57 protein-coding genes and 2 pseudogenes (1 of these 59 cut by a window edge) are annotated in these 55,683 nt (G+C 58.2%); 45 read left to right on the top strand and 14 right to left on the bottom strand.

The window, feature by feature from the left end:
• The first annotated feature begins 260 nt into the window (after positions 1-260).
• The 10 genes from ACQZ6F_RS32260 to ACQZ6F_RS32215 all read left to right on the top strand — a co-directional run bounded on the left by ACQZ6F_RS32260 (position 261) and on the right by ACQZ6F_RS32215 (position 9,894).
• Positions 261-983 carry a UTRA domain-containing protein gene (locus tag ACQZ6F_RS32260; RefSeq protein WP_077472330.1) on the top strand — a complete coding sequence of 241 codons (723 nt, stop codon included), beginning with the start codon at positions 261-263 and terminating at the stop codon, positions 981-983.
• 237 nt (positions 984-1,220) lie between these two features.
• Positions 1,221-2,297, top strand: coding sequence for an ABC transporter ATP-binding protein (locus tag ACQZ6F_RS32255; protein ID WP_449096229.1), 1,077 nt, complete (start codon positions 1,221-1,223; stop codon positions 2,295-2,297).
• Positions 2,287-2,931: an ABC transporter permease gene (locus ACQZ6F_RS32250; RefSeq protein ID WP_449096160.1), complete on the top strand. Its 645-nt coding sequence runs from the start codon at positions 2,287-2,289 to the stop codon at positions 2,929-2,931. Before ACQZ6F_RS32255 ends, ACQZ6F_RS32250 begins: the two co-directional genes overlap by 11 nt.
• A gap of 4 nt (positions 2,932-2,935) precedes the next feature.
• Positions 2,936-3,649 (top strand): ABC transporter permease, encoded by a 714-nt coding sequence (locus tag ACQZ6F_RS32245; RefSeq protein WP_449096161.1) that lies wholly within the window; start codon positions 2,936-2,938, stop codon positions 3,647-3,649.
• Positions 3,650-3,662: 13 nt separating this feature from the next.
• Positions 3,663-4,574, top strand: coding sequence for an ABC transporter substrate-binding protein (locus ACQZ6F_RS32240; RefSeq protein WP_449096162.1), 912 nt, complete (start codon positions 3,663-3,665; stop codon positions 4,572-4,574).
• 108 nt (positions 4,575-4,682) lie between these two features.
• On the top strand, positions 4,683-6,230 hold the full coding sequence (locus tag ACQZ6F_RS32235; protein ID WP_449096163.1) for an HAL/PAL/TAL family ammonia-lyase: 1,548 nt from the start codon (positions 4,683-4,685) through the stop codon (positions 6,228-6,230).
• A 19-nt stretch (positions 6,231-6,249) separates the two neighbouring features.
• Complete coding sequence (locus ACQZ6F_RS32230; RefSeq protein ID WP_449096164.1) at positions 6,250-7,455, top strand: CaiB/BaiF CoA transferase family protein; 1,206 nt, start codon at positions 6,250-6,252, stop codon at positions 7,453-7,455.
• Positions 7,455-8,375 (top strand): 3-hydroxyacyl-CoA dehydrogenase family protein, encoded by a 921-nt coding sequence (locus ACQZ6F_RS32225; RefSeq protein ID WP_449096165.1) that lies wholly within the window; start codon positions 7,455-7,457, stop codon positions 8,373-8,375. The genes ACQZ6F_RS32230 and ACQZ6F_RS32225 overlap by 1 nt, the downstream gene beginning before the upstream one ends.
• Positions 8,375-9,148, top strand: coding sequence for an enoyl-CoA hydratase-related protein (locus ACQZ6F_RS32220; protein WP_449096166.1), 774 nt, complete (start codon positions 8,375-8,377; stop codon positions 9,146-9,148). The genes ACQZ6F_RS32225 and ACQZ6F_RS32220 overlap by 1 nt, the downstream gene beginning before the upstream one ends.
• Before the next feature lie 44 nt (positions 9,149-9,192).
• Positions 9,193-9,894, top strand: coding sequence for a UTRA domain-containing protein (locus tag ACQZ6F_RS32215; protein ID WP_449096167.1), 702 nt, complete (start codon positions 9,193-9,195; stop codon positions 9,892-9,894).
• 30 nt (positions 9,895-9,924) lie between these two features.
• Here ACQZ6F_RS32215 and ACQZ6F_RS32210 read toward each other — a convergent pair whose 3' ends face one another.
• On the bottom strand, positions 9,925-11,004 hold the full coding sequence (locus tag ACQZ6F_RS32210; RefSeq protein WP_449096168.1) for a LacI family DNA-binding transcriptional regulator: 1,080 nt from the start codon (positions 11,002-11,004) through the stop codon (positions 9,925-9,927).
• A 185-nt stretch (positions 11,005-11,189) separates the two neighbouring features.
• Between ACQZ6F_RS32210 and ACQZ6F_RS32205 the strand changes: the two genes are divergently transcribed.
• The 4 genes from ACQZ6F_RS32205 to ACQZ6F_RS32190 all read left to right on the top strand — a co-directional run bounded on the left by ACQZ6F_RS32205 (position 11,190) and on the right by ACQZ6F_RS32190 (position 16,551).
• Positions 11,190-12,017 (top strand): ABC transporter substrate-binding protein, encoded by an 828-nt coding sequence (locus ACQZ6F_RS32205; RefSeq protein WP_449096169.1) that lies wholly within the window; start codon positions 11,190-11,192, stop codon positions 12,015-12,017.
• Positions 12,018-12,084: 67 nt separating this feature from the next.
• Positions 12,085-13,614: an amino acid ABC transporter permease/ATP-binding protein gene (locus ACQZ6F_RS32200; RefSeq protein ID WP_449096170.1), complete on the top strand. Its 1,530-nt coding sequence runs from the start codon at positions 12,085-12,087 to the stop codon at positions 13,612-13,614.
• A 68-nt stretch (positions 13,615-13,682) separates the two neighbouring features.
• On the top strand, positions 13,683-14,810 hold the full coding sequence (locus ACQZ6F_RS32195; RefSeq protein WP_449096171.1) for an NAD(P)/FAD-dependent oxidoreductase: 1,128 nt from the start codon (positions 13,683-13,685) through the stop codon (positions 14,808-14,810).
• A gap of 400 nt (positions 14,811-15,210) precedes the next feature.
• Positions 15,211-16,551 carry an NAD(P)/FAD-dependent oxidoreductase gene (locus ACQZ6F_RS32190; protein ID WP_449096172.1) on the top strand — a complete coding sequence of 447 codons (1,341 nt, stop codon included), beginning with the start codon at positions 15,211-15,213 and terminating at the stop codon, positions 16,549-16,551.
• A 78-nt stretch (positions 16,552-16,629) separates the two neighbouring features.
• Here ACQZ6F_RS32190 and ACQZ6F_RS32185 read toward each other — a convergent pair.
• Positions 16,630-17,092 (bottom strand): annotated as a pseudogene (locus tag ACQZ6F_RS32185) (SOS response-associated peptidase family protein); the annotation flags it as partial.
• Between the two features lie 499 nt (positions 17,093-17,591).
• Between ACQZ6F_RS32185 and ACQZ6F_RS32180 the strand changes: the two are divergent.
• Entirely contained in the window at positions 17,592-18,449 is an 858-nt protein-coding gene (locus ACQZ6F_RS32180; protein ID WP_449096173.1) for a hypothetical protein, read from the top strand.
• Positions 18,450-18,787: 338 nt separating this feature from the next.
• On the opposite strand, the gene ACQZ6F_RS32175 is transcribed toward ACQZ6F_RS32180, so the two are convergent.
• Positions 18,788-19,162 carry a VOC family protein gene (locus tag ACQZ6F_RS32175; protein WP_449096174.1) on the bottom strand — a complete coding sequence of 125 codons (375 nt, stop codon included), beginning with the start codon at positions 19,160-19,162 and terminating at the stop codon, positions 18,788-18,790.
• Between the two features lie 483 nt (positions 19,163-19,645).
• Here ACQZ6F_RS32175 and ACQZ6F_RS32170 point away from each other — a divergent pair, with 483 nt between their 5' ends.
• On the top strand, positions 19,646-20,107 hold the full coding sequence (locus ACQZ6F_RS32170; RefSeq protein ID WP_449096175.1) for an AAC(3)-I family aminoglycoside N-acetyltransferase: 462 nt from the start codon (positions 19,646-19,648) through the stop codon (positions 20,105-20,107).
• A 34-nt stretch (positions 20,108-20,141) separates the two neighbouring features.
• Here ACQZ6F_RS32170 and ACQZ6F_RS32165 read toward each other — a convergent pair whose 3' ends face one another.
• Positions 20,142-20,423, bottom strand: a complete 282-nt coding sequence (locus ACQZ6F_RS32165; protein ID WP_449096230.1) for a type II toxin-antitoxin system RelE/ParE family toxin — start codon at positions 20,421-20,423, stop codon at positions 20,142-20,144.
• Positions 20,424-20,681, bottom strand: a pseudogene (locus tag ACQZ6F_RS32160) (type II toxin-antitoxin system ParD family antitoxin).
• A 416-nt stretch (positions 20,682-21,097) separates the two neighbouring features.
• Here ACQZ6F_RS32160 and ACQZ6F_RS32155 point away from each other — a divergent pair.
• From ACQZ6F_RS32155 to ACQZ6F_RS32110, 10 genes are all read left to right on the top strand, one after another.
• Positions 21,098-21,313, top strand: a complete 216-nt coding sequence (locus ACQZ6F_RS32155) for a ribbon-helix-helix domain-containing protein (protein WP_449096176.1) — start codon at positions 21,098-21,100, stop codon at positions 21,311-21,313.
• Positions 21,307-21,672, top strand: a complete 366-nt coding sequence (locus ACQZ6F_RS32150) for a PIN domain-containing protein (protein ID WP_449096177.1) — start codon at positions 21,307-21,309, stop codon at positions 21,670-21,672. Before ACQZ6F_RS32155 ends, ACQZ6F_RS32150 begins: the two co-directional genes overlap by 7 nt.
• A 366-nt stretch (positions 21,673-22,038) precedes the next feature.
• Positions 22,039-23,196, top strand: a complete 1,158-nt coding sequence (locus ACQZ6F_RS32145) for an efflux RND transporter periplasmic adaptor subunit (RefSeq protein ID WP_449096178.1) — start codon at positions 22,039-22,041, stop codon at positions 23,194-23,196.
• Positions 23,193-26,339: an efflux RND transporter permease subunit gene (locus tag ACQZ6F_RS32140; protein ID WP_449096179.1), complete on the top strand. Its 3,147-nt coding sequence runs from the start codon at positions 23,193-23,195 to the stop codon at positions 26,337-26,339. Before ACQZ6F_RS32145 ends, ACQZ6F_RS32140 begins: the two co-directional genes overlap by 4 nt.
• A gap of 522 nt (positions 26,340-26,861) precedes the next feature.
• Positions 26,862-27,671: an alpha/beta hydrolase family esterase gene (locus tag ACQZ6F_RS32135; protein ID WP_449096180.1), complete on the top strand. Its 810-nt coding sequence runs from the start codon at positions 26,862-26,864 to the stop codon at positions 27,669-27,671.
• Between the two features lie 133 nt (positions 27,672-27,804).
• On the top strand, positions 27,805-28,359 hold the full coding sequence (locus tag ACQZ6F_RS32130) for a hypothetical protein (protein WP_449096181.1): 555 nt from the start codon (positions 27,805-27,807) through the stop codon (positions 28,357-28,359).
• 103 nt (positions 28,360-28,462) lie between these two features.
• Positions 28,463-28,927 (top strand): YHS domain-containing (seleno)protein, encoded by a 465-nt coding sequence (locus ACQZ6F_RS32125; protein WP_449096182.1) that lies wholly within the window; start codon positions 28,463-28,465, stop codon positions 28,925-28,927.
• Between the two features lie 82 nt (positions 28,928-29,009).
• Complete coding sequence (locus ACQZ6F_RS32120) at positions 29,010-29,243, top strand: hypothetical protein (RefSeq protein WP_449096183.1); 234 nt, start codon at positions 29,010-29,012, stop codon at positions 29,241-29,243.
• A gap of 41 nt (positions 29,244-29,284) precedes the next feature.
• Entirely contained in the window at positions 29,285-31,114 is a 1,830-nt protein-coding gene (gene dsbD / locus ACQZ6F_RS32115) for a protein-disulfide reductase DsbD (RefSeq protein WP_449096184.1), read from the top strand.
• Positions 31,115-31,147: 33 nt separating this feature from the next.
• Positions 31,148-31,759: a DsbA family protein gene (locus ACQZ6F_RS32110; protein WP_077472383.1), complete on the top strand. Its 612-nt coding sequence runs from the start codon at positions 31,148-31,150 to the stop codon at positions 31,757-31,759.
• Between the two features lie 42 nt (positions 31,760-31,801).
• On the opposite strand, the gene ACQZ6F_RS32105 is transcribed toward ACQZ6F_RS32110, so the two are convergent.
• The 5 genes from ACQZ6F_RS32105 to ACQZ6F_RS32085 form a co-directional block, all read right to left on the bottom strand.
• Entirely contained in the window at positions 31,802-33,016 is a 1,215-nt protein-coding gene (locus tag ACQZ6F_RS32105; RefSeq protein WP_449096185.1) for a CaiB/BaiF CoA transferase family protein, read from the bottom strand.
• Positions 33,017-33,020: 4 nt separating this feature from the next.
• Positions 33,021-34,178: an OpgC family protein gene (locus ACQZ6F_RS32100; protein WP_449096186.1), complete on the bottom strand. Its 1,158-nt coding sequence runs from the start codon at positions 34,176-34,178 to the stop codon at positions 33,021-33,023.
• A complete protein-coding gene (locus tag ACQZ6F_RS32095; RefSeq protein ID WP_449096187.1) occupies positions 34,150-35,778 on the bottom strand; it encodes a thiamine pyrophosphate-binding protein in 1,629 nt (542 codons plus the stop codon). Before ACQZ6F_RS32095 ends, ACQZ6F_RS32100 begins: the two co-directional genes overlap by 29 nt.
• Positions 35,779-35,872: 94 nt before the next feature.
• Complete coding sequence (locus ACQZ6F_RS32090; RefSeq protein WP_449096188.1) at positions 35,873-36,355, bottom strand: hypothetical protein; 483 nt, start codon at positions 36,353-36,355, stop codon at positions 35,873-35,875.
• 29 nt (positions 36,356-36,384) lie between these two features.
• Positions 36,385-37,713 carry a tetratricopeptide repeat protein gene (locus ACQZ6F_RS32085; protein WP_449096189.1) on the bottom strand — a complete coding sequence of 443 codons (1,329 nt, stop codon included), beginning with the start codon at positions 37,711-37,713 and terminating at the stop codon, positions 36,385-36,387.
• Positions 37,714-37,959: 246 nt separating this feature from the next.
• Here ACQZ6F_RS32085 and ACQZ6F_RS32080 point away from each other — a divergent pair, with 246 nt between their 5' ends.
• The 10 genes from ACQZ6F_RS32080 (at position 37,960) to ACQZ6F_RS32035 (ending at position 44,827) form a co-directional block, all read left to right on the top strand.
• Positions 37,960-38,673 carry an SDR family NAD(P)-dependent oxidoreductase gene (locus tag ACQZ6F_RS32080; protein WP_234906291.1) on the top strand — a complete coding sequence of 238 codons (714 nt, stop codon included), beginning with the start codon at positions 37,960-37,962 and terminating at the stop codon, positions 38,671-38,673.
• A 7-nt stretch (positions 38,674-38,680) separates the two neighbouring features.
• Positions 38,681-38,896, top strand: coding sequence for a hypothetical protein (locus tag ACQZ6F_RS32075; RefSeq protein WP_449096190.1), 216 nt, complete (start codon positions 38,681-38,683; stop codon positions 38,894-38,896).
• A gap of 1 nt (position 38,897) precedes the next feature.
• A complete protein-coding gene (locus ACQZ6F_RS32070) occupies positions 38,898-39,059 on the top strand; it encodes a hypothetical protein (RefSeq protein WP_169055417.1) in 162 nt (53 codons plus the stop codon).
• A complete protein-coding gene (locus ACQZ6F_RS32065) occupies positions 39,056-40,153 on the top strand; it encodes a Rieske 2Fe-2S domain-containing protein (protein ID WP_449096191.1) in 1,098 nt (365 codons plus the stop codon). The genes ACQZ6F_RS32070 and ACQZ6F_RS32065 overlap by 4 nt, the downstream gene beginning before the upstream one ends.
• Positions 40,150-40,923: a hypothetical protein gene (locus ACQZ6F_RS32060; protein ID WP_449096192.1), complete on the top strand. Its 774-nt coding sequence runs from the start codon at positions 40,150-40,152 to the stop codon at positions 40,921-40,923. Before ACQZ6F_RS32065 ends, ACQZ6F_RS32060 begins: the two co-directional genes overlap by 4 nt.
• Positions 40,920-41,129 (top strand): hypothetical protein, encoded by a 210-nt coding sequence (locus ACQZ6F_RS32055; RefSeq protein WP_449096193.1) that lies wholly within the window; start codon positions 40,920-40,922, stop codon positions 41,127-41,129. Before ACQZ6F_RS32060 ends, ACQZ6F_RS32055 begins: the two co-directional genes overlap by 4 nt.
• Before the next feature lie 225 nt (positions 41,130-41,354).
• A complete protein-coding gene (locus ACQZ6F_RS32050; RefSeq protein ID WP_449096194.1) occupies positions 41,355-42,725 on the top strand; it encodes a tetratricopeptide repeat protein in 1,371 nt (456 codons plus the stop codon).
• Positions 42,726-42,737: 12 nt separating this feature from the next.
• Positions 42,738-43,520, top strand: coding sequence for a haloacid dehalogenase type II (locus ACQZ6F_RS32045; protein WP_449096195.1), 783 nt, complete (start codon positions 42,738-42,740; stop codon positions 43,518-43,520).
• 3 nt (positions 43,521-43,523) lie between these two features.
• Entirely contained in the window at positions 43,524-43,937 is a 414-nt protein-coding gene (locus ACQZ6F_RS32040) for a CopD family protein (RefSeq protein WP_449096231.1), read from the top strand.
• Between the two features lie 185 nt (positions 43,938-44,122).
• Entirely contained in the window at positions 44,123-44,827 is a 705-nt protein-coding gene (locus ACQZ6F_RS32035) for a glutathione S-transferase family protein (protein WP_449096196.1), read from the top strand.
• A 61-nt stretch (positions 44,828-44,888) separates the two neighbouring features.
• On the opposite strand, the gene ACQZ6F_RS32030 is transcribed toward ACQZ6F_RS32035, so the two are convergent.
• Positions 44,889-45,587, bottom strand: a complete 699-nt coding sequence (locus ACQZ6F_RS32030; RefSeq protein ID WP_449096197.1) for a DUF1223 domain-containing protein — start codon at positions 45,585-45,587, stop codon at positions 44,889-44,891.
• A 201-nt stretch (positions 45,588-45,788) separates the two neighbouring features.
• Here ACQZ6F_RS32030 and ACQZ6F_RS32025 point away from each other — a divergent pair, with 201 nt between their 5' ends.
• Entirely contained in the window at positions 45,789-46,535 is a 747-nt protein-coding gene (locus tag ACQZ6F_RS32025) for an alpha/beta hydrolase (protein WP_449096198.1), read from the top strand.
• Between the two features lie 41 nt (positions 46,536-46,576).
• On the opposite strand, the gene ACQZ6F_RS32020 is transcribed toward ACQZ6F_RS32025, so the two are convergent.
• Positions 46,577-46,879 (bottom strand): putative quinol monooxygenase, encoded by a 303-nt coding sequence (locus ACQZ6F_RS32020; RefSeq protein ID WP_174072975.1) that lies wholly within the window; start codon positions 46,877-46,879, stop codon positions 46,577-46,579.
• 265 nt (positions 46,880-47,144) lie between these two features.
• Between ACQZ6F_RS32020 and ACQZ6F_RS32015 the strand changes: the two genes are divergently transcribed.
• From ACQZ6F_RS32015 to ACQZ6F_RS32000, 4 genes are all read left to right on the top strand, one after another.
• Positions 47,145-47,753, top strand: coding sequence for a TetR/AcrR family transcriptional regulator (locus ACQZ6F_RS32015; protein ID WP_449096199.1), 609 nt, complete (start codon positions 47,145-47,147; stop codon positions 47,751-47,753).
• Positions 47,754-47,870: 117 nt separating this feature from the next.
• A complete protein-coding gene (locus ACQZ6F_RS32010) occupies positions 47,871-48,428 on the top strand; it encodes a sigma-70 family RNA polymerase sigma factor (RefSeq protein WP_449096200.1) in 558 nt (185 codons plus the stop codon).
• Positions 48,425-49,060, top strand: a complete 636-nt coding sequence (locus ACQZ6F_RS32005; protein WP_449096201.1) for an NrsF family protein — start codon at positions 48,425-48,427, stop codon at positions 49,058-49,060. The genes ACQZ6F_RS32010 and ACQZ6F_RS32005 overlap by 4 nt, the downstream gene beginning before the upstream one ends.
• A 264-nt stretch (positions 49,061-49,324) precedes the next feature.
• Positions 49,325-49,960 carry an NrsF family protein gene (locus ACQZ6F_RS32000; protein ID WP_077472366.1) on the top strand — a complete coding sequence of 212 codons (636 nt, stop codon included), beginning with the start codon at positions 49,325-49,327 and terminating at the stop codon, positions 49,958-49,960.
• Positions 49,961-50,174: 214 nt separating this feature from the next.
• On the opposite strand, the gene ACQZ6F_RS31995 is transcribed toward ACQZ6F_RS32000, so the two are convergent.
• Positions 50,175-51,038, bottom strand: coding sequence for a LysR family transcriptional regulator (locus ACQZ6F_RS31995; RefSeq protein WP_449096202.1), 864 nt, complete (start codon positions 51,036-51,038; stop codon positions 50,175-50,177).
• A gap of 97 nt (positions 51,039-51,135) precedes the next feature.
• Between ACQZ6F_RS31995 and ACQZ6F_RS31990 the strand changes: the two genes are divergently transcribed.
• The 3 genes from ACQZ6F_RS31990 to tmpB are packed head-to-tail and all read left to right on the top strand — an operon-like array spanning position 51,136 to position 53,169.
• The gene (locus ACQZ6F_RS31990) at positions 51,136-51,381 is read left to right on the top strand and encodes a hypothetical protein (RefSeq protein WP_449096203.1); all 246 of its coding nucleotides are present in this window, start codon (positions 51,136-51,138) and stop codon (positions 51,379-51,381) included.
• A gap of 43 nt (positions 51,382-51,424) precedes the next feature.
• Positions 51,425-52,570, top strand: coding sequence for a 2-trimethylaminoethylphosphonate dioxygenase (tmpA, locus tag ACQZ6F_RS31985; RefSeq protein ID WP_449096204.1), 1,146 nt, complete (start codon positions 51,425-51,427; stop codon positions 52,568-52,570).
• Positions 52,567-53,169, top strand: coding sequence for a (R)-1-hydroxy-2-trimethylaminoethylphosphonate oxygenase (gene tmpB, locus ACQZ6F_RS31980; protein WP_449096205.1), 603 nt, complete (start codon positions 52,567-52,569; stop codon positions 53,167-53,169). The genes tmpA and tmpB overlap by 4 nt, the downstream gene beginning before the upstream one ends.
• Before the next feature lie 475 nt (positions 53,170-53,644).
• Here the strand turns inward: tmpB and ACQZ6F_RS31975 are convergent, their stop codons facing one another.
• Entirely contained in the window at positions 53,645-54,571 is a 927-nt protein-coding gene (locus tag ACQZ6F_RS31975; protein ID WP_449096206.1) for a hypothetical protein, read from the bottom strand.
• Between the two features lie 305 nt (positions 54,572-54,876).
• Here ACQZ6F_RS31975 and tssI point away from each other — a divergent pair, with 305 nt between their 5' ends.
• Positions 54,877-55,683: the 5' end (the start) of a type VI secretion system tip protein TssI/VgrG gene (tssI, locus tag ACQZ6F_RS31970; RefSeq protein ID WP_449096207.1), read on the top strand. The gene runs 1,599 nt beyond the window's last position; only the first 807 of its 2,406 coding nucleotides appear in the window; its start codon is at positions 54,877-54,879; the stop codon falls past the right edge of the window.

Genomic DNA, 55,683 nt, shown 5'->3' with positions numbered 1-55,683 from the left:
GACGGCACCGCAGATGGCTGAAGTTCGGCTGGGTTTGAGTTCAATGGTTCTGCTGCCCTTTCCAATCGGAGCCAAGGACTGGGGCTTGCTCAACTCAGCCGGTGGGAGCTCGCCAATTCCAGCAGCAAATTCGATCCACAGCGGATGGGCCGGATTTGGTCGCGTGAATCATTACCATGCTATATGTCTCGCTCTGCTGGCGGACCTGAAAGCATTCTGGGGCCCTGCAAGTAGCGCGCATTTCAGACGGAGACTCGGCATTGCTCTTACATCCGCAGCCTTTGTACGAACAGATCAAGTTGCATGTTCTTGAACGGATCGCTGACGGTACGTTCCGGCCAGGCTCGAAAATTCCGAGTGATAATCAACTAGCCGCTGAGCTGGGCACTTCTCGACTGACTGCAAACCGTGCGTTGCGCGAGTTGGCGGTGAGCGGCGTTCTGGAACGGGTCGCAGGCGTGGGAACATTTGTTGCGCAACCAAAGGCATCGTCGACCTTCGTTCTTCTCCACAACATCGCCGACGACATCCGCAGGAGAGGCCAAGCTCTCTCAATCAGTGTGCAAGCTTTGGAAAAGAAAAGCACCAACAACGAGGTTGCCCGGAGAATGGGCGTGGCAAATCATGAAACCGTGTTTCATAGCCTAATCATCTACAGCGCCAACGGGAGCCCTGTTCAGCTTGAAGACCGGTATGTGTCCGCTGCTTTCGCACCTGACTACCTGCTTCAGGATTTTACGCGACGGTCCACCACGGATTACCTGCAACTTATCGCGTTGCCGACACGGACCGAGCACGAAATCCAGGCGGTGCTTCCAACGGCAACAGAAGCCCGCCTACTAGATCTACGCGAGAGCGACCCCTGCCTCGTCGTCTCGCGCAAGACCTGGGTAGGCGATCAGGTGACGACCTTCACCCGCTTCGTCCATCCCGGAATGCGCCATTCATTCGTCACGCAAGAGACGCTGGACGAGCGCAAATAACAATGCTCCCGCCGACTAAACAGGTCAATCCTGGCCTGCGGCGCGGACTCCGTCTCGCTAACCGGCAGAAATCGCACAATTATTGTGCGTCCCCAACGTCAGTCTGAAATTTTCGCATTTGACATTGCGTCGGCCATCTTTTCGTGTAACCTATATATACAGGTACATATAGGCTGGGAGCCGACATTGATCGCTTTCGAAGACGTAACCAAGCGCTATCCGGGAGAGGTTGTTGCCGTGGACGGACTGTCCTTCGTCGCGCCGACTGGACTGCTGACTGTTCTGGTCGGACCTTCGGGATGCGGCAAGACGACATCCTTGCGCATGATCAACCGCCTCGTGCAGCCAACTTCCGGCACGATCCGCCTCGGTAACGAACCGACGTCAGATATGGATGAGGCAATCCTTCGGCGCCGCATTGGTTATGTCATCCAGCATGCCGGCCTGTTTCCGCATCGCACGGTCCTCGATAACATCGCGACGACCGCGCGGCTCAATGGCATTTCGAAAGCTCAGGCCCGGATAATTGCCTTTGATCTTCTTGAGCGCGTTGGCCTGTCGCCGGATTTTGCCGGAAGATATCCGTGGCAGCTGTCCGGTGGGCAGCAACAGCGCGTCGGTGTCGCGCGAGCGCTCGCTTCCAGTCCGAAATTCATGCTGATGGACGAACCCTTCAGTGCCGTCGATCCGATTGTGAGAACCCAGTTGCAGGACGAGTTCCTTCGACTGCAAAAGGAGATGGGAAAAACCATCATCATGGTCACACACGATATCGACGAGGCTTTGAAGTTAGGGGACCAGGTGGCCGTCCTACGGGTCGGCGGCAAGCTTGCCCAGATCGCGACGCCACAGGAATTATTGACCCGGCCAGCCGACGAGTTCGTGGCCAATTTCGTGGGCCGCGACCGTGGCTATCGCTATCTTGGCTTTGTTGGGACCGCTGGAAAGCTGGCAGCAAACAAGGAACCGACTGCCAAGCTCGGCGATAAGCCGGAGACGGCGCGTGCCGCCAGCCGAGATCGTTGGCTTTTGGTTACGAACGAGCGAGGCGAACCGATTGGCTGGACCGAACCTTCGGGGTTGCGAGCTCCAATTACAATGGGGGACATCAATCTCAGTGGTACATTTGCAGCACTCAGCGGGTCGTTGCGTCAGCTGCTCGACGCGGCCCTCAGCTCGCCAAGCCGCCGTGGCGTGATCGTTGGCGACGATGGCCGCTTCGTCGGCTGCGTTACCCTTCCCGATCTACTGGTGCTGATGGATCAAACCGCGGACGCCAGCGCACCGTCTCGAGAGGTGCGACATGCGCTTTGACTGGCTCTGGCGAGAATCGGCCAACATTGCCCAACTCTTCTGGTGGCATCTGGGGTTGTCGGTGATCCCGGTCGTAGGGGCATTGTTGCTCGCGCTTCCGCTTGGCTGGCTTGCCCACAGGAGCGGAGTGTTCAAATCTCTGATCCTTGGAACCGCCGGGCTGCTCTACACGATCCCATCGCTGGCGCTCTTCGTCCTGCTTCCAATGGTTCTACAGACAAAAATCCTTGATCCGCTAAATGTCGTCGTCGCGCTGGCGGTCTACTCGCTGGCTCTGCTCATCAGGACGGTTTGCGACGGACTAGAGGCGGTACCGGCGGATACATTGCAAGCAGCGACTGCGATGGGATACCGGCCTTTCCTGCGGTTCTTCCACGTCGAGCTACCGATCGCCGTGCCCGTGATCGCCGCGGGCCTTCGCGTCGCGCTCGTCTCCAACGTCAGCGTTGTATCCGTTGCCGCCTTGATCGGAACCCCGCAGCTTGGGCTCCTGTTCACGCAGGGCCTCCAGCTGCGCTTCGTTACCCCGTTGATTGCCGGCATCATCCTTTGCCTTTTGCTTGCGGTCGTGCTGGACGGTCTCGTCATCCTCGCCAACCGGTGGATGACCCCCTGGCAACCAAGAAAGGCATAGATCGATGATCTCGTGGCTTCTTGATCCAGAACACTGGCATGGCTCGGACGGCATTCCCACGCTGCTCCTGCAACATCTCCAATACAGCTGCGCAGCTCTCCTGATCGCATTGGTCATCGCACTGCCGATAGGCTTCTTCGTTGGGCACACGGGTCGCGGCACGTTCCTGATCGCCGGTGCGGCGAACGCCACCCGGGCATTGCCGAGCCTTGGCCTGATCGTTTTGCTGGTGATCCTCGTCGGCCCTTATTTCAAGTCTGATCTGGCATTTCTGGTGCCCAGCATAGCCGTGCTCGTGTTGATCGCCGTGCCGCCGATCATGATGGGCGCCTATGCCGGGGTCACATCGGTCGATCCTGCAGCCGTCGATGCGGCCAAAGGCATGGGATACCGGCCGATGGCGCTTCTTTCGCAGGTCGAGGTGCCTTGCGCGTTACCACTGATCTTTTCCGGCATCCGCAGCGCCGCCCTTCAGGTCATATCAACAGCGACCATCGCCGCCTATGTCTCGCTCGGCGGCCTCGGCAGGCTGATCATCGATGGCCGCGCGCAAAACGACTACATGCAGATGGCGGTCGGCGCGCTGCTTGTTGGTATGCTCGCCCTTCTGATCGATCTCCTCTTTGGCAGTCTCTCCAGATTTGCGGTGTCGCCGGGCCTGACGCGGCGAACTGTGAAAAAGGCCGGTCCTCGGCATCTCTCCACCAACGAAAAATAACGGAACAGCTAAGATGAAACGACACCTTGTTGCAGGCTGCGCAATTGCCATCTCGACTTTTCTGGGCGCTTTCCAGATTGCCCAGGCAACGGACCCGCTTTCGACCGATGCGACGAAATCCGCGGCGGATACGATCACCGTCGGCTCGGCCGATTTTCCCGAAAGCCAGCTCCTCGCCAAGATCTATGCAATGGCGCTTGCAGCCAAGGGTTTTAAGGTCGACACGAAACTCAATATCGGTAGCCGCGAAGTCTATATGCCGGCGCTGCTCGACGGCTCGATCGACCTGATCCCGGAATATTCCGGCGCCACCTTGAGCTATCTCGACAAGAACGCCACCGCCGACGCGCCGAAGGATGTCATCGACGCCCTTGGCAAAGTCCTCCCGAAGGGCATCACGATGCTGACGGCCTCGGACGCACAGGACTCGGACGTTCTTGCCGTAACGGCCGATACGGCAAAGAAGTATTCGCTGACCTCTATCGAGGATCTGAAGGCCGTTGCTGCAAAGCTGGTGCTTGGCGGCCCACCGGAATGGAAGACCCGCAAGGAAGGTGTCGTTGGGCTGAAGGATCTTTATGGCCTTGAGTTCAAGGATTTCAAGACGCTCGACGTCGCAGGCCCCTTGACGCTTTCGGCGCTCACCAACGGTCAGGTCGACGCGGCAGACATGACGTCCACCGACCCCGCTATGAAGACGAGCAATCTGGTCGCGCTGAAGGATAGCAAGAACCTTTTCCCCGCGCAGAACATCCTTCCCATCATCGCGCGGGCGAAAGTCAACGATAAGGTTACGGCCGCATTGAATGCGGTGTCGGCAGCCCTCACAACGGAGGACCTGATCGAGATGAACGGACGCCTCGCAAATCAGGACAGCTTCGACGACGTGGCAGGCGACTGGCTGAAGAAGCACAAGCTCAACTAAGATTGTCGATGGCGGCCGGCTCTGCTTCTGGCCGCCAAAGTCCCACACCCGTAACGAAACCAGTTTTCGATCATGTTTCGGAATGGCGGCAAGAATGGAGATCGGCACATGCAAACCAAAGTGAATATATCCGGCTCGGCGACGATCACGCTCGGGACCCAGCAGACCTCGATCGCCGACATCGTTGCCATCGCGCACGGGGCGCAGGTGGAATTGTGCAAGGATGCCATCGACGGCATGAAGCCGGTTCAGCGGCTTTTGCAAGCGGCGATCTCCGAGGGTAGGCCGATCTATGGTTTGACGACCGGCGTGGGCGATCTCTACACCGTCAAGCTGAAGCCGGAAGATATTTCGAAAGCTCAGCTGAACATGCTGCGCAGCCATGCGAGCGGCATGGGCGAGCCTCTCGATGCGCCATCCGTTCGCGCAATCATGGCGACGATGATCAAGGCTCTCCTGCAGGGGCACAGCGGCGTCAGCCCTGAGCTGGTCGCGACGATGGCCGAGATGCTCAACCGTGGGGTTACTCCGTGGTCCCCCGGCAAGGGATCGGTGGGCTACCTGATCGCGACCTCACACATCGGGCTGGTCATATTCGGGGAAGGCAAGGCCTGGTATCGGGGCGAGCTGCTCTCAGGCCGCGAGGCCATGGAGCGCGCATCGATTCCCGTGATCGCACCCGGCCCGCGCGAGGGGCATGCGCTCATCAGTGGCACCTACGAAATCACCGGGATCGGTGCTCTGGCCGTTCATCATGCCGAGGAGCTTGTTGCCATCGCCGACGTTGCCGGTGCCATGAGCCTGGAAGCGCTCAAGGGCAACAGCCGCGGCTACGACGCTCGCCTGCAAAATATGAGAATGCATCCGGGACAGGCTGCAACGGCAAGTCGCCTTCGGGCGCTGCTGGATGGCAGCGACGTTCTCGCCGCCCATAGAGACCACCGGCTGCAGGATGCGCTGAGCCTGCGCTGCATTCCTCAGGTTCATGGCGCCGTGCGCGATGCGCTGGCCTACTGCAAGGACGTGCTGACGATCGAGGTGAACTCCGTAACCGACAATCCCGTTTTCGTCATCGAAGACGGCGAACTTATTCCGCTGCCGGGCGGCAACGGTCATGGCGCTCCGACGGCGCTTGCGCTGGATGTTCTGGCCATCGCCATCGCGCATGTCAGCACCATGTCGCAGGCCCGCTCGGACCGATTGACCAACGGCCATATCAGCGAGTTGCCGCCGTTTCTGGTCGGCCAGAGCGGCGCCAATTCCGGGTTCATGATCCCGCCTTATGCGGCTGCCGCCATCGCCGGAGACAATCGCAGCCTGGCATCGCCGTCCTCGGTCCATACTGTCACCACCTGCGCAAGCCAGGAGGACCACATCAGCATGGGCGTCTCGGCCGCGATCAAGGCGCGAACGGCAGCCGACAACCTGGCCGACATCCTCAGCATTGAATTGATCTGCGCCGCGCAGGGCCTTGATTTCCACCGACCTTTGAGGCCGGGCAGGGGCACCGGCGCGGCCTATGATGCAATACGGGGCGTCGTTGCCACGCGCGACGAAGACCGGGCGATGTATTCCGAACTCCAAGCCGTTCGCCAACTCATCGATGACTCGACGCTTCACACGGTCGTCGAGCACGCGCTCAAAAAAGACGTCTGATCCCAGGGGAGGACAATTCGTGAATGTAAGTGCAAATGCCAAACGGCCGCTGGACGGGATCAAGGTTCTGGATCTCGCCCGCGTTCTGGCGGGTCCTCTCTGCTCGGCGATGCTGGGTGATCTGGGAGCTGTTGTTACGAAGATCGAAATCCCGCAGCAGGGCGACGATTCCCGCCATTTCTCTCCACATATCAATGGCGAGAGCAGTTATTTCATGCAGGTCAATCGCGGCAAGCGAAGCGTTACCCTGGATCTCAAATCCGATGAAGGGCATGCCCTGCTTCTGGAGCTGATCAAGCAAAGCGACGTCCTCGTCGAAAACTTCAGACCAGGCGTCACGGCGCGATTGGGCATAGACTACGAAGCGGTCAAAGCCATCAATCCACGGCTGGTCTATGTCAGCATCTCCGGCTTTGGTCAGGACAGCCCGCTCGCGCATCGCGCCGCCTATGATCATGTGATCCAGGCGATTGGCGGCATCATGACCGTCACCGGCTGGCCAGATGGTCCGCCGACGCGCGTCGGCGATGCGATCGGCGATGTCACCGCCGGCATTTATGGCTCGTGGGGCGCGTTGGCAGCATTGATCCAGCGCGAGCGAACCGGGGAGGGCCAACACGTCGACGTCGCCATGCTGGATTCGCTCATATCCCTTCAAATGGTATCGCTGTCACAGATTACCGGAGGGCGGGAGCCGCCGGGCCGTGTCGGCAATTCGCACCCGATCAGCGCGCCGATGGATGCCTATATGGCGGCGGACGGATATGTCGTCATCGCCGTTGCCAACAATGCCTTGTTCAAGAAGCTGGCGAATACGCTTGGCAACCCTGGGCTTGTGGAGGATGCCCGCTTCAGAACCGATCCCGATCGCCAAAACAATCAGGCTGCCTTGCGGTCTCTCATCGAAAGCTGGACGCGCGACCAAAGCGTGGAAGACGTGACCGAGCGTCTAGAGGAAGCAGGCATACCGGCCGCGCCGATTTACAATCTGGCACAGGCACTTGCCACACCGCACGCGCATCATCGACGGATCGTCAAAACCGTTCAACATCCGACCGCCGGTGCATTCCACGTCCTGCCGCAACCGGTCATGTTCAGCGATGTCGAGCCCGCGGAAAGCCACGTGGCTCCCATTCTGGGTCAACACACCGACAGTGTGCTCGGCGCGGAATTGGGGCTGAGCGCCGCCCAGATCGAGGGTCTCAGAGCGCGGGGGATCATCTGATGAGCACGCTTCATTCAAATCATGAGATAGCCAGCCTTCCACGCGTGGCAGTTCTGGGCGCCGGCACGATGGGTACCGGAATTGCCGGTGTCTTTGCCGCACTCGGCTATCCCGTGCGCCTCTTCTCCCGCAGTCAGAGCACACTGGATACTGCTCGCAAGAAGATCGAAACGCGCACAAACGCAGAGATGCAGGTCGAATACATCTCATCGCTGCAGGACTGTGTGGATGGTGCTGACATCGTGACCGAGAACCTGGCCGAGGACGTGTTGCTGAAGCAGCGCATCTTCGCCGAGATCGAATCTCTGGTTTCGAGGGAATGCCTGCTATCGACAAACACGTCGAGCGTTCCGATCACGACGATTGCGGAAAAACTGGAGCGGCCTGAGCGTGTTGTCGGGATCCACTGGTTTAACCCTCCGGCCGTGATGCCCCTTGTCGAGATCGTACGCGGTGAAAAAACCGCCGATGATGTCGTTCAGCGCGCGCGTGAACTTTGCGCGGCAATCGGCAAGGAAGTGATCGAGGTGAAAACCGACGTAGCGGGTTTCGTGGTCAACCGGCTGCAATACGCAATTCTGCGCGAAGCCCTCCATCTCGTGTCGGCTGGTGTCGCGTCTATCGAGGATGTCGATCGTGCGGTCGAGACGACGCTGGCGCCGCGCTGGTCTGCCGCCGGACCCTTGCGCCTGATGGACATGGCGGGTCTCGATACCGTCGAAAAGGTCTCCGGAATTCTCATGCCGGCGTTGGATCGCGGCGAGGCCGTGTCGCCATTGGTGCGCAGCCTCTGCAAGGAAGGGGCGTTCGGGACAAAAAGCGGGCGCGGTTTCTACCCCTGGACAGAAGAGGGGGTCGCGGCAGCGATCTCCCGCAGGGACGAAACCGTGCGTCTGCTCACGGAAAGGCGGAAATCATAATGTCGCCATTGGTTCGGAGAGCGAGTTACGACGGGTTCGCGCAGATCGTCCTCGACAGGCCCGACAAACGAAATGCGCTCAATGCGAAGATGTTGACGGAGCTCGTCGCCATGCTTCGCGATTGTGAGACCGATCCAGCCGTGCGCGCGATCGTCATCAGCGGCAGCGAGCGTGGATTTGCGGCCGGCGCTGATATCGGCGCTCTCGCATCAGCCAATCCGATCGAGCTCTTTACGAGCGGCTTTAGCGAAAACTGGGATCAGGTGGCGGCGATTACCAAGCCGCTGATTGCCGCAATCTCGAGCTACGCCTTGGGCGGCGGTCTCGAGCTGGCTCTCATCTGCGACATTATCGTCGCAGACCAGACCGCGCTCTTCGGGCTGCCGGAGGCGGCAATCGGAACGATACCGGGCGCTGGAGGCACGCAGCGCCTGGTTCGTGTTGTCGGCAAGTCGATGGCCATGGAAATGATCCTGGCCGGACGCCGTCTGACGGCGGAGGAAGCACGTCGCTTCGGTCTCGTCAGCTCGGTAACTTCCGATGGCCAAAATGTGCAGGACCTTGCTTTCGAAATCGCGGCACGGATTGCCCGCGCGGCGCCATTGGCGGTCAAGATAGCCAAGGCGGCGGTGCTTGCAAGCTTCGAAACCCCGCTATCGGCGGGCATTCAATACGAACGGTCGTTGTCCGCGCTGATCGCGGCGAGCGAGGACAGATCAGAGGGGGTGCGGGCATTCGCGGCCAAAGCTCAACCAAACTTCACTGGAAGATGACAGGCCGCCCCGCGTTCAATCAGGATTCAACGTGAGATCACGGAATGGTTCGCTATCAAGACGTTCGGCGCGGCATACTCGCCCGGATTCGCGGGGGCGAATGGCCTCCTGGACATCGCGTCCCTTCCGAAAGCATGCTTGCAGCGATGTTCGGCGCCTCCAAAATGACTGCCGATCGCGCTGTTCGCGAACTCGTCAGGGAGGGCGAGGTTACACGGACGCCGCGCGTTGGCTCCTTTGTTGCGAGCAAGCACAGTTTTCCAATCCTCTTGCAAATGCGCGATACAGCCGATCACGTCCGGAGGCGGGGCAAAGTATATACTGGCAAGGTCATCAGCATGTCCGAAGAACCGGCCACGCCAGCAATTTCCGAAGAGTTTGCTATCCCTTGCAGCTCACCGATCTTTCACTCCGTGATGGTTCACTTTGAAGACGCAGTAGCGGTGCAGCTCGAGGAGCGTTTCGTTCATCCGATAGTCGCTCCTGACTATTTTCATCAAGATTTCAGCGAGCAGACGCCAGCTACATATCTTAGCCGCGTTTGCCACCTTCAAAAAGCGGAGTGCCGTATTGAAGCCGTTGCGCCAGCGGCCTGGGAACAAAAACTTCTCGGAATGCTTCCGGGCGACGCTTGCCTGTCTATTCGCGAACGGTCAGTTGCAAAGGGCGTCTCGGCATCAATTGCTCGATTTGTTTCACCTGCGGACCGCTTCCAACTTGATACAGGACGACTGTCTAGCCTCTGAAGGATAGCCAGTCTGGGATACCGGACGTTATTAGTCACGGCCGCCAGGCAGTAAGGCAACCGAACCGCGCTTGATCAGTGCCGTTTGGATGGCGATCCGTTCGACTGGCAGATCCGCGCCGTTCAGCCGTAAGATCAGTCGCTCGGCGGCCTTCTTTCCCATTTCGTAGACCGGTTGGTCGATGACGGTGATCGGTGGTGTCGTCACGGTCGTCCAGTCGGCATCCAAAAAGGAAATCATCGAGATATCCTTAGGTATGGACAGTTCGAGCGCCTGTAAGATCTTGAATACTCTGTGGCCGACAAGGCTGTCAGATGCGATGAGGGCAGTAGGCGGTGCCGCATCTTGCAGCAAGCTCCTGATGATGTCATCCGTCCTACTCTGGTCGGTTGCACCAAGCCGCACATAATGGGGGGCTTTCTCAACGCCGGCATCAGCGAGTTCCTTCAGCACACCTTCCACGCGTTCGCGAACCGCGGAATTGGAAATGCTGTGGCTGGCGCTAAGGAATTCCCTTTCTGCATCCATGGCGGATACATAGGCGATCCGGCGATGCCCCATGTCGAGAAGATAGCGGGTTGCCATTATGGCAGCTTTGAAATCGTCACCCGTCACAGCGTCGACGCCAAGCTCGGGAATGCTTCGGTCGAAGAGAACGAGCGGCACGCCGACGCGGCGTATGTCCTGCAGATGCTCCATTCGGTCGCATCGCGCAGGCGTGACGATCAGGCCATCCACGCGCTTGCCGATGAGCAGGTCGACCGCTGATTTCTCCGCCTGAAGCTCCTCACCCGAATTGGCGATAATGACATTGAAGCCAGCCATGCGCGCGACGTCGCTAATCCCTCTGACCGCGAGGCTGAAGAAGGCATTTTCGATATCGCCGACGACAACGCCGATGATTCCGGATTTGCCCGTAGTCATGCTGCGGGCGAGTTCATTTGGCCGATATTCGAGTGCAGCAGCAGCGGCAAGCACTTGCGCGCGAACCTTGTCGCTGACGACGCCATAGCCACCGAGGACGCGCGCAGCGGTAGCTTTGGAGACATTCGCTGCCTTGGCAACATCGGCAACTGTAACGGAGCGTTTTGAGGTGAGGGGCTCTTCCATGGGATGACGACTACAAGAGTTGTTGACGGACGGTCAATCTCAAGTTAACAAATATATATGAGACCGGTCTCTTTATATATGAGACCGGTCTCTTGTCTAGATAATCTCTTGCCGATCGATGGGCAGAGATACGGACGCGCATGCACGAATGCCGATAAGAGCATCCTTCAGAGCGGAGAACGAACATGAAAATATCTAGTCTATTCTCAGCCATTGCCGCGCCCCTGCGCGCCGGTGTGCTGGCCTATCTCGTCGCAACAAGCGTCAGCCCGGCAGCTGCCGCCGAAAATCCTTACAATCTGATCGATCCGGGCGTCATCAGCGTCGGCACGATGGGAGATTCCAAGCCCTACACCTTTACGACGGCCGATGGACAATTCACCGGCTTCGACATTGAACTCTTCCTCAACGTCGTCTCCCGCATGGGTTTCCCCAAGGACAAGGTGACGTTCACCGGCCAGGAGTTTTCGGCCCTATTGCCATCCGTCGCCAATCAGCGCTTTGATGTCGCCGTCGCCGCGATCGGGACCACCGACGCACGTAAGAAGACGGTCGATTTCTCAGACGGCTATCTCGCCGGCTATCTTTCGGTTCTCACCTCCGATGCATCGATCAAGGACGCGAGCGGCCTGAAGGGCAAGCGCCTCGGTGTGGTGCAGGGCACATTGCAGGAGATTTATGCTACGAAAAACTTTACCGGCACGGATCTCGTCAAATTCCCGGACAACAATTCGGCCGTGGCCGCATTGAACAACGGCACCATCGACGCACATTTCCTCGATTACGAAGCAGCCAAGCAATATGGTGAGCGCTATACTGCATTGAAGATTGCAGTGAACATCCCGTCTTTCGATGCACCGGCAGGATTCGTGGTTCACAAAGGCAATGACGCCCTACGTCTGGCGCTCAACAAAGCACTGCACGAAGCGATGCAGGATGGCACCTGGAAGGCACTTTATGAGAAGTGGTTCCCTGGTTCGCCGATGCCCGATCAATATCTTCCCAAGAAGTAAGGTCGCCGCCGCCCGGCTTGTTGGGCGGCGGCATTTGCCTGCTCTCAAGAACTTCATGGGGAATTGAATGGATTGGCTAGAAAATCTCCGCCGTAGCTTCCTTGATTGGGATGCGATGGCGGAAGTCCTGCCGAGTATGATCACCGTCGGGTTGAAGAACACGCTGATCCTGGCGGCCGCTTCCACTGTGCTCGGCGTTGCTATCGGAATGCTGCTGGCGGTGATGGGTATCTCGCAATCGCGCTGGCTGCGCCTGCCGGCGCGCATCTACACCGATATCTTTCGTGGCTTGCCGGCGATCGTAACGATCCTGATCATTGGTCAGGGTTTTGCTCGCATCGGCCGCGAGCTTTTCGGTCCATCGCCTTTTCCACTGGGCATCATCGCGCTTAGCCTCATCGCAGGCGCCTATATCGGCGAGATCTTTCGATCCGGCATCCAAAGCGTCGAGCGAGGTCAAATGGAAGCTTGTCGCGCGCTCAGCATGAGTTATGGTCAGGGAATGCGCCTGATCGTCATTCCGCAAGGCGTACGGCGCGTCCTGCCGGCTCTCGTCAATCAGTTCATCGGCAACGTCAAGGATTCCAGTCTTGTCTACTTTCTCGGGCTGCTGGCGTCCGAGCGTGAGATCTTCCGTGTCGGTCAGGACCAGGCCGTCGTTACCGGCAATCTCTCACCTTTGTTGCTTGCAGGCGTCTTCTATCTCGTCATCACCGTTCCGCTGACACATCTCGTCAATTACATCGACACACATCTGCGTCTCGGGCGTCAGGGGCGCGGTTCCGGTGCGACGAGTGGGCTTGTCGAGGTTGGCGAGCTGGAAACGGCGTCGGGCACTCGGACGTCCCGCGCGGGCGCGGCTCCACGCTTCAAGGGCGGGGCGGTCAAAGTCCGTGATCTCAGCATGTCCTACGGCGATCTTGAAGTGCTGAAAGGCATCGATCTCGATGTCGCTCACGGCACCGTGACGTGCATTGTCGGACCATCGGGCTCGGGCAAGTCGACGTTGCTAAGATGCCTCAATCGGCTGGTGGAACCGAGGCGCGGTAGTATCGAACTCGATGGAGAGAGTATCCTGTCCATGAAGCCGGAAAGCCTGCGCCGGCGTGTCGGCATGGTGTTTCAGCACTTCAATCTCTTTCCGGATCACACAGCACTTGAAAACGTCATGTTGTCGCTGTCGAAGATCAAGAAACTGCCCAAGGACGAGGCGCGACGGATTGCCGAGGCTCGCCTCGCGGAAGTCGGGCTTGCCGAACGCAAGGATCATCGGCCCGCCGGCCTTTCCGGCGGCCAGCAGCAACGCGTCGCAATCGCTCGCGCACTGGCCATGGATCCCGAGGTTGTCCTCTTTGACGAGGTGACGAGCGCGCTCGATCCAGAGCTTGTGAAGGGCGTTCTCGACCTGATGGCCAATCTCGGGCGTCAGGGCATGACCATGGTCATCGTCACGCACGAAATGGGGTTTGCCCGCAAGGTGGCCGACCAGGTCATTTTCATGGATGAAGGCCGCATCGTTGAAGCTGGCCCGCCGCAACAGATCTTCGACAATCCTCAAAACGAACGTCTGAAACGCTTCCTTGCCGAAGTTCTCTGACAACCAGGGCCGACTGCGGCTCAGTCGGCTCTTTGATCGCAACACCCACTATAGACAAGGTTTCCAACATGCATGCTTCCATTCGTCCTTCGAAGGTCATTGTCGTCGGGGGTGGTATCTTCGGCGTTTCCACGGCCGTCCATCTCGCCCGGCTCGGAATTCAAACAACCGTGATCAATCATGGCTCTTTGGCAAATGGCGCATCTGGCCGCTCACTTGCTTGGCTCAATTCGGCTCGGCGCCGATCGGATGCGTATCATCGGCTGCGTATGGCTGGGATTGACCGCTATCGCACACTTTCGGCCAAATATCCCGGGGCAGCCTGGTTGCGCTTCGATGGTGGATTGACCTGGGACGCCGATGACGCTGGCAATGACATTGCCGCGGTCTTTGACTATGAGCGGGACCTTGGCTACCACGCGCAATTGCTGAGTGCGGATCAGATTACCAAGGCAATACCGGGTGTCGATCTCCTCTCTGTAACGCGGCAAGGCGCGATCCTCAATCCGGGCGAGGGCTGGGTCGATCTGCCATCATTGATCGGCGTTCTTGCTGAGGAGTTCCAGGCGCTGGGTGGCGAAATCGTCACAGACGCAGGCAGGGCGACGGTGAATATGCGGGACGGCCGCGCCACCGGCGTCACGACGGCAAACGGTGTCGATTGGTCGGCTGATGCGGTGTTGCTGGCCGCCGGCGGTGCGGTGCCAGCGATTGTTGCAGAGGCCGGCCAGCATATTGGTGACGATACGCCGATCGCACTTCTCGTTCGAACGAAGCCGATCGATCATCCCCTGAAGGCTGTGCTGAATACGCCGCGGGTTGCCATCCGACCGACCCACGATGGGGCCTTTGCCCTGGATTCTGCGTGGTCTGAGGAAGAGGTTATCGTGAATGCCGACGGCAGCTACCAGATCAAGACATCGACCCTTGAGGGATTGCTGCAGGAAGCCTCAAAGGTGCTGGAAGGAAATCCCAAGCTCGAAATCGGCGACTACGGCGTCGGCCCCAAACCCATCCCCGGTGACGGCGAGCCGGTTTTTGGAGAGTTGCAGGCTATACCCGGCTATTTCGTCGCCTTCAGCCATAGCGGCGCCACTCTTGGCCTGATTGCCGGCGAGCTGCTTGCCGACGAAATCGCCACCGGCAAGCGTCATCCGCTTCTAGGCGCGTTCCGACCGGAGCGCTTCGCCCGATAAAGCGATCGCAAAAGCGGCCGATGCATTCTCAAGAGCGTCCGTGCGCGCGAGCAACGCGACCGGCCGGTGTCAGGGCGCGACGGTCATCTCAAGGACGTATGAACGGTGTCCCACTATCGAGAAAGGTGTGGGTGGGTTGCGCTGGCAACGGCCAGATAAACTCAAAGCGCAAATCTTTCTCGGTGCCATACCGTTTAAGACTTCTGTCGATCGAGAATCCGGCGCTTATTTATGACAGATCGTCGGTCCAATTTCCTTTACGAGCTCCCGACCTCATTCGGGTCGACGTGGACCGTAAATTGGATAATGAGCACAAAAATGCGGACAACGTCACCGCGCTTGAAATAGGTCTGCTCCAAGGTTAGGGATCAAGGAGGCCTCCATCCACAAAGATGTTCTGATGTTTCCATTTTCCGTCGCGGACCCGATCCGACATTCCAGCGCCCTGCCAAAAACCTCGGAGGTGGTGATCATTGGCGGAGGGATCATTGGTGTCAGTACAGCGATCTTCCTTGCGGCCCGCAACATTCAGGTGACTTTGCTGGAAAAAGGACGTGTCGCTGCGGAACAATCGTCGCGAAACTGGGGATGGATACGAAAACAGGGAAGAGACGCTGACGAGCTGCCGATAGTGATCGAGGCATGCCGTTTGTGGCAGCAGCTCGCGGAAGAGTGCGGTGAAGACATTGGTCTGAGGCAGACAGGGGTTACGTATCTTGCAAGGTCCGAAAAGGACATGACGGGGTTCGCTGACTTCATGAAGATCGCCACCGCCCATAAGATCGATACCCGTCTTGTCGACGGGGCGCAGGTCTCCTCCATGATCAAAGGAATGGCACGCAGATTTTCCGGAGCGATGACGACGCCGTCTGATATGCGGGCGGAGCCTTGGCTGGCCGTTCCAGCTTTTGCGCGGCTTGCTGCCCGCCGGGGCGTCACAATCATTGAAGGCTGCGCCGCCCGAACCCTTGATATCGCTGCGGGCCGGGTTGTGGGCGTGTGGACCGAGCGCGGAAAGATCGAAACCTCGAACGTCCTGGTCGCCGGAGGTGCATGGTCGTCGCTGTTCTTAAAGAAGCATGGTGTTTCCATTCCTCAGCTCAGCGTCAGGGCCACGGTCGCAGCAACAGGGCCGTTGCCCGAGTTTCATGCCGGCGCGGCCGTCGATGACGATATCGCGTTCAGGCGTCGGCAGGATGGTGGATACACGCTGGCTCCTGGCAGGAGCAATCTTCTTTATGTCGGCCCCGATGCATTCCGACACGCCAGGAAATATCTTCCGGCCCTGATGGCCCATCCTCTGGGAACTCGTTATCTCCCTGCCGCTCCCTCGGGATTCCCTGATGGTTGGTCGACCCCCCGCGACTGGACACCAGATGAGACAAGCCCTTTCGAGCAGATGCGGGTGCTTAATCCAGCTCCTGGCCGTTCCGATCTGGCTGCGATCCTGCGCGGCTTTAAAAATCTGTTTCCGCAGTTCGAAAACCTTCGCCTGGAAACGACATGGGCGGGGATGATCGACGCCATGCCAGACGCGGTCCCGGTTGTTGATCGGGTCGAACCGATTGGCGGCCTATTCGTGGCAACAGGGATGAGTGGCCACGGTTTCGGCATCGGGCCCGGGATTGGCCGCATTATGTCCGACATGATCCGTGGAAGCGACATCGGCCATGATCTGCATCGTTTCCGCCTGTCCCGCTTCGCGGACGGTAGCCCTATTCGAATGGGCCCTGCTATCTGACAAATCCCGCATGGGACCGCGACCGCTGTGGCGCGAGATAGGTAACTAAAGGTCAGCCTTATTGCATTCCACGAACTATCAGAACAACTCCGGCTGGTCGACGAGTTCGCCTTCTTTGGTGTGACGACGACCGATCCATGAGGCTCTCCGGACGCCACCTTGAGAGTAGATCCGGAAGTTGGGCAGATTCCTTGGCCTCCTCCCATTGCGCCGTCATCCAGATGTCAGTCTCTTCCTTGGTTGCGACAGGGCCGACGTGGCCTTGTCGTGAATGGGTTTGACGAGGTTGTTCGGATCAGTGCTCAAAAACCCGCAGAGATCGTCGCTCCATCCTTGATCTTTCGCACGGGCGTCCATTGCGGAACGTGGATGCCGGCAAAGAACATCAGCGGCATGTCCTCGTGGGGCGTAAGCCAGGGATTCGGCACATTGCCTCTATGCTCCTGGTTGCTGGATCGGGAGCGGTGAGGCTGGCGACGGGCACAAGACAGCAGTTTTCGACACTGAACCAGCGCTTCCAGTGCGGAAGCTTGCGTGTTGAATTCCGTCATGATTTGAGCCGCTTTCTGCTTGGTGTTGATTTTCACTGAGAACTGACCCGGCATTGGAGTGAACCCTTCGGGCTGAACCACGAGAGACGAAAAACTGGTACACTCTGTGGGCCTCAATCGGAGAAGGCTCATGAAATCCCGAGGTCCATAGTCATGCCGGCGTCGCTCCAGACTCCATGGATATTGCAATTTTCCTGTCGGTTTCGAATGGCTGGTGGGATCTTAACGGGGGTCATTCTTCAAAGCCGGCTCACAACCCTGCAAACGATCCGTGCACCAATGCCGGGAACCACTACCCCGTACCGACTTGACGTCAACCTCCATTCTCTCCAAAGATCAAATCGATCTTGGGCAGGCGATAGTGTCCGGCTTCATGTCGGAATCATCGTCTGGCATCAGTGGAGTGCGCACCCAGCGGCAGACCGCTATTTCCCCTGTTGCGTGGGCGAACGAACCATTGTCGCGCGTCGGTTTCAGAAGGCTTCGTGAATGGCAAATTACGTGTTCCTCAACTCATCTGAACAGCCTCGTATGCCGTCGGGTGAAGCCGGCGAGTGGAGGCAGTTCTGGCGTGATGGCAGCAGCGAGCTGGAAGCCAAAAACGGGATTCCACTGTTATGGTGGTGCCTGTTCGGGGAAGCCGATATTGCCCGTGCCCGGATCATCGACAATTTTGACATCGATGATCCGGATGGAGAGCGTGAGGACTTCAAGGCGGAATCGGGCTGCTCCGAAGACACGACCTATCCTTACCTGGTGACGAGCCGTGAGCAGGCGCTCATCCGGCTGAACCGGCGGCGCGAACCTGTGCTGAGGGGTATCGGTGAGACATACGCTCCTATCTATGACGGTTTTGTCGAGTTAATAGAGCGCGATTTTGGACCCTTTATCCTTGTCAGGACGGCTGGCCTTCCCGATCCTGAGGATGCAGAGGCCGGGTTACGAGAGACCGCCGGCTCCATGGATCGTCTTGAGGACGGTCCGGGGCCGATTTTTGAGAGCATGGTGGCAGATTTCAAAAGGTGGCAAAATTCCGACCCGATCTGGCTGCTTAGCGGAGCGGGTGCGGATGCCTGGCCAACGCCTGCACTTGCCTCGGCATTCCCAAGCGGTCGGAAGCCAGGGCGGGATGCTTCGGGTGCCTCTACCTCTGACAGCTATGCTGTAAGTAACCCCGCTCGTTCCAAGATGTTGCCCAAGTTCGTCGTGGAATGGATAGGGCCTTTGTTTGTGGGCGGATGCACCGTCATCGTTTATCTATGGATGCGGTCGATCGCGCTAGGCGCATTCGCCTTCGCGGTATCAGTGGCCTTGTTCGCCTTGCTGGTCACGAAGTTCAATCGCTAGTTCAGGAGTCTTCTGCCGAAGAGGAGCCAAAGACACGCTCAAAGATCAATCTTGGTCGAGCTGTGTTTCATGTCTCCGATCGGCTATGGCTGTCATGACACAATGCGTCTTCCCGTGCTCCTCTTATCAGGAAATTCCAACTGCGTTTTCGTCGATATGGATTTGGGCGGCCGGTTTTTGTTTTGCCAGTTTGTCCTCATTTGAAATAGCTTTAAGCTACCTCCCGGCCGTGGTGACGAATTAGCCGAAGACAGCTTTCGGCCCAACGCCGACATTCCCGGGTCTACTCGTCTCTGAACATCGATCATGCTGTGTGATAGCCGCAGCTGACGCCGCTCTCATTTCGTGGGCTGGGACCGAGCGGTTAGTTTATTTCCGTCCGGATCGCGAAGATAAGCGACGAAGGACCCGTTCGGACGCTCCGCGGGTGGGCTCTCGATCGCTGTGCCACCGTGCCTGGTACCGGCGACATACCACGCTAGAACATGATCCTGGCTTGCGGCGGCGATACCGATCGTTCCACCGTTGGCAACTGTTGCCGGCTTACCGTCGATCGGCTTCGTGATCATCAGGCGACCGCCCTCGTAGACGTAGATCAGCCTGCCTCTCGCATCCATCTCGCCGGGCTTGCCTCCTAATGCCAAGAACGTGGCGTCGTAGAAGGCTCTGGCGCGCTCCAAGTCATTGCTACCGATCATAATGTGGGTGAACATGCTTCATCTCCTGTAGGACGCCCGATGGCCCAATCTTGATGGGCCTAATCTGGTGGCGGGTTAGTCCTGGCATTTGTTTACCGGACTTTTGTGGCATTCGCAGAATAGGGCGTTTTGCACCAGCCGCAATGTCCCGTACTGGCGCGAAGCGGCCGAAGACACATCGAGGCTATGCCAAACGGTTTCTCCAAAAAGGTCGAGATTTCCGACAATGCAAAATCGAAAGCTCGGCGTAATTTCAATCGCGGCGAAAGGCAGGATTTGGCCCAATCTGGCCACTACAGGATGGTTCGTGGATGTTTGAGACGGGGCGGTTTGCTGCAATTGCGCGTTGGTGCCACACTTATAGATAGGCGGACGGTGGTGTAGGCAACGCGATACTATCATATAGTGAGCCCGATAGCCTCAGCTCTTCAACGATCAGGCTCTCAGCTCGAATGAAGGCCGCGTTACTTTCCGCCCATTTTCCAAGGAGAAATGTGGATGAATCCGATCATAATTCAACGTCTGAGCACTGGCGATGCTGTCAAACTCCAACGTCTAAACGAATTGTTCGGCGACGCGTTTCATGATCCAGAGAGCTACACATCACGACCGCCCAGCAGCGAGTATTTGTCTCGCTTGCTAACAAAGGACCACGTTATAGTCTTGGTTTCTTTGGACGGTGACGACGTGACCGGCGGCCTTGTCGCGTACGAGCTTGAAAAGTTTGAGCAAGAACGCAACGAGTTATACATCTACGATATCGCTGTAGCCGAAAGCCGTCGCCGTTGCGGTATTGCGACGCTGCTGATCAACCAGCTTGTCGATATCGGCGCTGCTCGCAAAGCCCATGTCGTCTATGTGAAAGCGGACTATGGTGACGAACCGGCTATCGCACTTTACTCTGGCTTAGGTGATCGGGCTGAGGTGCTCCATTTTGATATTGCCGTAAATCAAGGTTAAAATGACGGCGTAAAGTCTTGAGTTATAGAAGTAGTCAGTCGAGCCAGCTCGACGGTTCACGCATCCCATGGACAACAGCCACTATTTCGGCGCCATAGTCTACCGGCTCGTAGATAGCGATATAGCGTCCTTCAACAACAAGCCATGCCCCCTTGCTAATCTCGGGCCGCGCAGGCCCCATTTCGGGATGGATGGCAACCATCTCGAACTTCTCAAAAAGCTTCTGCAAAAGCCTGTCAGCTGCCGGTTCGTTGTGAGAGGCGATGTTGTGCCAGATGTCGCGCATCTGACGCTGGGCGCGCGGTGAAAGCTGTATTTAGGCACTAGGCCGGCGTTCCGCTTTCAGGCTCTTGAGGGATTCCACTGGGTCGACCTCTTGCGGCTCACCGCTCGCCTTGCCTTCGGCATGCTCTCGCTTGAGCTTTTAAAGCTCGATGGATCGGAGTTCCTCGCGCTGCTCCAGCAGGCGCAGGCTGTCGCGCATCACTTCGCTAGCACTTGCATAGCGTCCGCTTTCGACAAGCTCTCGGACAAGGCCCTCATAGCGCGGACCGATGTTATAGCTCGATGGCATGGCAGTACCTTTCATCAAAAATAACGTTATCAGTTTTTGATAACTCCGGTAAATCAAACCTACACCAGCCGCAGCAATGCATTTGCGCTATAATTGGTAGTACCTTGCATGTTCAGCTAGCCTCCGCCTCAATTGCCCAGCGCGTTCAAGGCGTCAACCTGACGAGGATTCGCAGCGTGCTCTTCCGCCGGAGGTCCTCTCACCGCTATTTTGAATCGACATTAAGATGTCAATCATCGTCATCGGTTGGATTCCTTTCAAGACCAAGCCATTTGTTCATCGGGCGAAAGCTGGTGGTTTAACGAAGTGGGGGATGCGAAGTTCAGATTCCCATTGAGATAGAGAACCGCCATGGGCGTGGAAAACGATCACAGTGTTTGATATATAATGCCGATATCCGATATCGGAGATTTTCCATGAGAACCTTGGTGGACATCGGTGACGCAGAGGTCAAGGCGCTGGATCGGTTGGCGCAACGAGAAAAAGTCTCGAGAGCAGCGCTAATCCGCAAGGCAATTGATGATTTTCTAGCTCGCAACAGCAGCGCTAGCGAAGTAGAGGCGTTTGGGCTCTGGGGTGAGCGAAAGGTCGATGGTTTGGCGTATCAGGAGGATATTCGTAACGAATGGTAAAAGCCCTTTTCGATACAAACATCTTGATAGACCATCTCAATGCCGTACCGCAGGCCCGACAAGAGCTGACGCGGTATCAGGAAAAGGTGATTAGCAATATCACTTGGATGGAGGCTCTCGTCGGCGCCAAGCCCGCGGTGGCAATCGAAACACGCTCTTTTCTGGCAGGATTTACGGTCATTGCTGTCGATGATCACATAGCCGAATCTGCAGTATCTCTGCGGCAGCTACATCGTATCAAACTTCCCGACGCGATCCTCTGGGCAACAGCCAATGTTCACTCGATGTTATTGGCTACTCGAAACACGAAGGATTTTCCGAAGGAAATGCCCGACATTCGGGTACTCTACGAAATCTGAGCGCCCCGTTAGTTCTATGGCAGGGCGTTATCTGATCCATAGCGCGGCTGCTGGTTCCAATCCCTTCACAAGCGCCAACGGTCGCCTTGCAGGTGAAAAGGCGTCAGCCTCAAGCGCCTCGTTCGACGAAAAATGCGCGTAGAACTCATCCTGCGTCATTAGCTATACCGACACGATCAATTCCACGTTTACGGGAAAGCGAGTTTGCCGCTTTCAGAGCCATCGACTCAATACGCCCATTGGCTTGAAGACTGTGTTGCCACTGATATCTGAAACGACACTCAGCTTTACTGAAATATTTTCACCAAAGCATTGAACTAACGTCACGCCACTGCGTTCCTGCGCCGCATCACTTGGAGTCATCTCATGACGTTAGGATCAACGCGGCGCCAATTTAAGCAACGGTTACCGGTTCTGGTGACATTTTCGTTCCTGTCGATTGTCGGTCATGGTGTTGCGGCCACAGATCAGGAAACAGCAGCAATACCCGTCACAGCGGTCAAAGCAACGAGCGCGACGATCCATCGCGTTATCAACGGAATTGGCACTGTAGCGCCACTGCAATCGGTCACCGCCCGCCCGCGTATCGATGGTCAAGTCATCGAGATACCCTTCACCGAAGGGCAGATCATCGAGAAGGGCAGCGTCCTGTTGAGGCTCGACGATCGTGAGCTCCTGTCAAATCTAGCGTCTGCCAGGGCGAAGAAGGCACAGGACGAAGCGCAACTGCAAAGCGCCAAGGCGGATGCCGAACGATATGCCACACTCGCGGAGAAAGGCGTCGCTTCGACATCAGTGCTGGAACAGAAGAACGCTTCCAGCCAACAATATGCCGCAGCCGTCCAATATGACGATGCGATGATCCAGAATGCGGAAACACAACTCGGCTTTGCGACCGTTGTGGCCCCATTCACCGGCCAGACCGGCTTTAAGCAAGTCGATGTCGGCAGTGTCGTTAGCGCGAACTCGACGAACGGTATCGTAACCATCACCCAGATGGACCCGATAGGTGTTTCCTTCGTCGCTCCGGGTGACAGGTTCGGCGAAATCCGCGACGCCTTGCAAAGCGGGATCGCCGAAGTGGAGCTATCAACGACTGACGGAACACGCAATTTGACTGCGGGCAGGTTGACCATCATGGATAATGCCGTCGATGCATCGAATGGCTCCATCCATCTGCGGGCCACCTTTGATAATAAGAATGGCATTCTCTGGCCTGGCTTGCCGGTCGCAACGCGACTGACCGTTGAGATCCGCAAGGGTGTCGTGGTGCCGGACAAGGCGCTCGCCCGTGGGCGTGACGGTCTTTATGCCTACGTCGTCCAGGCTGATGGAAAAGTAGTCAAGCGGAATGTCAAAACAGCCTTCGTGACCGATGCGATGGCACTGGTGAGCGATGGCATTAATGATGGCGACGAGGTCGTCATGGACGGACAATCGCGGATCGGCGACGGGATGAAAGTCTCGGTCACACCCTGGAGCGGCGCCCCGACGGGCGAGCTTTCCGGAGAGGTTTCCCAATGAAGACTGCTCCCGAACATGATCGCGAGCAGTCGGACAAATCAAGTTTCTTTGACTTTTTTATCGATCATCCTGTCGCAACAGGTCTGATCATGCTCGGCATCTTCCTTGTCGGTGCGATCTGCTATCCATTCCTGCCGGTATCGGCACTGCCGCAAATCGACTTTCCGACAGTCCAGATCGCTGCGAGCTTGCCCGGCGCATCCCCGGATACCATGGCATCAAGCGTCGCTCAGCCGATTGAGGAGGCCTTGTCGCGGGTCAGCGGCGTCACCGAGATGACCTCTACCAGCTCGCTGGGAACGGCATCAATAACTGTCCAGTTTGATTTGGATGAGGATATCCAGACCGCGGCGAGCGATGTGCAAACCGCGATCAGCGAAGCATCCGGCCAGTTGCCGAAGGACATGCCGTCTTTGCCAACCGTGAGGAAAGTCAATCCGGCCGATACTCCTGTCATGCAGCTATCGGCAACCTCGGATAGCCTGACCCTGCCGCAGCTCGATGAATATATCGAGCGCAACGTGGCGACCAAGATCGGTCAGGTATCCGGTGTGGCCTACGTCAATATCGGCGGAAAGCAAAAGCCCGCAATCCGGGTAGCAGTCGATCCCGGGCGGTTGGCCCAGGCCGACGTCACGCTCGAAGACGTACGATCGGCAATCGGCAATCTCAGCTTGAGCGCACCCAAGGGCAATATCGACGATCCGACGCGAACCTTTCCGATCTATACCAATGACCAGATCACAACCAGTGCCGAGTGGAACGACGCCGTCATCGCCTACCGCAATGGTGGACCGGTTCGCATTCGCGACATCGGTCAGGCGGTCGACGGCGCGGAAGATGCGAAAATGGCGCACTGGACGAATGGAGAGCGCGGTATCGCGCTCGATGTCTTCCGCCAGCCCGGCGCCAATGTCATCGCGGTTGTCGATGCCGTGAAGTCGCAGCTGCCAGCATTGCAGGCGTCCTTGCCGCGGTCGATCAAGCTCGAACTCGTGACTGATCGCACGACGACAATCAGAGCTTCTGTCGATGATGTGCAGTTCACGCTGGTGCTGACCATCGGCCTTGTGGTTTTGGTGATCTTCCTGTTTCTGCGCAGCATTCGCGCGACCATCATCCCGGTACTGACGCTGCCGATTGCCTTGGTCGGTTCACTTGCTCCCATGTGGGTGCTCGGCTTCAGCCTCGACAATTTGTCGCTCATGGCTCTCGTCGTTGCGGTCGGCTTTGTCGTCGACGATGCGATTGTCATGCTGGAAAACATCAGCCGTCATATCGAAGAAGGAATGCAACCCAGCGAAGCGGCGAGAAAAGGCGCCGGCGAGATCGGCTTTACCATCATCTCCATCAGCCTTTCCCTGATTGCAGTTCTGATCCCAATCCTCCTGATGGGCGGTATCGTCGGGCGGCTCTTTCGCGAGTTCGCTGTCACCTTGACGATCGCGATTGCGATCTCGGCGTTCGTGTCGCTGACACTGACGCCGATGTTGGCCTCGCATTTCATACGCGCCACGCCCGCACAAGAACGCGGCCGCTTCTATCGGGCCGGGGAAGCGTTTTTCGACTGGCTTCTATCTCTCTATGGTCGCAGCCTCATCCCCGTCATTCGCCATCGCTATCTAACGCTTTTGGTTTTCCTGGGTACCGTCGCGCTGACCGGTTATTTATTTGCGATCACACCAAAGGGGTTCTTTCCGGAACAGGACACCGGCTTTATTGCGGGATTGTCCCAGGCGTCGCCAGATATCTCCTTCACCGAAATGGCAAAGCTGCAGGAGCGCGTCAGCGCCATCATCCTTCGGGATCCTGCGGTCTATAGTGTCTTCATGGATATCGGCGGCGGCAATGGTGGCAACGCCCTCAATCAGGGGCATGTCAATATCACGCTGAAACCGCTCTCGCAGCGTAATGTCAGCGCTCAGCAGGTCATCCAGCGGCTAAGCGACGCCTTGAACACACAACAGGGTATCAAGCTGTTCATGCAGTCGGCGCAGGATATCAACATCGGAGCGCGGCCGGCTAAAACGCAGTATCAATATACGCTCCAGGATGGCGATATCGCCGAACTTGCCAGCTGGTCCTCGAAAATCACAAACCGGCTACAGGCTCTCCCCGAACTGCGCGATGTCGGCAGCGATCAGCAAGCCGAGGCGCCCAGCCTCTCTATCCGGATCGACCGTGCCGCTGCCACACTATATGGGGTCTTGCCTGCTGCGATCGATGAAACGCTTTATGATGCATTCGGCCAGCGCCAGGTTGCTTCCTATTCGACACAGGCTGATACATTCCATGTCATTCTGGAAGTGCTGCCAAACCTGCAGCGTGATATCGCAACGCTTGACCGCCTTTCGGTGAGGGCAAGCAATGGAACACTGGTACCGCTTTCCGTCGTCGCCAAGTGGTCAACCAATGGCGTCTCGCCTGTTTCGATCTCGCATCAAGGTCAATCGCCGGCGGTCACCATCTCCTTCAATCTTGCGACGTCCATCGCGCTTGGCCAGGCAACGGGCGCGATCGAGAATGCCGTGGCCGCCTTGCATCCTCCCGCTTCGCTGCAGGCCAGCTTCTCGGGCAGCGCCAAGGCCTTTCAGGATTCGCTGGCGACGGTGCCACTGCTGATCCTTGCATCGCTTGTTGTGGTCTACATTATCCTCGGCGTCCTCTACGAAAGCCTCATTCACCCGTTGACAATCCTGTCAACACTGCCGTCCGCAGCACTTGGTGCACTTCTGGCGCTACAATTTGCGGGCCTTGATTTCGGGCTTGTCGCGATGATCGGTGTCATCCTGCTCATCGGCATCGTCAAGAAGAACGGGATCATGCTCGTCGACTTCGCGGTTCAGGCGGAGAAAGAGGAGGGGTTGAGCAGCGAAGCTGCGATCATCAGGGCAGCGCACATGCGTTTTCGTCCAATCCTGATGACCACGATGGCCGCCCTTCTGGGAGGGTTGCCGCTGGCGATCGGCCACGGCTCGGGCTCAGAGCTGCGCCAGCCGCTCGGCTACGCCATCGTTGGCGGCCTTTTGGTGAGCCAGTTGCTGACCTTATATACGACGCCGGTCATTTATCTTCTTCTCGACAAGTTGCGTCGACCAGGTACAGGCTCGCTGAAACCGCATACAGTTGCGGGCACTTCATAATATTTGCCGAAGCAATTCGCCAAGCCGACCATCATAAGCGCCGTCGTATCGGAACGAAAAAGCAGTCTATCTGGTCGGCAGGACAAGGGGTGCTGGCAAGGTCGCGGTCACACCGCGACTGTTAAGGAGTGGCATGTTGGCTGGTTAAGGACCTCCAGTTCTTCTACATCCACTGGGAGCCGCTCCTGTGCCGTGATCCAGCAAGCATCCGGTAGATGCTGGCCTCATGGTTGCTGTGCCTCCGTCGCAATCGTATTGAAATAAAATGTTGGCCAGGCATCGCATCCCGGCCAGGAGTTGGAAGGTTATGCAACACCGAGATCGCCAATTCGATTCCGCTCAAGGCCAGAGACTTGAGCGTGCGCCGATTTGCCCCAATCACCTAAAGTAAGCGCCGACCGAAATCTTGCGATTCATTGATCTGCGGAAGAACCACTCGCGTTGAATTGATCTTTCGTGAAATTGCCTAGGATCCGCGAAAGCTCTACGCAGGCTTGTCGTTCAATTTCCGAGAACCTGCCTATGCGATACGATCTTCTTGCAGTTTTCTTGTTCGTAGTCGCCTTGCCCTCGATTGCGTCGTCCGCCGTTTCCTGCGGTGGCAGCGTCATCTGTTCCGTCAAGGACGGAAACTATCGGATTGAACTACCCAAGGATGGCGATATTCGTGGCGTTTATGTTTATTTTCACGGATTTAAGGGCTCGGCCGCGTTGCAGATGCAGCAGCGGCCTTTGGTGGAGACGACACTCGCACATCACCTCGCCTATGTCGCGGTCGATGGCATCGATGGAAGCTGGTCGTTTCCCCACAGCGCCCGCCCCGGGCGTGACGAAAAAGCCTTCATCGCGGACGTGTTTGATGATCTCAGGAGCCGCTATGGCTTTACGCCGGAGAAGACCGTCATCGGTGGCTTCTCGATCGGTGCCTCGATGGCTTGGTACACAGCATGCCAGCAGGGGGAGAAGGACGCCGCGATGGTGACCTTCTCCGGCGTTTTCTGGAATCCGCTTCCGAAAGCCGAAGATTGTATCGCGAACTTGCCCCCGATCGTCCATTTTCACGGAACCGCCGATCAAACCTTTCCGCTGGCCGGACGGGCGATCGGCAAAGAATTTCACCAAGGCAACGCCTTCGACAGCATGGCTTTGATGCGCGAGCGCGCCAAGTGTGATGTGGAGAACGCCAAGTCGGTGACGCTGGATGGTATTCGTTGCGAAGACGTCCCCCGCTGCATTCGCGGCGATAGCATCATGTGTATTCATAACGGTGGTCACGAGGCGCGTGCCGACATGCTGGATGCCGGTTTGACGGCTGTTGGCTTTTCCAAGTGACCCATCGGCGCGGATTATCCGAATGCATTCTGTAACAACTGGCCGCCCGCTCGCGAATTGGTCTGTAGCAGTGCCTTGCCATCGGCTCGATCGAGCCAGGCACGGCGCTCAACCCTTACAGAGGAAGATCGTCATGCTGCAGACCGTCGTATGTCCGAATATTGGCCACTCCATCATTCATCACTTTGACGAGGGCGCCGCCGTATGGGGCCAGGCAATCACACCGAGTATCGCTCATCTGGTTCAGGTTCATCACGAAGTTGCGATCGACTATACCAGAGTGCGCCCCGGCATCGTTTTCGAAGTCAACAGGGGCGTCGCCATGCTGCCCCATGTGACCGGCCCCTCGACCTTCCGGCTTCACGCGGAAGCCGCAGCGTTTCGTCATGCGGTCGGGCGGCCGTCGACAGCCGTCGATGTCGTGGTTCATTGCGAGGTGAGCGCCGGTTGCGCGCTCAAGCTCTGGGGGCGTGTCACGGCTGAAGATCCAGCCCAGAAATGGGGAACGCCGGGTCGAGCCGATCGCGATACTACAGCAACCATACCGGTGATTTTTGCTGTGACCTTTTGGGAAATTTCCAGGGCCGTCGATACGCGACTCGACCAGCTGATGCGTGAAGCCGCCGAGAAGGATCGCAGGATCGGGGAGCTGGAATCCAAGGTCGCGCTGGCGATGTGCGCACAGTAGTCGGTTGGAGGAGCATGCACGAAGTCGTGAACGCTAGGAGATGTAACGTCCCTCCGGCCGCCCACGTAAAGAGGGCGTTCATCTCAACTGCAGAGGAAAGACCATGAACCTATCCATCCGGCGTTTTCTGCCTCTTGCCGGGGCTGCCGCGCTTGCACTGTCTGCGGCCTCCGTCACTTTCGCCACTGAAATTTATGCAACCAACGGCGTCGCGATCAATGGCTACGATGCCGTCGCCTATTTCACCGACCACAAGCCGGTCAAGGGATCCGACAAGTTCGCAACCACTTACAAAGGCGCAACCTTCTACTTCGCTTCGGCGGCACATCGCGACGCATTTGCGAGCAATCCGGGGCGTTACGCACCGCAGTATGGTGGCTATTGCGCCTTCGGCACCGCCGAAGGACACAAGGCTCCGACCGAGCCACAGGCCTTCACCATTGTCGACGACAAGCTCTACCTGAACTATAACGATGATGTCGCAAAGACTTGGCGTACGGATATTGGTGGCTACATCAAGAAGGCGAATGCGAATTGGGAGACGGTGAAGGCGCAGCCTTCGCCGTGACAGGCATTTTTCGCCAAGCACTACCTGCCCGCGATCTGCGGGCGGGCGCAATATCAGCTAGTATCGTTTAAGGCGGCAAGCCATGATTCCCGCACCATATTCGGCCCATCCCTATCCCGGTCGTCTTCGCGATTGTCAGCGATCGGTCGTGATCGACCTCAATGCGCTGATTGATCAAGCGGCGGCCGTTGGCTGGGATCGTCGCGAGGTGATCGTGGCGCTTGTCGATCTCCTCGATGCGGAGGCAACCGATGCCGATGGGCTGCTTCGCACGATGGCCCGTTACATGGGGCAGCCGACACTCAGCGTTGCATGACGTAGCCTCGGCCGTCATCTCACATCTACCATAGGAATGGCATGCGCTTCTTCTCCACTATTTTGCTTTTCATTTTCGTTGCCGGCCAGGCGGTTGCGACAGAGACGCCGCTCGCCATGAATGATGCGTTCCGGTTTTCCGTGGAGCGAGCCGCATCCGGATCGATCCGTCTGCGCTGGCAGATGCCGCCCGGATATTATCTCTATCGGGAACATCTCGCGGCCAATGCCGCAGACGGCGCTCCGGTTCAGTTATCGACGGCACCGGGCGTTGAAAAGGACGATCCCAATTTCGGAAAGTCGGAAGTCTATTTCGGCAGCGCCGACGCCGAACTCGGTCCCGTGACCTCTCCGGTGACGGTGACCTATCGAGGGTGTCAGGAGCATGGTCTGTGCTATCCTCCCGCTCGGCGCATCATTGATCCGAAAACACTTGCGGTCTCGGAAGCACCGGCCTTTTCCCTGCCGACAGGCGGACAATCGGCGTGGTCGAAGGCTGCTGAAACCGACACCAAGCCGGCGGCGGTGTCCGCGAACCCAGCTCCGTCGGCCGCCGTGCCGGTAGGTGGTGGCGATGTCGTCGATGGCTTCCTGTCGCGTGGGGGCATACCGCTTCTGCTTGCGGCTTTTGTCGGCTTTGGCATCCTCCTGGCATTCACCCCATGCGTTTTTCCGCTCTATCCGATCCTGGCCGCTGCGCTTGCGCGCCAGGGAGAGGCATTGGATGCGCGGCGCGGTTTCATTCTGTCGCTCAGCTATGCCGTAGCGCTCGCGTCGGCCTTTGCGATTTTTGGGGCCGCTGCCGCCTGGACAGGGGAAAACCTGCAGATCGCCCTGCAATCGCCGCTGACGGTTGCTGTTGTGGCGCTGATATTTGCACTGCTGGCGCTTTCGATGTTCGGCCTGTTTGAATTGCAGCTGCCTTCGGCCTGGGTGACACGCCTGGGCGGGGTCGGCAAAGGCCGTGGAGGCTCGATCGGTTCGGCCGCTGCACTTGGGTTTTCTTCCGCCTTCATCATCGGCCCCTGCGTGACGGCTCCGCTTGCCGGAGCGCTGCTCTATGTCGCTCGCACGGGGAACGTCGTTCTTGGAGCCGCGCTCTTGTTTGCGCTCGGTCTTGGCAAGGGCATACCGCTTGTCATTTTCGGTACGGTGGGTGGGCAGGCACTGCCACGCGCCGGAGCATGGATGACGTCGGTCAAGCATGTGTTCGGCTTCGTGTTCTTCGGCTTTGCGATCTGGATGGCAGAGCCTGTGCTTCCGGATTGGCTGCCGCTTGGCCTCTGGGCCGCTTGGGCCATGGCCGTGGCGGTTTTCCTTGGAGCCTTTGACGTTACCAAAGGCCGTGCGACGCCGCTCCGCATGGGCCTGCAGTCGCTGGGGCTGCTTGCCGCCGTCTATGCTGTGATACTGATCGTCGGCCTTGCCGCCGGTGCTGTCGATCCCTTGCGTCCGCTCGCCGGCTTCGGCGCCAGTCAAACTATTGCGCGCGCCGATCCCGAGAAGCAAATGACCCTGCTTGCCTCAACGTCGGAACTTGGCCGTCAGCTCGATAATGCCGGGTCCAGCGGCAAGGCGAGCCTCGTCTATTTTACCGCCGATTGGTGTGTGAGCTGCCGTTCGATCGATCGCAATGTCTTTTCAAGACCGGAGGTTGCCGGCGCGCTGGCACCGCTCAAGACGTTCAAGGTCGATCTGACCAATATTGGCCCTGACCAGCGCGAATTGATGCGCGAACTGAATGTCGTCGGACCACCGACGATGATTTTCTTCCACCCGGACCGTCAGGAGGCCGTCGACGGGCGGCTCATCGGCGAATTCGGTGCGGATGATGTTTTGAAAGCGGCTGCTGCCGCGAGCACCGGCACATGAGCCGGCGTGAAATTCAAGGATAGGAAAACCGACATGTTCAATCGCAGATATTTTCTCATGGCAGCAACGGGTGGCGCTGTTGCGGCCGTTCTGGCCTCCCGGCCGGGCTTTGCCCAGCAACTGACGCAGAATGAGGTTTTTCACGATCCCGATGCCCCGGTTCTCGGCAATCCCAAGGGCGACGTGACCGTCGTCGAATTTTTCGACTACCAGTGCCCCTACTGCAAGAAGACCCATCCGGACGTCAAATCCGTCGTCGCCGAAGATGGCAATGTGCGCCTGATCATGAAGGATTGGCCGGTGTTCGGCGACGCCTCGGTCTTTGCCGCACAAGCGGTTCTCGGCGCAAACGAGATCGGCTCCTACGAAAAGGCGATGGAGGCGCTGATGGCGACACCCGCCTCTCTCAGCGAAGACGACGTCAAAAAAACTCTGACATCCGCAGGCCTCGATGTTTCCAAGATCGCCGATGCGGTACGACAGAACGACAAGAAGATCTCCGATCTTCTGACCCGCAATTACAATCAGGCGCTTGCTCTCAACTTCCGTGGCACTCCCTCATTTGTCGTAGGCAGGGCTATCGCGTCCGGCGTGCTTAGCAAGGATCAGCTCCGCGACGCCATCAAACAGGCTCGCGCGGCCTGACGGAACGATGCGCGATAGGACCGAAGAGTATCTTTCCGGTTTCTAGGATCCTGCCTTCGTCTCGATGTCGTGCAGCAACCGCAGGACATCGTCTCGGTCCTGATCAACATGCGGCGGCGCCCGGTCAAAACGTACCGGTGTCGCCGACATCTTCAGAGGGTTTCCGAGAAGCCGCAAGGCCTGTCCGTCCTCCGTCTGCATGTTGACAACCATCTCCCGCGCCAGCGTCTGCGGGTTGGAAACGACCTGGTCGATCGTCGCGACGCGGCCGGCCGGAATTTCGGCGGCGATCAGGCGCCGTTCCCAGTTTTCGGCCGTATCCGCCTTCATTGCCTCGGTCACAAGCCGATCCAATGTGTCGATGTTCAGCACCCTGTCGCGGTTGCGGACGAAGCGTTCGTCGTCGATGAGTTCCGGCGTTTCGATAACCCCGCAAAAGCGTGCGAATTGCTGATCGTTTCCAACCGCGATCGCGATCTCTCCGTCCGCCGTGGCAAACGTCTGGTAAGGGGCGATGTTCGGATGTCGGTTGCCTATTCGCCCGGGCACCTTGCCGGACACGAGGTGATTGGTGGCGGCATTGATGAGCCATGCCACCTGGGCGTCGTAAAGCGCCAGATCGATATATTGACCTTCACCGCTGCGATCGCGATGGCGAAGGGCGGCGAGGATGCCGACGGTTGCATACATGCCGCACATGACATCGGCGATGCCAAGGCCCACCTTGACCGGCCGTCCGCCATTGGCGTCGTAGTCTCCGGTGATGCTCATGATGCCGCCCATGGCCTGGATCAGGAAGTCGTAGCCGGTGCGATCGGCATAGGGACCGGTTTGCCCGAAGCCTGAAATCGCGCACCAGACGATGTCAGGCTTGACCTTCCTGATGTCGTCATAGCCGAGGCCGCGGCGGGCAAGGTCGCCGGGCTTGTAGTTTTCGATGACGACGTCGGAAATGGTCGCCAGCCTCTTGACGAGCGCGACGCCGTCGTCGCTTGCAAGATCGATCGAGATCGACTGCTTGTTGCGATTGGCCGAAAGAAAATAGGCGCTGAGATCGCTGTCGCTTCCATCGGCATTCTTCACGAAAGGCGGTCCCCAGCCGCGCGTGTCGTCCCCGGCGCCGGGACGCTCGACCTTGATGACCTGTGCGCCCAGATCGGCAAGAAGCTGCGCCGCCGTGGGTCCGGCAAGGATGCGCGAGAGGTCGAGGATACGCAGGCCTTCGAGGCTCGCCGGCTTTTGGTATTCGGATGTCATTGTCTTACGATTTCCATGGAGACGTTTTGAACCAACGCACCAGGTAAGCGGTGCCGATAAGGGTTGCGAAGCCGAACAGATTGCCGGCCACTTCTACCGATGTCGTGCGACCGGCATGGTCGAGCGCGATCCCGATCGGCTGGGCGATCACCATGCCGGTTATGAAGACGGCGAGAGATTGCTGGCCAACGACGGTCAGGACGCGAACGACCGGGCCGCGCAGCCGCGCCCCTTTCTCACCGACCAAATGGACGGCGATGTAGCAGAGCGCCATGAAGTGAACGAAACGCAGTAGGCCGAAATCTGTCTTGTCGGTCAGTGGAGTGATGCGATCTGCAGCCATTTGAAAAAACGGATGAACCTCCTGGAACCGGACCCAGGCGAAGGGTACGGTGACAATCACGACCGCAATGGCCAAGGCCATCAGACGACGATCGTAGCCCGGTGCTGGTAGCGCCCCACGCATCAGGAAAAAGCCGGTAAAAAACAGAAGTTGCCAGCCGAATGGATCGAAGAACCAGGGGCGATCCGACCATGGTTCTGCGGGTAGCCGCGTGAAGCCAAACTGCGTCGCGAGCCACACAGCGATCATCAACACGAATGGCAGGTAACGATTAACTTTTGAAGCAAAGATCATCAGCGGCATCAACGCCAGGATGACGATATACATCGGAAGGATATCGAAATAGTTCGGCACGTAGGTTAGTGTCAGCAAGCCAACGAGCAGATGACCCGGATCCTTCATGAAGGGAACGAGGTTCAGACTGTCGACATAGGTCACGCCGTCATAACGTGTTCCCGCAACCACCATGATCGCGGCAACTACGATGAAGACGGCGATATGCGCCCAGAAGATCTGCCAGATACGCTGCGCGACACGTGCTATCAGGGCAATGGCGCCACTGCGGTCATATGTCGAGCCGAAGGCTATGGCCGAGGCCATGCCCGATTGAAACACGAACATCTCGGTGGCGTCCGAAAAGCCGAAGCGGGCAGGGATCCAGAGCGCCCAACCGTCGTCGGGGATGTGCGCCAGCAGAATGATGAGCATGCCCACGCCGCGAAAAAAATCGAGGCGCGGATCGCGGGGGCGCTTCGTCTTTTGAGCGGCCGGCAATATCGCCGGCTCTCCATCAGAAAGCGTTGTCGTAGGCGCTTGCATCGAACCTGCAGGCGATGAGACTGAAACCCGGACGTGCTCTGGCGCTCTCAAGCTCGTTGCGAAAGTCATTGATGGTCTCCACATTGGCGCCGTAGCCGCCAAAGCCGCGGGCGATGGCGGCAAAATCGGTTTCACCGAGGGTGACCCCGGCCGAAGCCAGGCCGGCGGACGCCTGCTTCAAAGCTATCAGGGCCAGGCTGCGGTCCTGGAATAGAACGATGGTCAACGGCAGGCCGAGATCGCGAACGGTCGCAAGTTCGCCGATGCCCATCTCGAGGCCGCCGTCACCCATGACCGCAAAGACCCGTCGCGAGGGATCGGCCACCTTCGCGCCGATCGCCAATGGCAGGGCGGCATTCATGGTGCAGAATCCTGCCGATTGCAGCAGGGTGGATGGTTTTGTTGCGCGCCATTTCTGCGAGAGAAGGATGCGGTGGGCACCGCTGTCGACCGTGACCAGGCCGTCGACCCCTGCCGCTTCGTTCAGATGATCGATAATGGCATGAGGCCCCCATGCGTCCTTGCTCGAAAAGATGCCTTCGAGCTTGGCCTTGGCCTCAGCCGGCTCGCCACCGCTCCAGCTCCTCTGTTCGACAAGCAGGCCGTCGAGCGCCTGCAACATGCTTCGCGGTTCGGCGGAAAACCATGTGCCGGCATGGTACATGGCGTGATCGGGAGCGGTCCTGAAGATATCCACCAGTTTCGCCTGGTCGGCAACGAAGTCGAGCCAGCCGAGACGCATCTCGATCGGATCATAACCGATCATCAGCACCAGATCCGCCTTATGAGCCAAGGGCAGCAGGATACGGTCGGCCATCGGCGAAAGGCCGGCGCCGCCAAGCGAAAGAGGATGGTCTTCGGGGATGATGCCCTTGGCCTTGTAGGTGGTGATGACGGGCGCACCGATCGTCTCGGCAAGACGTTGCAGGGCCGGGCCGGCATCGTTGCGAGCCGCTTCGAGGCCGGCGATGATCAAAGGCCGCTCAGCTGCGCGGATGCGCTCTGAAAGATGGCGGGCACCTGCGTCCGCGAGAGAGGCATCGGCCGTGAAAACTGTCGGAGGCGCCGGGATCGTCGTCGTCGGGCTCGATGTTGCCGCCACTGCCGGCGACAGATCGAGATGCACAGGCCCCATCGGCTCTCTCATTGCAATCGCCAGTGCTCGCACCACGGTGGAGGCAGCGCTTTCCGGCTCGATTTCGAACGATGCCTTGACGAGTGGCCGCAGCAACTGGGCATGATCGATCACCTGATGGGTGTAGCGGCCGCGCGTCGCCCGGTCGACAACGCCGGAAACGACGATGAGAGGAATGCGCTCTTGCGCGGCGTCGGCGATGCCGTTGACCGCGTTCGCAAGTCCGGGACCGACGGTCGTCACCAGCAGTTCGGGATTCCCGCTGATCGTGCTCGCACCCGCTGCCATGATGGCGGCCGATGTCTCGTGGCGAGCAAGATGGAAGGCGATGCCTGCCGCCTGCAGCGCGTCGATGAGCGTCACAACTTCGCCGCCCGGAACCCCAAAGGCGTTCCGAACCTGATATCCATGCAGCGTTCTCGCGACGATATCCGCGACACGGTTAAGGGCTTGAGGTTCGGACATTGAAAAGGGACCTGATGATACGAGTTGTTGTGGAGGCAAGCGACCTGCCCGGCGGGCGGTGAGGGGAACCGGGCAGGCCTTCTTCACGGCACTTTCAGCGTTCCATTGAGCGGACAACGAACGCGACGACGGTGCCGAAGAAGATGTGGCCGATGAGCGAAGCCCAGGTCAGGGTGATGAAGCCGAGGAAGGCCGGCAGGCCGGCAATCAGATGCGCCATCACGTAAAGAGCAAACACCCACAGCCCGGTTCCAAAGCCGATACCGGTCAACAACAGAGGCAGCTTCGGGAAGATCAACCGCTGGAGCGGTCGGGCGATGAAGAGATAGCCGATCGGATAGAAGATGATGCCGACGATGGCATGAATGGCTTCGGCAAGCAGCAGGTTGTTGAAGCCGAAGACCGACTGGATGAGCGCCGCCGGCTGCAGTGGCCCGCCGACCCAAAGCGGTGTAATCAAGCGCGCCCAGATTTCCCAGGTAATGTCGGCCGCAAGGCCGGACAAGACGATCGTGCGTGCAAGCGAGGGCTGAATTTCGGGGAAGACGCTGGTCTTGTGCATTTCCATCATGGACATGGTGATTTTCCTTGTTTGACGGGTTGATCTCAGGCCGACAGTCGCATGCCGACCGAACGTTCGATGGATTTGAAGAGCTGGTCGTCAGCCTTCAGCTGCTGTCGAATCTGGCCGATGCGTGTCACGGCCGCATTGTCGCCACCGGCTCCCACGGCCTTGGCCAAAGCGAGGACGAAGAAATCGCGCTGGGCATTGCTGCCGCCGATCTTCGGGAGATTGGCAACCATGCGATCGATCATGCGTTGATCGGCGGGTGCGTCGAGGCCTGCAAGCACACGCGCCATCGGCACACCGATCTCCGCTGCGATCCGGGCCTGCTCGTCCATGCCCAATGCCTTGGCGTCGATCTCGGCGACAAGTTCGGCCACGCCCGCCCGATCGCCAACCGCAACCATGGCCGCCAGATTGTGGAGGGCGGCGAAAATCAGGGTGGTGTCGTTTCTCCTTCGGTAGGCGATCTCTGCAACATCCATCCAGCGATTGCCGACATGGACACCCGATTGCTCGAGGCGCCATAGCAGAGAAACCGCATTGGCCATGTCGCGGAAGTCATCGGTCTGCTGCGGACGAACCTCGTCGTCATAGAGCTCAAGCACCCGCTCGTGATTGCCGCGCTCAAGATGCAGCAGGCCGAGGTGCCAGGCCATGTGGAACGAGAAATTGTTGCAGCGCGACCATGCCCTGCGGCTGCCCTCGAGCCAGTCGATCCCCTCCTTTGTATCACCCCGCATTTCGAAGACATGCGAAACGGCATGAAGGCCCCAGGAATCGTCGGGCTGGAGCGCGACGGCGCGCTGGCCAGCCTCCAGCGCTTCGGCATAGCGGCCATGTTCCTCCAGAGCAAAGGCATGACAACCGAGAATGAAGCCTGCGGAGTTTGCTTCAGTATCGATGCGACCCACGGCACGGGTGCTTGCTACCAGCATTCCGGCAGCATCGCCGGTCATGAATCGGAGTGCCTGTGCCAGCTTGAAGGGCAGAAACGTTGCCGGGCGATCCGTGAAGCCGTCATCCAGCAATTCGGCTGCCGTCGAGAAAAGGCCGTTGGCAGCGGCTTCCAGCGCAATCACAAGAATCCGTTCATCGGATGTGCCGCCACTCTTTCTGATCAAGGCTGTTTGCGCGTCTTGGAGCGTGGCGCTGGCAACCACGGTTAGCTCGGATCGCGCCAGTATGAGGTTTGCAAAGCCTTTTAAGGCATGTGCCGCGACATGATCCGGATCAGCCGCAAGCGTTGCCTGCAATGCCGCAGCGGTATTCGGCCTGTGCGCCGCAATTCCGAATACGGCATTCTCAAATGCTCGGTGTGCCTCCGTGCTGTCTGTGCTGGTGACGAGGTCGTATGCATCGCGTTTCATGAATCTGCTCCTTGAGGAGGGATCGCCATCCAGATTTTCGAAATCCGAAGCGTGGCTCCAACAAAGGCCTTTACGGTTGCATGCCTGGGTTCGTTACATCGGCGGGCGATTTTTTCCTGAGGCAGCAAAATCTGCCATGCTCTTCGGTCGGCCACCGGAAATGTTTTCAACGCATGTAACGAAATGCCCCGTGGAAGCGTATCGAGTATGATGATCGTTCTGGTCCGCTGCTCAGAGGGGATTGCTATGCAAGAGACTGCAGGGAATGAACTCGTTGTGATGGTGACAGGTGCCTCCGGCAATCTTGGCAACGCCGTTGTCAGGGAGTTGCTGGCAACCAGCGCGAAGATCGTCTCGGTCGAGCGAAATCTCGTTGCCCAGACAAGTCCGCCAGCCGGGGAGGGTACAAGTTTTCTGGAGCTCGGCGGGATAGATCTGACAGACCTATCCTCTTGTCAGGAGGCCGTTCGACGGGCACTCGATGCGTTCGGTCGAATAGACGCACTCGTCAATACGGTCGGTGGTTTTCAGACCGGTCCCGTGGGAGAGACGGGGCTCGATCAATGGGACCATATGTTCCAGATGAATGCCCGTACTGCCTATGTCATCAGCGCAGCGGTACTGAAGCCGATGCAGGAGGTGGGCTACGGTCGCATCGTGCACATCGCCGCTGCGCCGGGATTGAAGGCAGGAGCCAACCAGGCGGCCTATGCCGCGTCGAAAGGAGCTGTGATCCGGTTGACGGAAGCGATCGCTGCCGAAAACCGCGACAAGCGCATCACCGCCAACTGCATTCTTCCCGGGACGATCGACACGCCACAAAACCGCGCGGCGATGCCCAATGCGAAGACGGACGGCTGGGTCCAGCCGGCCGATATTGCCAAGCTGATAGGCTTTCTCATCTCACCGGCCGCAGGCATCGTCACCGGTGCTGCCATACCGGCGACCGGACGCGTGTGAGGCTGACATGTTCGATCCGTCGGGTCCAGTCGCCGCAGCGCTGATGTCATGGGCCGGCATTGGTGTCGCTGTTGCAATCGCGTTCCTGCTCTTCGGTTTCGACAAGGTCGATCCCGGCGCCCATGACGCCTATGCCGTGAGGCCTCTGCTGGTCCCCGGCCTTGTTCTCCTGTGGCCGCTCGTTATCTGGCGGTGGCTGCGCTTGACGAAGGAAGGAGCATAGCATGCGGCGCCAACATCGTCGCGCTCATGCGGTGATCTGGACCGGCCTGGCGATTGCCCTGCCGCTGCTGCTTGGCGTCGTCTTCGCCAGCGCTCCGAAGCTGCCGGCCGATGCGCCGGCGGTTCGCCTGGATGGCGCGGCCTCACAAGGAGCGCAGCCGTGAGCGTATCCTACAAGCCGGTCATCTGGAACCGAACGAAGATGATCTACGACGGTGTCCTATTGACCGGCGTTGCCGTCTACATATTGCTTTTCCTTAAAGCCGGACCAATGCTTTCGTCTGCGCTGCGCGATGTCGATCTGCCAACGCAGCGCATGCGCGCCTTCGGCTCGCTGGCATTACTGATGCTGACCATCGTGCTTGCGATAGGTCCGCTATCTCGCATCGATACGCGTTTTCTCCCCTTGCTCTATAACAGACGCCACTTCGGCGTGATGACCGCCATTATCGCGATGACGCATGCCTATTACGTGCTCGGATGGTATTTTTCCTTCAGTCCGACGCCGCCGTTGACGGCACTTTTGACCAGCAATACCAGCTTCACCAGTGTCGTCGGCTTCCCCTTTGAACTTTTCGGCGTCTTCGCATTGATTATCCTGGCCGTTCTTGCCGTAACCAGCCACGACTTCTGGCTCTCTTTTCTGACGCCTCCTTTGTGGAAGGCGATCCATATGAGCGTCTATTTCGCCTATGCCGCCATCATTATGCATGTGGCGCTTGGAGCATTGCTTGATCGTCGCGATCTTGCCCTCGGCTTCTTGGCACTCGGTGGCCTGGTGATGCTCTGCACCCTGCATCTGATTGCCGGGCGCCGTGAAACATCAATCGACGACGCTGCTTGCGCAGAGGCCGCTGAAGAGCCCTGGATCGTTGTCGGCGATCTCTCCGAGATTGCCGAGGGCAGGGCAATTATCGGCGCTGCTCCAGGAGGGGAGCGCATTGCGATATTTCGTTCCAAGGGTGGTCTATCGGCTGTGTCGAACGTCTGCTCGCACCAAAACGGACCGGTTGGCGAGGGCAAGGTCGTGCTCGGCTTCATCACATGTCCATGGCACGGCTACCAGTATCGCCCCGAGGATGGCTGCTCGCCGCCGCCGTTCCGAGAGCGCATCCGCAAATATCGCGTGCAATTGAAGGGATCGACCGTGCTTGTCGATCCTGAACCCCTGCCGCTTGGCACGAAACTCGAACCGTTTCCCATCCCCGGAGAATTGCTTGCAGCTTCTGCAACGCCTGCAAAGCAAGGAGGCGCATGATGCTGAAACCCGCCGAACGCGGCTTTTTTGTCGGCTATTTCAAAAAGGTGCCGGCTGACGTCAAGGCATTGATGATCGGTTTCGTCGTCTTCTTCATCGCCGGAATGGCATCAGCTTCCGTGTTCCTGTCTCTCAGCACCGAAAGCCCTGGGGCTGGAAGCTATGCGGATGAACTACACGGCGAACATCTCATCGGCAGGATGGAGGTGGCGCCATATCCGATCCTGCGAGTGCCGGGAAACGGGGGGCAGCCCGCCCGTGCCATCATGCTCGGAGGCTCCGGAAAATTCGGTGTCGACGACCGCGCTCTGCCACTTTCCGGCAAGGCAGTTGAGGTCGGCGGCATCTTCGTCAAGCGCGGGGATCTGGAGATGCTGTTGGTCGGCGGTGGGGACGACTTGAAGACCGCGAGAGTGCAGCGTTCGGTGCTGCCAGCCGTCTCGTCACCACAAGATCTCGGGCGATGGCGGCTTACGGGTGAGATTTGCGACGGGAAATGCAGCGGCGGGGCCATGAAGCCGGGAAAAGGACTTGCACACAAGGCCTGCGCCAATCTCTGCATTTCGGGCGGCGTCCCGCCTGTTTTCGTTTCGACTGCACCCGTCGACGGGCATATCTTCTTCCTGTTGGCGGCAAAGGACGGCGGACCCATGCCGAAGGGGTTGCTCGACAAGACAAGCGTGCCGGTGGTCCTTGAAGGAACGATCGAGCGGCGCGACGATCTTTTGATCTTCAAGGTCGAGCGCTTTGCCGATGGAGCTCGCGCATGACCGGCCACGCGCGCGACCCTTGGCGCCATTTGCTTGGTCTTTCGCTCGCTGCATTGGCTGCCGTCGCCATCGTCATCATCTGGGAATATGGCCTGGACTACCTTGATGGTACCCCGTTCGAAGAACTGCGCTATGTGATTTTTGCGGTTGTCGCTATCGGCTTGCTCTCGGGCCTCAACTCTCTGACGTCGCGGTTCGTGCGCTGAGGCCCGCCATCCCCGATTGGGATCGCCATACGATGGTTCGAGACGGGATTTGCCATGAATGCTAGCCCCCATGGCAAGTGTTTAGCGTCGATGAAAGGCTACAGTCCGCATCTCCATCTATCGGCTTGGGGCGGCGCCCATCTTTTTTGTCGAACCCTTGTAACAAAGCGATCAGCCCGAACGTAGCGGCAGAGAGAACTTAAACAGGCTAGCTGGGGGCATTCAATGAAGGCAGAGGGCGAAGTTCAGGCGCTCGTCGAGGCGCGCGAGTCGTTGAGTCTGGCCATGAAGTTTCACGCATCGGGCGAAATCGAACGCGCCGAGCATTATTATCTTGAAGTGCTGCAGCATCGATATCGCGTGCCGGATATTTTGCCGTTGCTGGCGGGTATTGCGACCTTGAGGGGAGATACGAACGCCGCGATCACCTATTGGAACGACATGCTTCGCATCGAGCCGGATCATCTGGTTGCCCTTCTTGGCAAGGGCGCGCTACTCCTCAAACAGGGGGAAACGAACGAGGCGATCAGATGTTTTGAATTCGCCGCCAAAGCGTCCCCCGACAATCCGCTTGTGTTGAACAATCTATCGGTCGCTCTCGCTCAAGCCGATCGCAATGGCGATGCTCTTGCCGGTTTTCGCCGTGTGGTATCCCTTCAACCGGACAGCGTCATGCCGCGACACCAGATGCGCCGCCTCACGTCGCGGATTGTTCCGTTCTGGCATATTCCGATGTTGAACGATGTTCGCCGCAACGATGCGTTCGAGGCAGCCATCAAGAGGGCCATCGCCGAGCATGGCCCATCGGTGCAAATACTCGATATCGGCGCCGGCAGCGGCTTGTTGTCGATGATGGCGGCACGCGCGGGCGCGACAAACGTGGTTGCGTGTGAGGTGGTGCCGGTAATCGCGGAAACGGCCGAACGCATCATTGAGCAGAACGGGCTTTCGAACCGCGTAAGCGTGGTCAACAAGGTATCGACGGATCTGGTTATCGGGCGCGACATGCAGGAGCGCGCGGGCATTCTCGTCTCCGAAATTCTGTCGAGTGATCTCTTGGCCGAGAGCGTCCTCGATACGTTTGAAGACGCCCATGCACGCCTGATAAGCGAAGGTGCGACAATCATCCCGCGGGCAGCGAGTGCCATTGGTTGCCTGGTTGAGAGCGATGTGCTTGGCAACTATGCGTTCGTGGGCGCGGTGTCCGGGTTCGACGTATCGGAATTTACGCGACTTGCCGCCAACCGCCTGCCGATTCACGGCACGATGACGGAATGGAGGCGGCTCTCGCCTGATATCGAACTTCAGACCATCGACCTCACATGTCCAAGACATGCCGAAGACATTCGTCTCATCGATGTTCCGGTCAGTGCGGATGGAACGGCGGTCGGGATCGTGCAGTGGATGAGGATCGATCTTGCAGAGGGTATCGAGTTTTCCAATCATCCCGACGACTATTCCGATGGTGGTTGGCTGCAGGTCTTGCATCCGTTTCCAGAGCCGATCAAGGTGACTGCGGGCATCCCGCTGAAAATTATAGCCGGCCACGACCGTAACAGCTTGATATTGATGCCGGCATCCTTGGCGGCACATTGAGAGGCTGGCGAAATGCAAGCATCCAGGAAGAGGACCATCGACGGTCGGGAAATCAAGGCAGTCGTTTTCGACGCCTACGGAACGCTCTACGATGTCCAGTCGGTCGAGGGGGCCGTCGAAGCCGTATTTCCCGGTCGCGGCAGCCTGATCACCGCCATTTGGCGGATGAAACAGCTGGAATATTCATGGCTGGTCACGCTTATGGAACGGTATGAGGATTTCTGGTCGATCACGCTCCGCTCGCTCGAGTATACCCTTCGCTCCCTTGACCTCAGCGCCGGCGGACAGCTTCTGGAGGACGTCGCCGCAAGTTATCTCGATCTGAAGCCATACGATGATGTACTGGAGTGCCTTGGACGGCTCGCCGCCTATCAGCGCGTCATCCTTTCGAATGGCAGCCCTGAGATGTTGTCGACGCTTGCCGCCAAATCCGGGCTCGATACGGCGCTCGACCATATCCTCAGCGTCGATGAGAAACGCGCCTTCAAACCAGCTCCGGCCGCCTATATGCGTGTTGAAGAAGAGCTTGGCGTCTCGCGCGGGCAAGTGGCTTTCGTATCGTCCAACGGATTTGATATTTGCGGCGCGAAGAGCTTTGGCTTCACCGTCATCCGGGTGGCGCGCACCATCGCAGACAGTCCTCGGGTACCGTTAGCTGGCACCGGTCTGGACGAGCGGTTCTTTTTCAGCCTGATGCGCGGCAAGGCCGAGACGTTGGATAACGCGGCGGATATCACGGTTCATTCGCTGGCCGAGATTCCCGATCTCCTCAACAGCCGCAAGGCCGATGGCTGATGTATCTCCTACGTCAAAGCACTGCATGTCTTTGCCGTCGTGACGCTGATTAGCGGCATGTTGGCGATGGCCTTTGCCTTGCGGATGGCTGCCACGGGGGCGAGCGGCAAGGAGATGGGCCGGTATGGAGAAGCGCTCCTGCGTTGGGATGGCTTCGTGACGACACCGGCACTCGCCACCGTCTGGATGGCGGGATTTGCCATGGCCTTTGGCGCCGGATGGGACAGTTCGCCTTGGCTCATGCTGAAGATGATCCCCGCCGTCTTTCTAACCGGATTGCACAGCCTCGAAGGATTGGCGCTGAAACGCCTGTTACGGGACGAAAGGCCAGTTCATCCACTCTTCGCTGCAGCGCCCGCGGCCATTCTTCTCGCGTTTGCGATGATTGCGTGGCTTGCTGTGACCAAACCTTTTTGAGCGTCGTCGCTTTGGTTTCCAACCTTAATTTGATCGGCGCTCGCTTATGTTTTAAAACGATCGGAATAAAACGGTGCTGATTGCCAACAAGAGGGCACTTCCAGCCATGAACGGCGATCATTGCCTGCCATCGCCGTTCGAGGCAAGCAAGGCGGCAGGCGCAAGCAAACCAAGGGAGACAATCGATGATCCGCTTCTATTTTCATCCGACGCCCAATCCTGCCAAGGTGGCGCTCTTCCTGGCGGAGACCGAGCTCCCTTACGAGTTGAAGCCCGTCGACACGAGCAAGGGCGAACAGCATTCGGACTGGTTTCGGGCCATCAATCCCAATGGCAAGGTGCCTGCCATCGTCGACACGGATGGTCCTGGAGGCAAGGAAGCCCGCGTCTTCGATTCGACCGCGATCCTGATCTATCTCGCCGAGAAGACCGGCAGGTTTCTCGGTTCGGCGGAGGATCGGCCCGAGCTTTTGTCCTGGCTTCTGTTCCTCGCCTCCGGTCTTGGTCCCTTCTCCGGCCAGGCGGTGCATTTTCAGCATGCCGCTCCTGCTGGACTCGACTACGCCGTCAATCGCTACCGTCGCGAGGCGGAGCGCCACTATCAGGTTCTCAACGATCATCTCGAAGGGCGGACGTTTATCGTCGGCGATAGCTATACCATTGCCGATATGTCGGCCTGGGGCTGGCTCGATCGGGCCTCGCGGGTGCTCAAAGGAAGCGACAATCCGCTCGCGTCTTTTCCGAATCTGCAGCGGTTTTTCGAGACGATTGATGCGCGGCCGGCTGTTGTCCGCGCGCGCGAAATGGGCAAGGACCATGCCTTCAAGCGCGTGAATGACGAGGAAACGAAGCGAGCGCTATTTCCGTCCAACTATCCGCCGGCGAGATAAGCGGAGCAACGCGCCGTTCGAGCGGCAATTCAATGTCGGGTTCTAAAGCGGAAGTGGCCCGTCAATCCGTAATGGCTGAGAGGATTGGCCCGCCATTTGGCCGCTGCAGCAGCACCGCCGTCTTCAAGCCGGCATCCGGCCCGGGCAGGGAGAAGCTGGCGCTATGCCCGTCCCACGTACCAAGTCGCTCGAGGCGATGAACCACATGGGTGTGCTGCAGCGTCGTGCCGCTGTTTTCACCCCGTGCGACCGGAACGGCCTCGATCCGGGGATCGTATCGCACCAGCCAGACATCGGCGCCTCCAGCTTCGGAGCCGGAGCCGATTTCGATGCGATCCCGATTGAGTGTGAGACTTGGGCCTCGCAGGCGAGGCGCTTCGTCGAGCAGGGACACGATCTCAGGCAGATTGTTTCCGACGGTCGTCGCTCTGCCGTTGATGACCATTTGCGGTGTATAGGGACCCGACTGTTTCAGAGAAGGCTCGTAGGTGACCTGGCGCTCGGTGAACTCGGGTCGTCCATACGTATCCCTCCAGCCGAGGTAATCCCAGTATGTCACAGAGAAGCTGAGCGCCAGAACATCCTTGCGGTTGCTGATCTTGATGAGGTTGGCATTGGCCGGCGGGCAGGACGAGCAGCCTTGGCTGGTGAACAGTTCCACGACCGTCGGCTGATGGTCAGCCGCCGCCGCAGGCGTTGCTGCGGCAGCGATAAGCAAAGACGACAGGACAGATCCGCCGATCCTGGCCGGATATTTCATGATAAGCCTCCCAATTCGGCACCGCGCCGGACCATCCAGGCGCATATCGAGAGTTCGCCGGTATGGCGGATGTTGTTACAGCTTCACGCCTTCGTGATCGGCGGAGGGGCTTCCTGCCCCCGCGATTGCCCCTGCCATTGTAACAGGCAGGCACTCTTGCCCGTATGGGTGTCGTCACCATGATTTCGTATGGGAGAAGATATGAGTTCGTTCCGGTCCATTTTGCTCGTCGCCGTCGCGGTGCTGAGCCCGATGTTTGCTGTTCCGGCAAGCGCCGAACCGGTATCCTTCGATGCGAAGGATGGCGTGAAGATATACGGGGATTTTCGCGAGGCCGAAGGCAAGCCGCGCGGCACTATCCTGCTCTTTCACATGGCAGGCTCCAACCGAAACGAGTATGCGCCCCTGGCGCCTGTTCTCAACAAGGCGGGCTTTGCGACCCTGGCGATCGACCAGCGCTCCGGCGGCGATCTTTGGGGGCACGTCAATGAAACGGCGGCCAAGGCCAGAGGCGGTGCCGACTATGCCGACGCCCTTCCCGATCTGGAGGCCGCCATAGCCTACGGCAATGCCAAACACTCAGGCCCGCTTGCGGTCTGGGGATCGAGCTATTCATCGGCGCTCGTTTTCATCGTTGCGGCACAGCATCCCGAGGTGAAGGCGTTGCTTGCCTTTTCTCCGGCCGAATATATCCAGGGCTATTCGATCGAGAAGGCGGCGGCGAGCCTCTCCATTCCGGTCTTCATCACCTCCGCACCCGACAGCAGCGAAGTATCGAGCGGCGAGGCGCTGGCAAGAGCGGTACCTGGCCACAGGGCGGTTCAATATACTCCGGCGATCGGCGTGCACGGATCATCGACGCTGCGGACCGACGAGGATCCGCGAGGTGCTGCCGAAAACTGGAAACACGTCATGGTTTTTCTCGACACCGCGCTTCCGCGCCGCTGAGCTTCCGGAATTGGCCGCGTCCGGTGCCGGAACGAGTGCTCTCACACCGGAAGTCGATCGGCCAGCACTTCGATTTGCCCGATATCGAGCGGTCCTTCAAAGAGGTCGTCATACTTTGCCACGAGGGCAGCGGCGATCGGGCCGTTGAGGTGAGCCTGGCGTCCTTCTTCCCCGTCAAAAGCATCGAAGATGCCGAAGGTGGATCTATCGAAGCGAACCGCAAACCACGCAACGGTCAAGGGTTCCTGTTGCAGCAGGGCGGATGCGCCGGTGAGAAAGGCAGCGACCTCCTCTTCCTTCCCGGCCTTTGCCTTCAGTTGAACGAACAGTGCGAGTTGGGTCATGATCCTCTCCTATTTCGGGGCGTTGAATGCCCACTGGCTGCGGATGTTCGATATTGAGAACGCTGGGGCATCGGGATGCGTTTGCGTTCGGCTTGACGAGACCAATGGCCATCCGTCTTCTCTGGCGCGGAAACGCAAGCGTGAACGAAAGTGTGCGTAACCTTTGTGGCCACGCAATTGTATTTTAAATCAGTCGTTATAAAATGTATCCCGCCAAGTTGGCAGCCATGCTGGTGGCGCGATCAAATTTCCGAGAGACGAAGCTATGGCCCGGCCAAGAGAATTCGACGAAGAAAAAGTGCTGGAGCTGGCGGTCGAGCAATTCTGGGAAAGGGGATATGAAGCGACATCGATCCGCGATCTTGCCCAGGTGATGGGGTTGACGACCGCCAGCATCTACAATGCGTTTGGTGACAAGCGCGCGGTCTATCGCAGGGCTCTGGATTTCTATGTCGAGCATAGTTTTGTGGATCGCGTCGGCCGCTTCGAATCGAAGCCGCCTCGCGAGGCGATCGGCGCATTCTTTGGCGAGATCATCGCCCGTTCCCTGAGCGATACCAAGCGGAAAGGCTGCATGCTGGTTAATTCCGCTCTGGAGGTTGCACCGCATGATGAAGAATTTCAGCGCGTCGTGGCAGGCGTCCTCGTTCAAGTCGAGGGTTTCTTTCTGCGCTGTATCCGAAGGGGGCAGGAAGACGGCAGCATCGGCAATCGCCAGGCTGCATCAGACCTCGCACGTACGCTCTTGGGGGCGCTCCTTGGCGTGCGGGTTCTCGCACGTACCCGGCCTGAAAAGGAGCTCCTGGAGGGGCTCGTCAGGCCCATCTTCGCGCTCCTTGAGCCCGATGCACCAAAGCAACTGGAATCGGCTTGATCATGAAGAAACGCAGTTCCTTGCAGGATCTCAAGGTTACAACCTCGTGTCCTCTCCAAAAAAATACGGAATCTTTTGTAACAACTACCCCTTTTTCGCCGAGATAGGGTGTGTCGGATGAAAGATCTGGCGCGCGAAGAACAATGGGCTTCCTGGATGCGGTCCGCAATTGCGGGCGATGGCCGGGCCTACCACAAACTGCTGACGGTAATCACACCGCATCTGCGCGTGATCGCCCGCAAGCGGTGTGAACAGTTCGGCGCGCCGACAAGCGAGGCCGAGGACGTGGTTCAGGAAGTGTTGCTGGCTATACATCTCAAGCGAGGTACCTGGGATCTGACCCGGCCTCTTGGGCCGTGGATGGCGACTCTTGTGCGCAACAAGCTGATCGACAGTCTCCGGCGGAGGGGACGGCGGGTCAGCATTCCCTTGGAGGACGTCATCGCGACGCTTGAAAGCGACGAACGCACGGATGCCGCCGATCGCATGGACATCGACCGGATGCTGGGACAGCTGAAGGATCCGCAGAAAACGATCGTACAGTCGATCTCGGTCGAAGGTTCGAGCGTGCGCGAGACGGCAGAGCGCCTCAAGATGACGGAAGTGGCCGTGCGCGTATCGCTCCATAGAGCGTTGAAGGCATTGTCCGCTCTCTATTCGGGGCAGCTGAAATGAAAACAAGCAGTCTCATTGCGCTGATTGTCCAGGATGCGCCGGTTCGCTCCCACCTCAACCATCTACTTCAGCAGGCGACGATTGCTGCGGTCCTGATTGCGGCTATCGCATTTTTCTCGGTCATCGGCTTCCGAGCGGACATAGATACGGCAATCGATACGGGTCGCTTCCTGTTTAAATTCGCCATCACCATTGCGCTGGCGGTTAGCGGCGGCCTGGTCATGTTCCGCATTGGTAAGCCAGGGCTATCGTTGCGGCTGCAGAGCTGGGGATTGCTGGTGCCGCTGATCCTGGCTGTAGGTGCGGCGGTATTCGAGCTCTCGGTCATGCCGTCATCGATGTGGGCTGCGCGCATGATAGGGCACAATTCGAGGCTTTGCCTGACGATCATTCCAGCGCTCTCCCTTGGCCCCTTGGCCTGTTTTATCACCGCGTTGAGGCATGGAGCTCCAGCAAGGCCGGTCCTTGCCGGCGCGACGGCCGGTCTGATGTCGGCAGGGATTGCGGCGACGTTTTACGCGGCTAACTGCAACGACGACAGCCCGCTTTTCGTGCTTCTCTGGTATCCCATCGCCATATCGACTGTCGTTGCGACCGGTGCCTTGATTGGACGAAATATGCTGCGCTGGTAGGCCAGGGAACGATGTCTCTTTTCGGCTCTTGAGACGGACAGTGGAGGTGGGCGGATTTCGGTCGGGCGATCCAAGGTGTGCTGTTGGTCGATATGCGGCTTTCGAATATTGTCAGATGAGGTGCATGGTCGAATGACGAAATCAATCACATGTAGGCGCGACAACAAGCCGATTGATGCCCTCGTCTCGGAACACCATATCAGTGGTTGGGAATAGTCATCGGCGGGATCCGTGCGTTCGGATCATGAATTGGGAATAGGTCGTGTGAAGACGGAAGATTTGATCAGTCTGATAGCAGCGGATACACGGCGGCCGATCAATCTCACGTTCGCGTTGACGGGCGCGGTTGTGGCTGGAGCACTGATTGCTTCCGCGGCGTTCTTTTCAACGCTGGGATTTAGGCACGACATCTCTCAGGCGGTCGAGACGACCAGATTCCTTTTCAAGTTTGTGGTGACACTTTCTTTGTTCACCACAGCCGTGTCGCTGATCGGACCGATGGTTCGGCCCGGCAGCAACCTGGGTATTCGCCGCTGGCTGCTATTGCTTGCACCGCTCCTACTTGTTGCGGCGACCGTCGTTGAATTGTTCGTGACGCCTTCGGATCTCTGGCTGAGAAAGATGATCGGACATAATGCACTGCATTGCCTGACGATCATTCCCGCGCTTTCGCTGTTGCCGGGAGTTTTCCTTTTTCTTGCGATGCGCCAGGGCGCACCGGCAAACCCAGGGCGGGCAGGTGCACTGACAGGTCTTGTTTCCGTCGGTATAGCAGCAACCCTTTACGCCATGAACTGCTTCGACGACAGTCCGTTGTTCGTCGTGACCTGGTATCCCCTTGCCACTCTTATCGTCGTGACGATCAGCTACGTCGCCGGAAAGCGGTTTCTGCGCTGGTAGATGCTCCTAGTAAGACCGTGAGCGATCTCGCCGGAGCGAGCAATTCAGGAATGCCGCACTTTCGATGGACCGAATATGGTGCATCTCTAAACAATCTTCACAATTCTGATCGTGGAATGACGGCTCAAATCCTTTCAAGACCGACATTTCGTACCTCCGCGCGGAAGGCTGCTCATTGCTTTCTCTGCGTCCGTTATGGATCCACGCCTGTTGTTCAGGCCCTGAGAATCTCTATCAAAGGTCCTCGTTCAGCGAACGTTGGGCGATTGCGTGCCCAGGTGATCCAATAGCCCGCCTCCATGCGCAGCAAACGATCGGTAAGGCAAATAACGCCCCCCGTTCGGATGGAGTGCTCGCAAAGTGGCAGCGATCCAAGCAGAACGCCTGCACCTGCTTCGGCCGCTCTCAATGCCTGCACGAATGTGTCGAAACGCAGTGTCGGAGCGGGCTGTATGTCCGCTCCTGCTGCAAGCGACCAATCTCTCCACCCGTCACGCGGTCCGGATGTTGCAATCCTTGGCGATGCCTCCCAATTCCCTGAGACAATATTTACCAGGGAGGGTGAGGCAACGGGCGCAAGTTCCTCTGCGTAGAGCCGCTCCGCGTCGCGTCCAAACCAATTGCCTTCGCCAAAGCGGATTTCTAGGTCAGCTTCTGAGCGTTCGTAGTCTGGCAGGTGCTGAATTGTCTCAAATGACAACTGAACGTGCGGCAGCTGTTGGATGATGCGGTGTAGTCGCGGCACAATCCAAAGTTCGATAACTGACGATGATGCTGCAATCGTAACCTTGCGACGCGGCAACTCGAACAGATTGGCTGTGCTGTGCAGGAGCTGGTTGAGCGCCGCCTGGACGTGCGGCAGCCAGGATTCGCCCTGAATTGACAGAATAACGCCACGGGCCTGACGATTGAACAATTGCGCCCCCAGCTGCGATTCGAGGTTTTTAATCCGCTGACTGACAGCTGCCTGGGTCAGACCGAGTTCGTTTGCTGCTGCCGTGAAACTTCCATGTCGGCCTGCGGCCTCGAAGACGCGTACCCACTCGAGCGGCGGCAGGGTTTGATGATGATCAGCCATAACGAAATTGATGCCATCCCGTTAATATTCATTGTTTGTGCTTATGCCAGATAGTGTGAAAAATGTCGAGCGTGATCAGTCATCGCAGGAGCTGGGGATGCCCGAAAAAGCTGAAGCCGACCTATCTGGTGCCCGCATATTGTCATCGGTCACCGCCACCGGTGACGTCGCCGATGTATCGTCCGCCCGGTTGTTGTTCGATCACAATCTCGATGCAGCCGCCACTTCACCGGGCAGCGATGAGGATCCGGGTTCAGATTGCGGGCGGCTCTGTGGCAGTTGCGCGTTCAGATTTTCCTGCGCGAACGGGAGTGAGCCGAAACGGCTCGAAAACTGGCTCTAAATATTGAAAATTTCCGACATCTTATCAGGAGGCACATATGCTAATGACGACTGAAATTGATCTCATCGATGAGGGACGCGCGGTTTTAATCCGGTGGCCGGACGGCACCAAGCAGCGGTTTCATGCGGTCTGGTTGCGGGACAATGCATGGGACGAGGCCACCCGCTCGCCCGGCAATGGACAGCGTCTGATTACGCTTGGCGACATACCCGCCGATATCAGTATTTCAGCAGCGAAATCTGAGGATGGATTGCTGCATCTGACGTTCCAGCCCGAAGACCGTACGATCAGCTACGATCCGAAGTGGCTGGCAGACCACGGCTATGACGTCAGGCAGAACAAGGTTGCCGGTTGGACTGGCTCGGACATCGAAACATGGGATGCCGGCTTGAGCGCCGGAATCCCTGTCGGCGATTTTAGCGCGGTCAGCCGCAGCGAAAGCGCCTTGCGCGATTGGCTATATGGCGTGCGCCGTTACGGCTTCGGCAAGCTCGTTGGCGGCCCGGTTGAAGATGGTGCTCTGTTCAAGGTCGCAGATCTCTTTGGCTATGTCCGCGAAACCAACTACGGTCGACACTTCGAGGTTCGCACCGAAGTGAACCCATCCAATCTCGCATACACCGGACTTGGCCTGCAGGCCCATACCGACAATCCTTACCGCGACCCCGTTCCGACGCTCCAGATCCTCTATTGCCTGGAGAATTCGGCTGAGGGGGGCGAGAACATGGTCGTCGACGGCTTCCGCGCCGCAGAACGGTTGCGCGCGGAAAACCCACGGGGGTTCGAGCTCCTGACACGATACTGCGCGAATTACGAATATTCCGGCAGTGCCGGCGTTTGTCTGCGTTCCCGCCGGCCGATGCTCGAACTTGCGCCGGATGGCGAGTTGATTGGCATCCGCTTCAACAACAGATCGACGGCGGCGATCACCGACGTTCCCTATGAGGATATGGCGGATTATTATGCCGCCTATCGTCGGCTTGGCGAACTCATCGATGACACATCAATGCAGGTGACATTCAAACTCACTCCGGGTGAGTCTTTCATTGTCGACAACACCCGCGTTTTGCACGCCCGCAAGGGATATTCCGGTGCAGGCTCCCGATGGCTCCAGGGCTGTTATGCCGACAAGGACGGCCTGTTGTCGACGCTGGGCGCCATCGAATTGAAAGACCGGAAGGCTGCATGATGACGAAGCCCGATCCAGAAAAGCTGTCAACCGAGACAATCGTGGACTTCCTCGCCGATATCTTTGAACGCCGCGGCGGCGAAGAGTATCTTGGCGAACCCGTCACCATGGCCGAGCACATGCTGCAAGGCGCCTACATGGCCGAGCAGCAGGGTGAACCGGAGATCCTTATCGTCGCCGCTCTGCTGCATGATATCGGCCATTTCACCAGCGAGTTCGGCACGTTCTCTATGGATGATGTTCACGACAAGCATCACGAAGAGGCGGGTGCTCAGGTGCTTGAACGCTTCTTTCCAAGCATGGTCGTCGACTGTGTGCGTTACCATGTGGCGGCCAAGCGCTATATTTGCGCAACCGATCCCGGCTATTTCGGGCAGTTGTCAGCAGCGTCCATCCATTCGCTCAAACTGCAGGGCGGCCCCATGAATGCCCAAGAGATCGCTGCGTTTGAGAGAAACCCGAATATCAAGGAAATCGTGCGGGTACGCCATCTTGATGATGCCGGCAAGATTGCCGATATGGTCACGCCAAGCTTTTCGCATTTCGCACCGATGGTGCAACGTATCGTCAATGCATACCGCGATGAGCTGACAGCCTGACTTCGGGCTTCCATTGCGAAGTGAGCCAAAGCTCATTTCGCAATGACTCGAGCGGGTGATCACAATCGCTTGGAACATTTTACCCTTCTGCGTTGCTACGGGATCACCTGTGGCGACGCAGGAGGTCGATTCAAAATGATTACTAATGCCGGTAGTTACCGGTTTTTGGGCAGCACGCACCTGTAATGATCCGGCGTTCGCACGCATGCTCCACGATAGCCCTCTCACCGGCAAGTATTCATCGCTCCGGTGATCGGCGTCGTCAGTTCGAATCCATTCAAGAGCGATAAATTGTTTGGAGCCGGCATATTGGCGACGTCTATCGCAGCACTCCCCCATTCAGATATGGCTCCGTGCGCTTAAACAACCATACTGAAACCACGCTCGTTCATAAATCATTCCGAAGCTGCGCAGCCGCGTTGCTGAACATTGAGCCAATCCCACACACTCCCGCTGATGTCTTTGGGGCAAGGCACTAAACGAGATTACTGGGTATCCAAACCAGAACATTAACACCGCCCGAAGAACAGAGTTTGTTGGCTGCAAGAAGAGAGCTGCCATGCGACTCCTCAAACCAACGGGCCACCTCGACACTGTAAAGCTCCGCCACGATCTCGCTGATCGTGGCGTTGGCAGCGCTGAGTATTTCATCATGCGTGAACTTACCCGTGTTGAGCTGAATAAGCCTGCGTTGTGCCGGCTGTCCCGCATCCGAAATGGAAATAGACAGTCGTTCCTTGACATAACGCTTCACCCGCACTCTCAGTCGGGGAGGTCGGTTGACATCGAAGCGGGCATTGATGACCGCAAGTCGCGCCAGCATCTCCTCATCACTCATTTGGGCTTGTGGGAAGGCATCGGTCAGAGGGACGAGGTGCTCTGGAAAATTTTGCCGACTTATTTCTTCCGCGTGATGGGCATAGGCCAGATGCTTTACGGGCAAACCCTTCAGCCACTGGAGCCTTTGCGCCATTGCCATGGATTTGGCGGCGTCCTCGCCGAAGTTTGCGATCGGAAACGTCTTGCGTTTCTGGCCGTCATTGGTCATCAACGTCGCCTGCCAGGCGTCGCCGGTCTCTGTCTCAATGCGCCGAACACCAGATATGCCACTCTGATTGTTTTTGCGAATTTGCACCGCTTGCTCGTGATTGGTGGGCGGCGGAAGCGCGGAGATGACCGCATCACGATAGGCTCTGGCTTCGCAGTAGCTTGCCTCGGATGAACCATAGAGGCTGTCCTTGAACAGCCGAACGATTTTATGACCGCGGCGCTTTAGGCCCACGGACCATCCAGCGCCCCGGTTGCTATTGGCTTCTTCACGCGTCAAACCGTATCTGTCGGCGTCGACCGTCTGACGCTCGATCTTTGTCGCCGATCCATCGGTGTGTTTAGTCTGATCCACTTGAGAAGCTTTCCAGTTCAAAAGTAATCAGTCTGCACAAGTACAATTACTGAATGTGTTTTGTCTATATGCGAAATGAAGCGCATCGGAGGCAAACCAACCGCAGACTCTTCCCCAACTCCTGGCGCTAATAAAAATATCTTCGATATCAGCAGTTTGCTGCTGAATTTTCCTTGATTCCGGATTCCAAGTCTTGACGTTGCTGGGCGCGCCATTAATTCCCTCGCACAAACTTGGCGTGTATTTTTCCCGCATTGCTTGACCGTGAGCGATGCTGTTTTCGCGTGAGACGAATTGGGATTTTTATGGACACCGGCCCCTCAAATGTTTCTGATTTTATTCAAGCCCACCGCAATCTGAGGGTGATCTCGCCGCTAGGTGCGGATCAGCTGCTTCCGGAACGCGTTTCGGTGGAAGAGGGCGTATCGCATCTCTTCGAAATTCATTTGTCGGTGCGTGCAAAGAAGGAGGCGATCAAACCGGAGGAGTTGATCGGCCGGCTCGTTGACGTCGGTATCGAGGTCAAGCAAGGCCAGGATGGCGGCGATTCGGTGCGTCGGCCATTCAACGGATTGGTGACGCATTTGCACGAGGGGCCGCCGATCACCCGCGGGGTGCGCTCCTACTCTATGGTGCTGCGACCACAGATGTGGCTTTTGTCGCAGCGCTCGGATTGCCGCATCTGGATGGACAAGACTTCAGTTGATGTCGTCGAGACCTTGTTCTCTGAACACGGTATTCCCGCACCTAATGTTTCCGGCATCGTTTCAATGCCACCAGCTCAGCACTATAGCGTGCAATGGAACGAAAGTGATCTCGATTATCTGCTAAGGCGTTTCGAAGAGGACGGCCTGTTTTATTGGTTCAGCCACGAGCATGGTAGCCATCGCCTGAATGTTGGCGACAGTGCAGGTTCCTGGACCGGCCCATCCGCATCGGCTGAAGGCGAAGCGAAGGTGCGTTTGGCTCAAGGCTCCACCGACCGCAATCACATCAACGAATGGATGCGAACATACGCCTACGTCCCTGGCCAGCGCACAGGTGCTGACTGGAATTTCGAGACACCGAATATGGTGCCGGCCAACACGACGCCGTCGCTGATCCAGATGCCC

Source organism: Rhizobium sp. A22-96 (assembly GCF_053521805.1).
Note: the sequence above shows the minus strand (reverse complement) of the source record. Positions and strands in the feature narration are given on the sequence as shown.

Bases quoted from the DNA above. Each gene is read 5' to 3' on its own strand.
- ACQZ6F_RS32250 (WP_449096160.1), top strand. From the start codon at position 2,287: ATGCGCTTTGACTGGCTCTGGCGAGAATCGGCCAACATTGCCCAACTC.
- ACQZ6F_RS32245 (WP_449096161.1), top strand. From the start codon at position 2,936: ATGATCTCGTGGCTTCTTGATCCAGAACACTGGCATGGCTCGGACGGC.
- ACQZ6F_RS32240 (WP_449096162.1), top strand. From the start codon at position 3,663: ATGAAACGACACCTTGTTGCAGGCTGCGCAATTGCCATCTCGACTTTT.
- ACQZ6F_RS32235 (WP_449096163.1), top strand. From the start codon at position 4,683: ATGCAAACCAAAGTGAATATATCCGGCTCGGCGACGATCACGCTCGGG.
- ACQZ6F_RS32225 (WP_449096165.1), top strand. From the start codon at position 7,455: ATGAGCACGCTTCATTCAAATCATGAGATAGCCAGCCTTCCACGCGTG.
- ACQZ6F_RS32220 (WP_449096166.1), top strand. From the start codon at position 8,375: ATGTCGCCATTGGTTCGGAGAGCGAGTTACGACGGGTTCGCGCAGATC.
- ACQZ6F_RS32215 (WP_449096167.1), top strand. From the start codon at position 9,193: ATGGTTCGCTATCAAGACGTTCGGCGCGGCATACTCGCCCGGATTCGC.
- ACQZ6F_RS32210 (WP_449096168.1), bottom strand. From the start codon at position 11,004: ATGGAAGAGCCCCTCACCTCAAAACGCTCCGTTACAGTTGCCGATGTT.
- ACQZ6F_RS32205 (WP_449096169.1), top strand. From the start codon at position 11,190: ATGAAAATATCTAGTCTATTCTCAGCCATTGCCGCGCCCCTGCGCGCC.
- ACQZ6F_RS32200 (WP_449096170.1), top strand. From the start codon at position 12,085: ATGGATTGGCTAGAAAATCTCCGCCGTAGCTTCCTTGATTGGGATGCG.
- ACQZ6F_RS32195 (WP_449096171.1), top strand. From the start codon at position 13,683: ATGCATGCTTCCATTCGTCCTTCGAAGGTCATTGTCGTCGGGGGTGGT.
- ACQZ6F_RS32190 (WP_449096172.1), top strand. From the start codon at position 15,211: ATGTTTCCATTTTCCGTCGCGGACCCGATCCGACATTCCAGCGCCCTG.
- ACQZ6F_RS32180 (WP_449096173.1), top strand. From the start codon at position 17,592: ATGGCAAATTACGTGTTCCTCAACTCATCTGAACAGCCTCGTATGCCG.
- ACQZ6F_RS32175 (WP_449096174.1), bottom strand. From the start codon at position 19,162: ATGTTCACCCACATTATGATCGGTAGCAATGACTTGGAGCGCGCCAGA.
- ACQZ6F_RS32170 (WP_449096175.1), top strand. From the start codon at position 19,646: ATGAATCCGATCATAATTCAACGTCTGAGCACTGGCGATGCTGTCAAA.
- ACQZ6F_RS32155 (WP_449096176.1), top strand. From the start codon at position 21,098: ATGAGAACCTTGGTGGACATCGGTGACGCAGAGGTCAAGGCGCTGGAT.
- ACQZ6F_RS32150 (WP_449096177.1), top strand. From the start codon at position 21,307: ATGGTAAAAGCCCTTTTCGATACAAACATCTTGATAGACCATCTCAAT.
- ACQZ6F_RS32145 (WP_449096178.1), top strand. From the start codon at position 22,039: ATGACGTTAGGATCAACGCGGCGCCAATTTAAGCAACGGTTACCGGTT.
- ACQZ6F_RS32140 (WP_449096179.1), top strand. From the start codon at position 23,193: ATGAAGACTGCTCCCGAACATGATCGCGAGCAGTCGGACAAATCAAGT.
- ACQZ6F_RS32135 (WP_449096180.1), top strand. From the start codon at position 26,862: ATGCGATACGATCTTCTTGCAGTTTTCTTGTTCGTAGTCGCCTTGCCC.
- ACQZ6F_RS32130 (WP_449096181.1), top strand. From the start codon at position 27,805: ATGCTGCAGACCGTCGTATGTCCGAATATTGGCCACTCCATCATTCAT.
- ACQZ6F_RS32125 (WP_449096182.1), top strand. From the start codon at position 28,463: ATGAACCTATCCATCCGGCGTTTTCTGCCTCTTGCCGGGGCTGCCGCG.
- ACQZ6F_RS32120 (WP_449096183.1), top strand. From the start codon at position 29,010: ATGATTCCCGCACCATATTCGGCCCATCCCTATCCCGGTCGTCTTCGC.
- dsbD (WP_449096184.1), top strand. From the start codon at position 29,285: ATGCGCTTCTTCTCCACTATTTTGCTTTTCATTTTCGTTGCCGGCCAG.
- ACQZ6F_RS32110 (WP_077472383.1), top strand. From the start codon at position 31,148: ATGTTCAATCGCAGATATTTTCTCATGGCAGCAACGGGTGGCGCTGTT.
- ACQZ6F_RS32105 (WP_449096185.1), bottom strand. From the start codon at position 33,016: ATGACATCCGAATACCAAAAGCCGGCGAGCCTCGAAGGCCTGCGTATC.
- ACQZ6F_RS32100 (WP_449096186.1), bottom strand. From the start codon at position 34,178: ATGCAAGCGCCTACGACAACGCTTTCTGATGGAGAGCCGGCGATATTG.
- ACQZ6F_RS32095 (WP_449096187.1), bottom strand. From the start codon at position 35,778: ATGTCCGAACCTCAAGCCCTTAACCGTGTCGCGGATATCGTCGCGAGA.
- ACQZ6F_RS32090 (WP_449096188.1), bottom strand. From the start codon at position 36,355: ATGTCCATGATGGAAATGCACAAGACCAGCGTCTTCCCCGAAATTCAG.
- ACQZ6F_RS32085 (WP_449096189.1), bottom strand. From the start codon at position 37,713: ATGAAACGCGATGCATACGACCTCGTCACCAGCACAGACAGCACGGAG.
- ACQZ6F_RS32080 (WP_234906291.1), top strand. From the start codon at position 37,960: ATGCAAGAGACTGCAGGGAATGAACTCGTTGTGATGGTGACAGGTGCC.
- ACQZ6F_RS32075 (WP_449096190.1), top strand. From the start codon at position 38,681: ATGTTCGATCCGTCGGGTCCAGTCGCCGCAGCGCTGATGTCATGGGCC.
- ACQZ6F_RS32070 (WP_169055417.1), top strand. From the start codon at position 38,898: ATGCGGCGCCAACATCGTCGCGCTCATGCGGTGATCTGGACCGGCCTG.
- ACQZ6F_RS32060 (WP_449096192.1), top strand. From the start codon at position 40,150: ATGATGCTGAAACCCGCCGAACGCGGCTTTTTTGTCGGCTATTTCAAA.
- ACQZ6F_RS32055 (WP_449096193.1), top strand. From the start codon at position 40,920: ATGACCGGCCACGCGCGCGACCCTTGGCGCCATTTGCTTGGTCTTTCG.
- ACQZ6F_RS32050 (WP_449096194.1), top strand. From the start codon at position 41,355: ATGAAGGCAGAGGGCGAAGTTCAGGCGCTCGTCGAGGCGCGCGAGTCG.
- ACQZ6F_RS32045 (WP_449096195.1), top strand. From the start codon at position 42,738: ATGCAAGCATCCAGGAAGAGGACCATCGACGGTCGGGAAATCAAGGCA.
- ACQZ6F_RS32035 (WP_449096196.1), top strand. From the start codon at position 44,123: ATGATCCGCTTCTATTTTCATCCGACGCCCAATCCTGCCAAGGTGGCG.
- ACQZ6F_RS32030 (WP_449096197.1), bottom strand. From the start codon at position 45,587: ATGAAATATCCGGCCAGGATCGGCGGATCTGTCCTGTCGTCTTTGCTT.
- ACQZ6F_RS32025 (WP_449096198.1), top strand. From the start codon at position 45,789: ATGAGTTCGTTCCGGTCCATTTTGCTCGTCGCCGTCGCGGTGCTGAGC.
- ACQZ6F_RS32020 (WP_174072975.1), bottom strand. From the start codon at position 46,879: ATGACCCAACTCGCACTGTTCGTTCAACTGAAGGCAAAGGCCGGGAAG.
- ACQZ6F_RS32015 (WP_449096199.1), top strand. From the start codon at position 47,145: ATGGCCCGGCCAAGAGAATTCGACGAAGAAAAAGTGCTGGAGCTGGCG.
- ACQZ6F_RS32010 (WP_449096200.1), top strand. From the start codon at position 47,871: ATGAAAGATCTGGCGCGCGAAGAACAATGGGCTTCCTGGATGCGGTCC.
- ACQZ6F_RS32005 (WP_449096201.1), top strand. From the start codon at position 48,425: ATGAAAACAAGCAGTCTCATTGCGCTGATTGTCCAGGATGCGCCGGTT.
- ACQZ6F_RS31995 (WP_449096202.1), bottom strand. From the start codon at position 51,038: ATGGCTGATCATCATCAAACCCTGCCGCCGCTCGAGTGGGTACGCGTC.
- ACQZ6F_RS31990 (WP_449096203.1), top strand. From the start codon at position 51,136: ATGCCCGAAAAAGCTGAAGCCGACCTATCTGGTGCCCGCATATTGTCA.
- tmpA (WP_449096204.1), top strand. From the start codon at position 51,425: ATGACGACTGAAATTGATCTCATCGATGAGGGACGCGCGGTTTTAATC.
- tmpB (WP_449096205.1), top strand. From the start codon at position 52,567: ATGATGACGAAGCCCGATCCAGAAAAGCTGTCAACCGAGACAATCGTG.